The organism is Paraglaciecola hydrolytica (assembly GCF_001565895.1).
GTDB classification, from domain to species: domain Bacteria; phylum Pseudomonadota; class Gammaproteobacteria; order Enterobacterales; family Alteromonadaceae; genus Paraglaciecola; species Paraglaciecola hydrolytica.
Window position 1 is genome coordinate 688008 of the sequence record NZ_LSNE01000005.1, and the last position, 57671, is coordinate 745678.

A 57671-nucleotide genomic window follows, 5' to 3' on the forward strand; every position below is an offset into this window, starting at 1 on the left:
ATTGAGAACGATTAATGAGAACTGACGCCAAGGTATAAGTATTCATCGCTTCGTTGCCAAACTCATCAGACTTAGACTCAAGATCTTCTGCTTGTGAATATTTAATCAAGAAGCTTTTGATATTATCTACTGTTAACGTATCACATTGATCCCCTGAGATAAGTGGTTCATCTGCCCATATGGGGCGAGAAGATTCTTTAGAAGACAGATTACTCATTAAATCTTCTGTTGCGGCACAACCCACTAAGGTCATTAATATACCAATAGCTAACGCGCTCGAATGTATGCTCTTCATCATTATTTTACCTTATTGTTTTTGCACTTAATTTTGCTACTAATGTGTTTGCTACGTCCTCTGCGGCTAATTTCAACGCATTATTGCGTGCCACCATTACCGTTGGCCCCATCCCGAAATACTGTACAGGTCCTACTTTAGCCACCGCAGAACCACGTTTTAACACCGCAAGTACTTGAGCCGTAACCGAAACGGGCACTTTGTAATTACCTGTCACGCTGTCTATCAAGGTTTTATCAATGTCCAAGGTACCAATGGCTAAGTATTCTACTGGGTCTTCTAAGCCCTTAAGCCCCTTCAACGCATCACTTTTTGTGACAGAGGTTAAATCGTCGCCGCGCTCATAATCTTTTATAAAATTTTTCACCTCTAACAAATAACCCGTTTCTTCCTCTAACAAACCCGCGTCTATCACATTAAAATTGGCATTTGTAAATACATCGCCCATGGCAACATCAACTTCGTTAGTGGTGGCGACACGCCAAACCACTTCATCGGCAAATTCTTTGTTGCGGGTATTAGTGGATACTGTTTGGGTTTGGCTTTTACCTATGGCAGATTGATTGTTAGAACTGTTTTGTTCAATATTATTTTTCTGCCCTTTAGTGATACTGCTACTTTGCTCTGAATAGCTTTCACTACCAGCATGTTCACGTGCAACAAAGACAAAGGTAATGTATGCATTTCCACTTTGATCATCAGTAAGGCTGATTAACTTATCTAACATCTTCACTTCATTAATTTTTGCCCGTAAGGTGATACGGACTGTTTTACTCTCTTTATTTTTTTCTGTATCAATGATGTCAAAACCAAGTACATAAGATTTGATATCGCTATCGATCTCGTCTTTCACCTTTTTATAGTTGCTGTAATGGGCTTTGTGTTGCGTAACGACCCACGACTCCACGGCATTTTGCAAGGCTTTACTTTCAGCTTGCCGCGTTTCATCTTTATCAACACTCCAAGAATAAGACACTTCGCCCACACCTACTGCTTCCGCTGTGGATAAAGTTGCATTTGCCTTTGCAACCGACACATCTCCTGCAGCGCTAATGAGTGTTATTGCCGATGCGTTTAACTTACTTGTCACTAAGCATGTGGTAATGCAAAAAGTGTAAATTAAGGTCATTAAAAGCTGATGTTTTTTCACTGTTCAATTCCTTTAGTAGTTGATAGATAGGGTGTTATTTGGCGCTGAACAACTCCTGTTTAACGGTAAATTTTCCATAGGCTTGATTATCTTTCGCATGGGATTTAAACCATTTTTTGTTAGGAGAACCGAGTTGTTCAACGAGCTCATCAATAAGCACTTCGATCACATCATGAAAAGCTGACCAGTCATCGATTTGTGTCATATTTGCGCTAACTAACTTTGGTACCGCATATTGAAATACCTCGTTAATAAAGACTTTGCCCGAGTGTTGTTGTGACATGCTCAAAGCAAGTCGACTGGCATACATCAAGTCGTCTTTGTAAGGCGCTTTTTTCAAATCCAACAGCTCTAGCGAAAATACATAATCTGGTGTTGGTAGATTAAGATTGAATACCGAACCATTAGAAAATCTACCGGCCATTTGATTGCCAATCGCATACCCCTTAGTAAAAGGCAGCACAGAAATATTATATTGATGGGCTAAACGGGCAGAAAAATATTGTCCAATAAACTGGTTAAAACGCACAGCGGTAATATTTTGAGGCATAAATACTTGGACGTTTTCACTGCTACTGACTTGTTCAAGTTGGAACCTAAGAGGTTTACTCAAGTTAATCTTGGCTGAACCAAGCAAATTAAACGCCATCGTTAACAAACTGTCGCCGCCATCAAGCCCTAAATACAATTCAGAAAATAGACGGGGTAACTGCTCCTGATAATTAAGCTCTTTGGCGACGACATGGTTTTTAGCCATGCTCAGTGGAATATTTGCGATCAACGTCATGCTAGCAAAATCAAAAAAGAATAATTGCGCCCCAGCTTCGACTATTATTTTGCGATTATTACCAATCACCTCAGTGCTGACATTTTCACTTTCAAAGGCCAGTGCCATTGCTATGGATTGGCCCTTTTTTAGGTCGGCTAAGCCAAAATGCAGATTAAAATGTTGTGGTGAACTTTGTTGTATAAGTTGATTAAAGCGCTGATCTAATAAACCAACTGCATTAATTGCTTGATTGATGGACAAGGCGTAAGGATAGTTTGTTTTTATTTGGTCAAAATTGCCTAAATAAACAATACCAGAATAGAAAACGTTAGGACGATAAGATGATGCAGAACCTTGAGTAGAGGCATGACTAGCAATACAAATAAAGGCACAGACAACAAAACACACAAGATTAAATAATGTTGTGTTATAAGACTTCCGTATCATTGGGTTCATTAATTACCTAGCATTTAATTATTAACCAACTGGGGTTATATTATGTAAAGTAAAATGAATATACAATCAACAATGCACATAAAAAGCACAGGAAGGAATCAATGCAATCTTCTTTTTTTTACCGCCTTATTTTGTCGATTTTGCTCAGTTCAACGATCCTTTTCACTTTCGTAAGTGCCCAAGAATATCAAGCCTTGCCCCATACCAAACCCCAAAACCAAAGCAAATATACCTTGTTTATCGTGTCAGGATTAATGCAAGAAATGGGCATTGAACTGCCTGCCCCTCCCGAACAAAAACCAAACAATGATGAGCAAAAGGATTTTTTCTCCGATGACTTTTTTGCCGACAATGAGCAAAGTTACGATGAAATTAAACAGTCGATGGAAAACACTTTTGCAGATACGAATAAAAAATGGCATGAAGAATATCAAGAGACAGTGGCACGATGGGAGAAAGCAAGAGCTGATTTTCTAACTAAAGTAGAGCAATATGAAAACGCTACATTCGATTTCGATAATGTAGAAAAAGTAAATGATCCTGAGAGTAGTTCTCCCGCCCAACAAAATTTGAATATAAACACGATGCAAGCAGGTGATTTTTATGTCATTCCAGGTGCATTGGATATTGCTATTAGGAATCAAGCGAGTAGAGGTACTTGTGCTGCGTTTGCTGGTGTAAGAGCGATAGAAGTCGTATTGAACCAGAATGACATACGTAAAGATTACTCAGAACAACATTTTTATTGGATGAGTAAACCTAAGTGTAAAGATCCTGCTTGCGCTGGTACCAAGGAAAACCAAGGATCATCTTTTGTTAACGGTCTTATAGCCTCTAAGATTTATAAAACCGGTTTGTTGCCTGAAGATAAATGCCCTTATGTTGCCTATGGAGATCCCACTAATGAGACTCAAACACCACTTTCTGGCTGCAGAGCAGTGCCCGGTGTAAAAGCTAAAGACTTTGTAGCGGATGTAGCACTTAACCAATTGCTTAATGAAATAAGTGCTAATCGACCTGTGATGAGTGGATTTACTCTGTCTGATAATTTCTCTTTAGGTAAGGGCTTTGTCAGCCTCGCAGATGAAGGAAAATACGATAATAAGCGTAATAGTCACAGCGGAGGCCACGCCATATTACTGGTTGGATTTATTCGATTACCTGAAACCATGGCCAGTGAAGGACGTTTTTGCGCTATCACAGCCAATAGTTGGGGAGATGGTTGGGGCCGCGGAGGATATGGCTGTTTGACCGAAAATTGGATGAAAAAACACAGTCTCGGACATGCTTCTTTGCAGTCTGTTGAGCTTTTAACTGCATTATAAAAAGGAAAAACCGTGAATTTAATCGAACACCCACGTCTATATAGATTGTTAGGTAGTATGGCAGATTTAACTCCCGACCTGTGGCCACAAGTGGAGCAGGATGTTTGGGCGATGTTCGAACAAACTAAAGCTGTGTTGGTAACTGATATGTCTCATTTTTCCAAAGTGACAAAAAAGCATGGCATTATTTATTACCTTGGCATGATCAAACGAATGCAAGATATTATTGCTATGGCGGTCACCAAACATAATGGCACCTTGATCAAGTTTCTTGCTGACAACTCTTTTTCGATTTTTAACACCGTAGATGATGCCTTATATTGCATCATTGAGATCAACAAAAAGATGAAAATTGACAATCTTAAGACACCTGAAATTTGGGATATTGAGCTTTGTACCGGGATCGATTTTGGTAAAATACTGAATATTAATGATCAAGATCTCTTTGGTGATGCCGTAAATCTCGCCAGTAAATTAGGCGAAGATACGGCTGAACCTTGGGATGTATTGCTAACTCAAAGAGCCTTCTCTATGTTATCTCAACATCAATATACTTTTACCCAATTACAGGTCATGCAATCTGATGTATCGATAGACACTTATAAATTGGCGAATGAATAACAACTTAAATTCGTATATTAATCATCAATATCCTGCTGGCCTACCCAGTTGATGAGTTTCTGTAAATCTTGGTTAGCGGCTTCATGTAATTCTTCCACCCAATCATGCACGTTTTGCCACCAAGCGGGATGATCGCCCTGCTGGATCTGATTAGCAATTTTTTGTACCCGTGCCAAACCTACCGAACCTGCAGCGCCTTTGATTTTGTGGGCTTGACCACATACTTCATCCTTTTCGTTAGCACTGAGGCTAAGTTGCAGTATTTCCAGATATTCAGGGATATTTTCTTGGAACACTTTAACACTGGTTCTGACCATCTCATGCCCAATGGTATCCACTAACATTTGCAGTAAATCTAAATCTAGAATGGCATCTAATTTATCGCATTTTGGCTCTTCAACCGGCTGATAAGGCTTGCTGGGTTGCTCAGCAAACAGCGCATTAAACACTTCAATAATACGACTCTTTTTAACAGGTTTGGCAATGACATCATCCATGCCATTATCCAAGTATTCTTGACGGGTTTTTATGACATTAGCCGTCAAGGCCACTATGCTGGTTTGTTCTACTAGACTTTCTTCATGTAAGACGTTGGCAACTTCAAAACCATTCATATCAGGTAATTGAATGTCGAGCAGGATCAAATCATATTGTTTGTTACGTGCCATATTGATCGCTTCAGTACCTGTCATGGCAACATCTACATGCTGTTCCAACTTCTCTAACAGTGCTTTGGCAACCATTACGTTAAGTTCAATATCTTCCACTAACAAAATCTGCAAACCTGTTACTTGTAACTCTTCCACTTGGATGGGGCGTTTGCTGATAGCCAAAGGTAATTTAACCGTAAAACAAGTGCCTTCACCCACAACACTGCTGACTGATATTTCCCCATTCATCAATGACACCATCTGTTGGCAGATAGCCAAACCAATGCCGGTACCTGTGGCACTTTGATGCTCTGGCAAATTAACCTGATAATACATCGCAAATATTTTAGATAGTTCAGCCTGAGGAATACCAACCCCTGTATCACACACTTTAAAGCTCACCATACTGGTATTGCTATCAATCTTCTCGGCTTCAATATGCAATGATACCTTGCCTTTTTGGGTGAATTTGACCGCGTTGAACAACAAATTCCACAATATCTGCCTTAGGCGTGTGCCATCAGCTTCAATCAAAACAGGTAAAGGCTCGCTAAGTACGGCTTCAAACTGTAAACCTTTATCATCGGTCAACAACTCGATAATGCTGCTCAGTTCACTGGTAAAATCTTTCAGTGAAATGGTTTTTAAGGACAACTCTAATTTGTCACGATCAAGCCTATCTAAATCGATAATGTCATTGAAAATATTGCCCAAGGTGATGCCGCTGGCATAGATAGTACTCACCCAGGCAAACTGTTCATTGGTCAATTTAGTGTCACGTAACATGCGACTTAAACCGACGATACCATTTAAAGGAGTGCGCAATTCGTGGCTGATAGTGGCAATAAAAGCGGTTTTATCTTTACTTGCTTTAGCGACGGCATTTTCTGCTTGTTTACGCTCAGTGACATCGCGCCCAAAGGCCAGTAAACCAAGGCGTTTATTGTCAGCACCAAAAAATGGCACCTTACGCATTTCAAAATTACGGCGTTTACCATCAGCAAAACGTAACCATAACTCTTCTGTGGTACTGATGTTTTTTTCCAGTACTTCGTGATCACTGGCCACAACTTGACGCGCCAATTCTTCTTCAAAAACCTGATGAGGGGTTAAACCTATTAATTCTTGTTCAGTTTTACCGGTCATTTGCTCAGCAACTCGGTTGCATCCGGCAAATTGCCCTTCTTCGTTGCGGTAATAAATGAGGTCGGGCGAGGCATCAATGATAGAGCGTAGCAAAGTCGACAAACGCAAAGCTTGCTGCTCTTTTTCAGATTTATCTTTAATCTCACGTTCTAAATCGGTAAAGACACTTTCGCGCTCAAGTTGAGCATTTTTGCGTTGTTCGATTTCGTGATTTAACTGCTTAATATTGTTTTGCAGAGTTTGGTGAAGTAATACATCTTCTGCACGCAAGCGCTCAAGCTGAGCGACCACATCCTTCAAATGCTCTCTTGATTGCTCAAGTTGTTTGACCAACTCACTAAAAAAGAACAATACCCAAGGCGCACTCAACATGGTCAGAAAAATAGCACTAATAAAGTCTTCGATATCCGCTTCATCATTAATCGCAATACGTAATAAATACGAACCCAATAAGGTAAATAACAGGGTAAAAATGACAAACAATATGCTGGCTTTCATCGCGCCAAAACGGTGGATCTTTTGTGCAAGACGGATGGCCCAAGGTTCAGGATTTTGTTTTACAGACATGGACTTATCTCTTTCAGGCAGGGTTTAGTCGATTTATTGCCGAACATGCTAACAAGTTTATAGATAGGGTCAATGATACAATTTGCACAACTTAGCTATTATTTCTCTAACCCATAATAGAATGGTTCAAACCGCCAATAAAAATAATATTTTATGCACTTTTATTGCATTAATATTCTTATTTTAAGAATTATAAATTCATTTAATCAGGTTTTAATTAACGTTTTTTTTACAAATACCAGCGTAAATTTGCTTTTATTTATAGCTTATAACTAAGTCTGCGATAAATTTTATTTATATGATTTTTAAGGTTTTTTTATAAAAACGAAGCTAACTTAGAATAAATTTATGACGAATGACACACTTGGCAATTGATTTATAAAACTATACTCGGTATTTTGTAAGGCCTGCTTAATATAAATATTCGATACTCGACTGGTATCTTCAATAATAATTACGAACGAAAAAGGCATTTGGGTTGGGATAAATAAACCAACTCACGTATCAACGTGCATTAATGCCGCCTTAAGAGCAGTTAAACATAAATAGCACCGACCCAGTCGAAGGTTGAAGGAGTTAAGGTAATGAGTTTATACCATCCCAATGATTCAAAAGATAACTGTGGTTTTGGTTTAATCGCCCACACTACGGGTGAAGCCAGTCACAAAATTGTGAGTACTGCCATTCATGCGCTTGATCGCATGCAACATCGTGGTGGTATTGCCGCAGATGGTAAAACCGGAGACGGTTGCGGTCTGTTGATGCAAAAACCCAATAGCTTTTTTCAGGCCATTGCACTGGAAAACGGCTGGAAACTCAGCAAAAAATACGCTGTGGGCATGATATTTTTATCACAAAATCCAGAGTTAGCTGAAACCGCTCGTAAGGTGATGGTTGAAGAGTTAGAGCGTGAAACTCTAGGTATTGTCGGCTGGCGTGTAGTGCCTACTGATCACTCAGTATTAGGTGATTTGGCCGCTACTGGCGTACCACAAATTGAACAAGTGTTTGTTAATGCTCCTTCTGGCTGGCGTAAACGTGATGTTGAGCGCCGTCTATATATGGCCAGACGTAGAGCAGAAAAACGCCTAGTCAGCGATCCCGATTTTTATGTTGCTTGTTTATCCGGTTTGGTGTCGATTTATAAAGGCTTAGTCATGCCTATCGACCTGCCTAAATTCTATTTGGATTTAGCTGACGAACGTTTGCAGTCGGCTATTTGTGTATTCCACCAACGTTTTTCTACCAATACTTTACCGCGCTGGCCACTAGCCCAGCCGTTTAGATTTTTGGCGCACAATGGTGAAATCAATACTATTCGTGGTAATCGCGATTGGTCGCGTGCACGTTCCAATAAATTTATTACGCCATTATTACCTGATCTGCAAGATGCCGCGCCTTTTGTCAACCTCGAAGGCTCAGATTCATCTTCGTTGGATAACATGCTGGAGCTATTTTTAGCCGGCGGTATGGATATTTTCCGTGCCATGCGTTTGTTAGTGCCACCTGCCTATCAAAATAACAAGACCATGGATGATGATCTTCGTGCATTCTACGAGTTTAACTCCATGCACATGGAGCCTTGGGATGGCCCAGCAGGCATAGTACTGACCAATGGTCGTCACGTAGCTTGTAACCTTGATCGCAATGGTTTGCGTCCTGCTCGTTATGTATTAACCAAAGATGGTTTAATTACCCTTGCCTCAGAAGTGGGCATTTGGGATTACGCGCCAGAAGATGTCATCGAAAAAGGCCGGGTTGGCCCAGGTGAAATGTTAGCGGTTGATACTTACACAGGTAAAATCTGGCGCTCCACTGAAATTGATGACGAGTTAAAAGAACGTCACCCTTATCGTGAGTGGATCAACAAACATATTAAACATTTAGCGCCTATCGAAAAGTGTGACGCCAGTCATATAGGCAAACGTGTATTCAACGACGAGATGATGGCGGTTTACCATAAACTGTTTAATTATTCTTACGAAGAAATGCAGCAAATCATTAAAGTGCTAGCGAAAGATGGTCAAGAAGCCGTTGGCTCAATGGGTGACGATACCCCTATGGCCGTGCTGTCGTCTAAACATCGGGTTATTTACGATTATTTCCGTCAGCAATTTGCTCAGGTAACAAACCCTCCAATTGATTCATTGCGTGAAAATCACGTTATGTCCTTGGCCACTTGTATTGGTCGTGAGCAAAACGTGTTTAGCGAAACCTCAGGTTATGCTCACCGCGTATTGTTTGACTCGCCGATTTTGATGTATACAGACTTAAAACAACTACGTGAGTTTGATGCAGAGCACTATTATTCAGAAAAAGTGGACCTTAACTACTTACCTGAAGAAGGCTTGAAAAAAGCCATCGAACGTATTTGTAATGAAGTGGAATACTTAGTCAAAACTAAAAAAGCGACTTTTGTGATCCTGTCTGATCGTGAAATTAAAGCCAATAAATTGCCTATTCCTATGGCGATGGCAGTTGGTGCCGTACAAAAACGTTTAATTGATAAAGCTTTACGCTGTGATGCCAACATAGTGGTTGAAACCGCTTCTGCCCGCGATCCTCACCACTTTGCCGTGTTGATTGGTTTAGGTGCGACGGCAATCTATCCTTTCTTGGCTTATGAAACTATTGAACAGATGGTTGAAAAAGGCGATATCGAAATTGATGTGATGCAAGCCACCTTAAATTACCGCAAGGGAATTAATAAAGGCTTGTATAAAATCATGTCGAAAATGGGCATCAGTACTGTTGCCAGCTACCGTAGCTCAAAACTATTTGAAGCAGTCGGCATTAATAAAGACGTGGTTAAACTGTGTTTTGAAGGTATCCCAAGTCGCATACAAGGTGCCGGTTTTGACGATTTTGAACAAGATCAAATTAACCTGCAACGTATTGCTTGGTTAAAACGCAAAACCATTTCTCATGGTGGCTTACTGAAATACGTACACGGTGGTGAATATCACGCCTATAACCCAGACGTTGTCACCAGTTTGCAAAAAGCGGTCGTTAGTGGCAACTATGATGATTACAAAGTATTTTCGAGCTTAGTAAATGGTCGTGCGCCTGCTCATTTCCGTGATTTGTTAGGCTTAAATCCTGACAGCTCGCCCATTGATATCAGCGAAGTTGAACCAGCGGAAAATCTGTTCCCACGTTTTGATACCGCTGCCATGTCAATTGGTGCCTTGAGTCCTGAAGCCCATGAAGCCTTGGCTGTCGCCATGAATCGCTTAGGTGGTCGTTCAAACTCAGGTGAAGGTGGTGAAGATCCCAAGCGTTTTAATACCGAGAAAAACTCTAAAATCAAACAAGTGGCTTCCGGTCGTTTTGGAGTAACACCCCATTACTTAGTGAATGCTGAAGTTATTCAGATCAAAGTTGCCCAAGGTGCAAAACCCGGTGAAGGTGGTCAGCTACCCGGAGATAAAGTCACTAACTACATTGCAGAACTGCGTTTCTCAGTGCCAGGTGTGACCTTAATTTCACCACCACCTCACCATGATATTTATTCTATCGAAGATTTGGCTCAGCTGATTTTTGATTTAAAACAGGTCAACCCTAAAGCCTTGATCTCGGTCAAATTAGTATCTGAGCCAGGCGTTGGAACTATTGCCACAGGTGTGGCTAAAGCTTATGCCGACTTGATTACTATTTCTGGTTATGACGGCGGAACTGGCGCAAGCCCATTATCTTCAGTCAAATATGCCGGTAGCCCCTTTGAACTTGGTTTAGCTGAAACTCAGCAAGCCCTGGTTGAAAATGGTTTACGCCATAAAGTTCGGGTACAAACCGACGGTGGATTAAAAACTGGTTTAGATGTGGTTAAAGCGGCGATTTTGGGTGCTGAAAGTTTTGGTTTTGGTACTGGCCCTATGGTTGCTTTAGGTTGTAAATTTTTGCGAATTTGCCACTTAAACAACTGTGCGACAGGCGTGGCGACTCAAGACGAAAAATTACGTGACAATTATTTTATCGGTCTACCTGAAATGGTAATGAATTATTTTAAATTTATTGCTCAGGAAGTTCGAGAAATTATGGCCAGTTTAGGCGTGCAAAAACTCGATGACCTTATCGGGCGTACCGAGTTGTTGAAAGTACTAGACGGAAAAACGGCTAAACAGAATAAATTAGATTTAAGCCCCTTATTAGCTAAATTTAAGGCCGGATCCCATACGAGTTTGTTTTGTTTACAAACAACCAATGCACCTTTGGACAAAGGTGAATTGAACTTACAGATATTCGCCGATGCTAAAACTGCCATAACATCCGGTAAAGGTACTCAGCTGCGTTATACCATTCGCAATACCGATCGCTCGGTGGGTGCATTGTTATCGGGTGAAATCGCCAAAGTGCACGGTAATCATGGTATGCACGATGCCCCAGTCAAAATCCACTTAACGGGTACTGCCGGCCAAAGTTTTGGTGTATGGAATGCCGGCGGCCTCGAAATGCATTTAGTTGGCGATGCCAATGACTACGTAGGTAAAGGTATGACAGGCGGCCAATTGGTTATCCATCCACCGAAAAATATCACCTTTGATCCCCATGTCAGTGCGATTATGGGTAATACCTGTTTATATGGTGCGACAGGCGGTAAATTGTTTGCCTCTGGCCGTGCGGGCGAGCGTTTTGCGGTGCGTAACTCTGGCGCTATCGCCGTAGTTGAAGGCACTGGTGATAATGCCTGCGAATATATGACAGGTGGTATAGTTGCCATACTCGGCTCGACTGGAGTTAACTTTGGTGCCGGTATGACTGGTGGATTTGCTTATATCTTAGATGAGCTCAATGACCTTGATAACCGTGTTAATAAAGAACTCGTTGAGATCCTAGAAATTGGTGACAAAGTCATTTTGTCCGAGCATTTGAGAGGCTTAATTAATCAGCATTACGAATTAACCGGTAGTGAGCATGCGCTGAACCTGTTAACCAATTTTGCTGAGCAGTTACCAAGATTCCGACTCGTTAAACCAAAAACGAGTGATGTTAAAAACTTACTGGGTCACATCAGTCGTTCAACTGCAGAACTGCGTTTGCAGGCTCAATAAGGGTAGGATTAAACACTATGGCTAAAAACGTATATCAATTTGTTGACGTAGAGCGCATCGATCCGCCGAAAAAGCCGATCCTAATGCGTAAAGAAGAGTTTGCTGAAATTTATCAGCCGCTCACCCAAAGTCAAACTGAAGGTCAAGCCGACCGCTGTTTGGATTGTGGTAACCCTTATTGTGAATGGAAATGTCCGGTACATAACTTTATTCCACAATGGTTACAACTTGCCAACGAAGGAAAGATCCTTGAAGCGGCTGAGTTATCCCATAAAACCAACAGCTTACCTGAAGTCTGTGGTCGTGTTTGTCCACAAGACAGATTATGTGAGGGTGCCTGTACTTTAAATGATGATTTTGGTGCCGTAACCATAGGTAGTATCGAAAAATACATTACCGATACCGCTTTTAAAATGGGTTGGCGTCCAGATATGTCTGGCGTGATTAAAACCAACAAAAAAGTGGCCATTGTTGGCGCTGGACCTGCCGGTCTTGCTTGTGCTGATATATTGGTACGTAACGGTGTAAAACCCGTGGTGTATGACAAATATCCCGAAATTGGTGGTTTGTTAACCTTTGGTATTCCCGCTTTTAAGTTAGAAAAAGATGTCATAAAACTGCGTAAACAGATCTTCACTGAGATGGGTGTTGAGTTTGTACTGAATACTGAAATTGGCAAAGACATTCCGTTTCAGCAATTGCTTGATCAATACGATGCAGTATTTTTAGGCATGGGCACTTATAAACCTATGTTAGGTGGATTTGAACATGAAAACGCTCCTGGCGTTTATGAAGCCCTACCCTTTTTAATTGCCAATATTAATCGTCATATGGGTCTGGAAAAAGATCCTGCTGACTTTGTCGATATGCGCGGCAAAAAGGTCGTGGTTCTCGGTGGTGGTGATACCACTATGGATTGCGTCAGAACCTCTATTCGCCAAGGAGCCACTAGTGTCACCTGCGCTTATCGTCGTGATGAAGCAAGTATGCCTGGCTCACGCAAAGAAGTAGTTAACGCCAAAGAAGAAGGTGTGGAGTTTTCCTTTAACCTGCAACCTTTAGATATTGCGGTTGATAAAGACGGTAATGCTATCGGTGTCACCATGGTTAAAACCGAAATGGGTGCACCCGATGCACAAGGTCGCAGAAGCCCGGTTGTCGTTGCTGGTTCTGAACACATCCTCGAAGCCGATGCGGTGATTATCGCCTTTGGTTTCCAACCCAGCCCTGCCGGTTGGTTTGGTGAGTTTGGTATTATGCTGGATGAAAAAGGTCGAGTACGTGCTCCGGCTAAAGGTAAGTTCGCTTTCCAAACATCCAACCCTAAGATCTTCTCAGGCGGTGATATGGTCAGAGGTTCAGACTTGGTGGTAACGGCTATATTTGAAGGTCGAGAAGCCGCAGAAGGCATGCTCGATTATATGGGTGTGTAATCATCATATTTAAAAGTTAAAAATGGGAGCTAATTAGCTCCCTTTTTTATTGCCAATTTGTCTCGCTTATATTTCTTTCGCTATCTGTTTTAACGCCTGTTCAAAAATCGCCACAGGCTGACCACCACTAATTAAATGTTTTTCATTAATAATCACCGCAGGAACGGATTGAATACCACTGTTAGTGTAATGCTGTTGTAGTTGACGCACCTCAGTGGCAAATTTATCTGAGGCCAGTATTTGTGTTGCCTGAGCTTGGTCCAAACCTACATTACCCACAGCTTCGAGTAATTGCTGGTGATCACTAGGATTACCACTTTGTTTAAAATACAAATCAAACAAAGCTAACTTCAGTTCAGTTTGTTTACCCTGCTCTTTTGCCCAATGTAATAAACGATGAGCATCAAAGGTATTGTAAATCCGTCCACCACCACGATTGCCAAACTCGTAACCTACCTCTAGGCCACGTTGTTTAATCATCTCGCGATTATGCGCCGCTTGTTCAGCACTAATGCCATACTTTTGCGTAATATGCTCGGTGATCTCTTGCCCTTCTTGGGGCATGTGCGGATTTAATTCGAAGGGATGCCAGGTGATCTCTGCGTCAATTTCTTCTGTTAAATGTAGAAGTGCTTGATCTAAGGCTTTATAGCCGATAATGCACCATGGACACGAGACATCAGAAACAATGTCAATTTTCATTTTAGTAGGCATAAACATATTCTCTTTGGGTAATTCATTTAATTGTTGCAGTACAACTAAAGCTGCTTAACTGGTTCTTCTGGCTTTGAAAATACATAGACCCAGTAGTTTCATTAAACTTTCGACCAATGAACTTAACAATAAAGCACAAGCAAAACCCCATACAAAAGCCATGGGATCTAAAATAATAATGTAACTATAACTTGCTAATGTCTCTTGCATAATGGCCGAGTCATGCCTGACTAATACGTGAAATGCCTTGACTAAACTGTTGCCTTGCAAAGCAGCAAATTCATCCTTTAAGCGCTTAACTCGTTCAAATATAAACTGAATATTTTGAGCATCTTGCTTAAACACAGCATCATTACTTTGTTTATAGTGTTGAATGAGTTGTTGTATATCACCTTTAAAATAACGCTCAGCTGTGAGTTGAAAACCAGCCAGCAGTTGACTGGATTCCAGTAATTTTGCATCAACTCGCTTGGTGTATTGATCAGTTAGTGCAGGAATTTGAATGCCCAGTAACAGGCCAGCACAAAATAATATCAAACGTACATAGTCGTTTATCATCTTCATTTTTATACCCAAGCCTCTAGGAAAAAAGTCATACCTTAGCGTCGAGCCTAATACCTATAACACCGTTAATTAAGTTGCTGCCAACAACCTGAGCTTCTATAGTAAGGCCATATTACCTGAAGAGTGCGTAGCTGTGTCAATAATCCATACCGCAACACAAACAAACATTGCCTTAGGCATAGTGTTGTCGTTTTTGGCTTTTAGTGCCAAAGCCGATAGCAACACACTCCATTGCCCCACTGAGTTTTATCAACTACCGCTGATTTCCTCGGCCAGTTACTGCCAATCGTTTGCGCAAGAACTCCCTGCCAGCCTGTCTTATTTTACTGCCAGTTCGCAAGATGAAGTAAAAAACTTCTACATCAACGCACTTGGTCAAGCAGAGCAAGAATTTATCGAAAAAGGCCGCTTGGTCATGCTGTATAAACAAGGTATGCAGACCATCATTGTTTCGCCTGACAAACAAGGCAGCCAGATTGATATGCTGGTCAAACAATAAATCCCATCAGACCCCATACACTATGAAATAGCGGTATCACTCTCGGTTATTCTTGGCACTCTCTTTGCAATTTCCTTTTATCGTTCAGATATCTTGTCAATAAATTGGCAAAACAGGAAAATTTATGGAATTAGCAATATTACTGATGGTACTAGTGATCATTGTCGCTGTATGTGTGATGAAACTGAATGAGCCCCAATTAGCCTTTCCTTTTAAGAAAAAAACCAACTTATTTACCCAAGTAGAACGCAACTTTTTAGCCTTAATAGAAGATGCTGTCGGTAAAGACTATCGTATTTTATGCCGGGTGAAGTTAGTTGATATTTTGGCGGTGCGTCAAAGTACTGACAAAAAAACCAGCAAAAATGCGGTCAGTAAAGCAAACTCGCGCTATTTGGATTTTGTACTTTGCTCCAAAACAGATATGACGCCCGTACTAGCCATAGACTTAGTCCATAATAATGGCAAAGATGGCTACAAAACCCAGCGTGACTGGTTTGTTAACGGCTCATTAGACGCCGCCAGCATCCCTCATGTAAGGATAAAAGTTCGCTCAGGCTATAAAACACAAGATATCAAAGACTGTATCGAAGCAAAATTACCCAGCAAGATACCTAAGCAACTCAAAGCTCCGATAATGCAGGGCACCTTAAACTTACCAGAAGAACTGAAACAAAAAGCCAAACCGACTCGTCCAGTTGGGCGTAGTGTTATCGCCGCATAGTTTATTTTTTCAAACAACAAAAACTAAAAAACCAGTCAATTGACTGGTTTTTTATGAGACAAAATAAAAATTATTTGCCGTTTACAAACTCTACACCAAGTTGAATATCAGCACGTAAACCAGCTAACATCGACTCTTTGGCATTTTGTTCAAATTCACTCAATTCGCCGTAAGACAAAATTTCTTCTACACCATTGTTACCTAAGCGCACAGGATGAGAGAAAAACGCTGCATCATCACTACCGTCGGTTTGTACGTAGGTATATTCCACTACGTTGTCGCCACGCATTGCCGCAACTAAAGATAAACAGAAACGTGCTGCTGCTTGACCCATAGATAAGGTTGCAGATCCGCCACCGGCCTTAGCTTCAACAACTTCAGTGCCGGCGTTTTGAATACGTGTGGTTAAACTTGCCACTTCTTCAGCCGTAAACTCAACACCTTCAACCTGAGATAACAAAGGTAAAATAGTTGTTCCTGAGTGGCCACCAATGACTGGCACATGCACGTTAGCAGGATTTAAACCTTTTAAATTACCAACAAAAGTTTCTGCACGGATAACATCAAGAGTCGTTACACCAAACAGTTTGTTTTTGTTGTAAACACCTTTGGCTTTTAATGCTTCAGCAGCAATAGCAACGGTAGTATTAACCGGGTTAGTAATAACGCAGATGCAGGCTTTTGGACAATTATCAGCGATAGCATCAATCAAGTTTCTGACGATGCCAGCATTGATGTTAAACAAATCTGAACGATCCATACCAGGCTTACGTGGTACACCAGCAGGAATTAATACAATATCACTTCCGATCAGAGCATCAGCCAGATTGTCTTTACCAAAGCCGGTAACTTTAACATCTGTAGGAATATGGCTTAAATCAACAGCAACGCCAGGTACTACTGGCGCAACATCGTATAATGACAGTTCAGAACCGGCTGGTAATTGGGTTTTTAACAACAGCGATAAAGCTTGGCCGATACCACCTGCGGCCCCTAGTACAGCTACTTTCATGTTTCTCTCCTGTATAAAACGATTTGCTAAGTAAAATACCCCTAATATAACGTAATTTATAATTGGGGCTTGGAAAAGGCGCCTATCATACTATCTCATCTGTTTTTTGTAACTCGATTAGCTACTGAAAATACAGGCAAATTGCTTAAAGTTAAGCAATGCGGCAAAATACCGAACAAAAATCGAGGATACTATGGCCACTATTAAGCAAGAAGCATTAACAAGAGCATTTAAAGAGATACTTAATACGGAAAATTTTGGCTCTCAAGGCGATATTGTTGACGCACTGAAACAGCAAAAGTTTGACAACATCAGCCAATCCAAAGTATCCAGAATGTTGAGTAAATTTGGCGCCGTCAGAACCCGTAATGCACGTGGTGACATGGTTTATTGTCTACCCCCTGAATTGGGTATGCCAACTGCCAAAAGCCCACTTAAACAGTTAGTACTCGATATAGTACATAACAATGTGATGGTGATCATTCGTACCAGCCCAGGTGCAGCGCAGTTAATTGCTCGTCTGCTTGATTCATTAGGTAAAAAAGACGGCGTACTTGGCACCATCGCTGGCGACGATACTATTTTTATCGCCCCTTCAGATATCACCAAAATTGAAGAAATTCGCGAAAAAGTAGAAGCCTTGTTTGAGAATGTGTAAATGCAGAAACTAGAAACTAGAAACTAGAAACTAGAAAAAAGTGTAATATTACCGTTGCTCGTATCAAGCTATTTTCTATTTTCAAAAACAATATCAAGCCACACCATTCGGTGATCTGACGATGCTATGCGATTTTTAACTAAATAAAACTGCGGATCATTTGAAGTAGGCCAAAACACTCCACCGTTTAAGATCGCTAGATTGCGCGAAGGTAGTACGTAATCTGCGCGCATACGCCATTCTGCAGTATGACTAGCTGCATAAGGATTCTTTGGACTATGTAACCCTGCGCCTTGACTAGTGGGTACATAGTCAGCATTAACGCGTGTATGACTGAGTAAATTTGCAATACCACTTGCGATACCATCCCCTTCAACTGCTGAAGCATTGAGGTCACCCAAGACAACAAAGTGTTTACCAACAAGGCCGCCTTTATAACCCGCATCATCGTAAATGTATTCCGCTTGTTGATCGCCAGAAACATAATCAGTCCAAAAGCGTATTTCATCATGATTACGTTTACCGTTTCTATCTTCAGGGCCGTCAAATACTGGCGGTGTAGGATGACTTGCTAATATATGAATAGTGTTGCCCGCAACGTCGATCGGTACATCCCAGTGAGATTTAGAAGACAGGCGCAATATATTTTGAGCCTCTTCGGAATACCAACTGCGCCCTTGTTGATCTTTGATCCCAAGCATTAAGTTATGTGGCATATTTGCCCACAAAAAATGTTGAAAAGTACGAATTTGTTTTGTCTCAATTGGATAGCGGCTTAATAGCACCATGCCATATTGACCGGGATACAAGCCAAAACCAAAGGCATCGCCACCTTTCCCACTCGCGATCCCATCTTTGTCTAAATCAAGTCCCGAATCCATACCGGTATTAACAGGAGCTGTGTAAAAGTAGGGATAATCAATAACCTTACCGCCCTGTTGTGGCACATTTAGATAATTTTTAATAAAGGCTTTTACGCCTAACTCATCATTTGAGGTGTAATCAAACTCATTGAGTAAAAGGATATCAGGCCGCACTTGTTGAATAATTGCAGCTATATTCATGATTTGCGGGTGACTACCCGAAGCTAAATGAGTAAATAACTCATTTCCTGTAACTTGTTCACCGTTGGCAACATAATTTGTCGCTTCCATACTGACATTAAACGTTGCGACACGCAGGGTTTGGCTTTCAGCACTACTCATAAACATCCCAATCAAAATCACCAGAAGAAATTTCACTTTGAATAATCCCACTTTCAGTAAAAACAAAAAAGCCGATCAAATGATCGGCTTTTAATTATCAAACTAGTTTGAGCTTAGAAACGGTATTTAACACCCATACGTACTTCCCATAAAGAAGCACCACGGTTAATACCTTGTTCAGAAGGAAGGTAGCGATTATATACATATTGGCCTTGATCGTTGATATAGGCAGCAATCACATCGTCACCAACAAAAGAACCTTGACGGAATACACCCCAATCGTCATTTAGCAAGTTACCCAAATTCTCAACTACAAAGAACGCACTAGCTTTATGACCTTCAAAGAAAGCAGGAAGTTCTTGCTCTACTCTTACGTCAAACTTAACCCACCAATCAGCAGAGGAAGAGTTACGACCCATGATAGAACCACGAGTCAGACCTTCATCATCAATTAGCTTATTGAAGCCATCAAGATCAAATGGTGTAACAACCCCAGTATCAGGATCTGTATACGCCTCATAAACCACGTTAGGATCGTTTTCCAATGGCACATAGATCAAACTACGATAGTCATTTGAATCACGGAACATTGCTTCGTTATTGTAGGTATAAGAAATTGGCTTACCTTCGTTGGCCGTACCAAATAAGCTAAACTTGGTGTCATAACCGTCTATGAATTCATGTTTATAACTTAAAGTCATCGTGAAACGGTGACGGGTTTCATAGTCTGAAGTGGCAACACCAGGATTGTTTAGATCAGAAACAGCTACGTTACCAAAGTTTGAACCCGCTGTAGAACTCGTCATCGGGTTTACATCAGTAGAACGAGTAAATGCATAAGCCAAACTAGCGTCTAAACCGAAGTCATAATCTTTGCTTACTGCCAAAGATAAAACTTTAGAATCACCGTCTGAACCTTTTACGTTAGTTAATAACAAGTCACTTCCATCGAAACGACCATTAGAACCATAAATTGGACGACCGTCTGGCGCATCAGCACCTGAGTCAGTTAAGGCAAGGTCAACTAGAATAGGTGAATCTTTTTTCTTGGTGTACATTAAATCTGCAGAGATTAAATAATCATCTTCAGTGATAAAAGTACCGCCAATAGCAAACTTCCACTCATGTGGCATTTTGAAATCAGGATCAGTAGCATTCACTCCACCATCACCAGATGTGATAGAAGTATTTGCAACAACGTCGAACATCGCTTGTGGGATGTCATAAATAGGTCGACCTTGACCGGTCAATGGGATGTTAAATAATGTAGACGCACTAAAGTTTGGAATAGCACCTTGACGCGCTTCAATATTGGTTACACCATCATTAGAATATGCGTTAGAAATCCATACGTTAGGGTTACCACCAGAATAACGGCCTACACCACCACGAACTTCTAAATTATCTTGTACTCGCCAGTTAAATCCAATACGTGGCTGAATCAAATCCATACCATCTACGGTACCAGTATTAGCAAAGCCATAACGGTTCTGGAAATTTTGGTTCAATGTAGGAGTATCATCTGTACTGAATTTGTCATAACGCAAACCAACCATCATTTGAATATCGTCAGTTAAATCAAAGTCATCTTGGACATACAAGGTAGTCGTCGTATTGGCAAATGAAGCACCTGCATCAGCTGGGTTATTAGTTCCGGCTGAGTTGTTATAATAAATAGCGTTAGGTTTACCTGCTTCAAAATCAGCTATGGAGCGGAAACGGTATTCGCCTACAGTGTGTTGCATAAACAAGTTGAATACGTCTAATTTTTCGTACTCGATACCACCAGAGATTTTATGATTATCCATGTAATACGTAGCTGCAAGCTTAAAGGTATCAGTATCGTAATTAAGTTCATTTGATTGACGAGAGTCATCTGGACCAATATAAATTGTGCCAGAAGCAGTGCTTATTTGAGCCTCTGCAAAGCCAGAAGCTGCATCTATTGAGTTCTGACGGTTTTCCAACTTAGAGCTACCAATACGTAACTCAGTACTGAAATCAGCCGTCCAGTCTGAATAAAGTGAGGCTACAACACTTGTTAATTCTGCACCGCGCTCATAGTAGTGATTAGATAAAGGTAAAACACTAGAACCACTGTCTGACTGACTTAAACTGAAGCCATCATTCCAGTTGTAAACTAAAGAAGCACGGTGGTCTTCATTAATGTTCCAATCTAACTTAACTAAGATTTTTTCATCTTCAACTGGCGCGCTGCCAGGCATTCCACCAACATCGTAACCGTAAACACTTTGTGCTATCGAAGTTACTTGATCAACTTCAGCTTGTGTAACACGTGAACCTAACGCGTCATAGCTGAATAATTGAACACCTTCTACCTTCTCATAAGAGAAAAAGCCAAATAAAGTATCAGAAATTAAAGGGAAGCCGACGTTTACACCGTAACGTTTTTCAGTGTAATTACCGTTATCTTGTTTTTCGCCTTCAACTGAATCACCTTTAAATGAGTCACTTGTGTAATCGAAGAACGCACTACCATGAACTTCATTGGTACCTGATTTAGTTACCGCGTTGATGTTACATGCAGTAAAACCGCCGTATTGCACATCAAATGGGGCTAACTCTACCGTTACCTGCTCGATTGCATCAAAAGAAAAAGGCATACGTTCAGTGGGGTAACCGTTGCTGTTCAAACCGAAGTTATCGTTCATGCGCACACCATCAAGCGTTAAGCTATTATAACGAGGACTGGCTCCAGCACATTGCACTGCATCGTTGAAGCTCTCATCGATATAAATACGCGGATCGGCACGAATAACATCATTAATGTCACGATTGATAGAAGGCGCATTTTCCAAATCAGCTAAATTAAAGTTAGCGGCAGGACCTGTATCGCCAAATGCAGAAGAACTCAATGAAGAGCCTGTAACAACAATACTTTCTACTTGTTGATCTGCTTCTAAAGATAAATCAAGACCATATACTTCACCAAGATTTAAATAAACTTCACTAACCGTGGTGTCTTGGTATTGGTTTGAATCAACAGTAACTTTGTACGGGCCGCCAACACGCAAACCTTTCGCAGAAAACTGACCAGCAGCATTAACTGTTGTTGTTTTTACCGTACCTGAAGGTATGTGTGTAATTGTAATTACAGTACCAGCGGCAGGTGTGCCCTGTGGACCTACGATTTTACCACTGATACCTGACGAGGTTTCTTGTGCAAAAGCTGCAGTAGCCATGCCCATGGACATAGCAACAGCAATCGCGATGCGATTGAGTTTTGTGTTTCTTAGCATTGTGTGTTTCCTAAGTGTTGTGGTTATCTTATTAGTTTAAGTACTACGTATTATTGTTTTTTTTTATTGCATTTATATTACTTTGCCGGTTAAGAAACAACCGCTTGATTACAATCAATGCAAAAACAAGTGTTGATTTTTTGTAAAAAACAGACCTAACATTATGATTAATAAGGATTATTAAAGAATAATTAAATTTGGTCTATTTAGTCCAGTTTATTTTCATCGTAACGGCGCAAAAGTGCAATTTGATTTTAAAAAAATGCTGTTTTTAACTGAAAAGATTTCTTTGCACATTGCCTGTTGATTGTAGCAGATACCTCAATTTATTTTGGTAATGCCTTAACGATTAAACACAGATACTTAGTTTGTGATATATGAACAAATTTCTATTCAACTTCATTTGTTGACCAAATGGTCCAATCATCGTAATGTTAGCCATTTAACAATTTCAAAGACAAAGCCTATAACTTGCCAAGTAGAAAATGTGCCAGTAAATTAGGACAATTTTGTCTCTTGCAACTGACTTTATTCTGGTTCACTGGTATCTTTCCTGCAGTGTCTATTTTTTATCTTGGAGCGGTATGTCTACCCCTTTAGTTATTGCGATATCCGGTGCATCCGGTTCAGGAAAATCCCTGTTTACTGAAAACTTATTAAAAGAGTTTTCAGATGAAGGTAAACAAGTACAAATATTGCGGGAAGATCATTATTACCGAGCGCAGGATCACCTGCCAATGGCGGAGCGCGAAAAAAATAATTATGACCATCCTAAAGCCTTTGAACATGAGTTGCTGGTTGAGCACTTAACCGCATTAAAATTGTGGCAATCCATCCAATATCCACACTATTGCTACAAAACCCATACCCGTTTACAACAGACAGAAACTTTAAACTCTGCGCCGGTTATTATTATTGAAGGCATCATGTTGCTTGCTAGCCCGCCATTGTTAAAACTGTTTGATATTAAAATTTTTGTTGATACACCTTTGGACATTTGTTTATTACGCAGAATGAAACGAGATATAGCCGAGCGCGGACGTACACTCGATTCAGTGGCTAAACAATATGAATCAACGGTAAAACCAATGTATCACCAGTTTATTGCACCTAGTCGCTTTACGGCAGATGTAATAGTCACCCAAGGTGGTAAAAATCGGATCGCGCTGGATGTGCTCAAGTCACATATTCAGCAAAGTCTGTTGGCCTAAAAAAGTCGGATAATTAAAATAATAAAAAGGATCCCCTATGATCAGTTTAATCGGTGTTGCATTGCTGCTCGTTATTGCTTTTGCACTATCAGCCCATAGAAAATCAATTAATTGGCGCACAGTGGGTGGTGCATTTGCTATTCAGGCCTGCATTGGTGCCTTTGTATTGTATTTCCCACCGGGAATAAAAATGCTATTAGCCTTAACGGAATACGTTAAAAATATTCTGGCTTACAGTCAGCAAGGCATCGATTTTATATTTGGACCGGTGGGCAACAAGTCATTGGGTTTCATCTTTGCTTTTAACGTGCTGCCTGTGATTGTATTTTTCTCGGCTTTAATCACGGTGTTATACCACTTAGGCATCATGTCTTGGATTATTCGTTTGATTGGTGGTTTTTTGCAGTTGGCCTTAAAAACTAGCAGACCAGAATCTATGTCAGCCGCTGCCAATATTTTTGTTGGTCAAACCGAAGCCCCGCTTGTCGTTAAACCTTTTATCCCTCATATGACCAAGTCAGAATTATTTGCCATTATGGTGGGTGGTTTAGCTTCTATTGCAGGCTCGGTAATGGCCGGTTATGCAGGCATGGGGGTAGAAATTAAATATCTATTGGCGGCGAGTTTTATGGCAGCACCTGGCGGTTTGTTGATGGCTAAAATGCTGTTGCCAGAAACCAACCACTTTAAAAATGAATTAACTGAATTAGAAGGGCAAGAGGAAAAGTACGCCAATATCTTTGATGCCGCGGCCAGTGGTGCTGCTTCTGGTATGCAATTAGCCTTAAATGTGGGCGCTATGTTATTGGCCTTTATTGCCTTAATCGCCCTACTTAATGGCATCATAGGCTGGACAGGTGGGCTGTTTGGGATTGAAAACCTAACTTTTCAAGTAATCCTAGGTTACGTGTTTCAGCCTATCGCATGGGCCTTAGGTGTACCTTGGGAAGAAGCCAATATTGCCGGTAGTTTTATCGGCCAAAAAATGGTGGTTAATGAGTTTGTAGCCTATTTAGACTTCTTAAATCATCAGGCGGATTTATCACCACAAACTCAAGCTATTGTTATCTTTGCCCTGTGTGGTTTTGCTAACTTTTCGTCGATTGCCATCTTAATGGGTGGTATCGGAGCCTTAGCTCCAACTCGTCGGAAAGAGATCGCCCAATTAGGCCTCAAGGCCGTATTAGCCGCCACTTTAGCAAATTTAATGAGCGCGGCCTTAGCCGGATTTTTCCTTAGTTTATAATGTGTATTGACAGCAAATATTAGTAGGTAATAGTTATGTTGGAATTAGTCGCGATAGATTACAAAGCCCCCAATGCAGACAAATTATTTGTCGAGTCTTTGCATAAAACAGGTTTTGGTGTTTTAAAAAACCACCCTATTGAGCAAAATGTTGTACAGGCAATCTATAAAAATTGGCAAAAATTTTTTAACAGCGAAGAAAAAACGCAATTTGCTTATGACAAAGCCACCCACGATGGATTTTTTTCGACTCAGGTTTCAGAAACCGCCAAGGGTAATAAGAAAAAAGACATTAAAGAATATTTTCATTATTACCCCTGGGGACGATGCCCTAGTGAACTTAAACAACAAGCAGTAGATTATTATCAGGCTGCTAACGAACTTGCATCCGAATTACTCAGTTGGGTTGAAAAATACTCACCTCCCGAAGTATCGGCTTTGTATAGCCAGTCACTATCGTCCATGGTGATCAACAGCGAACAGACCTTATTGCGCATTCTGCATTATCCGCCCATCACAGGCTCAGAAGAGCCCGATGCCATACGAGCTGCCGCCCATGAAGACATTAACCTGTTAACCATATTACCGGCCGCCAACGAACCCGGTTTGCAAGTCAAAGGGACTGGCGACGAATGGATAGAAGTACCCTGTGATTTTGGTAATTTGATTGTCAATATTGGTGACATGTTGCAAGAAGCTTCAGGAGGCTATTTTCCGTCTACTACTCACAGGGTAATCAACCCCAAAGGGAGCGATCAAAGTAAACCTCGGATTTCCTTACCACTGTTTTTGCACCCCAATCCACAGGTGGTGTTATCGCCAAGACATACGGCAAAAAGCTACTTACAAGAAAGATTACGCGAGTTGGGTGTTGCTTAATAACATTCATTACTCATGATTAAACTGCTGCAACACTAACCAAGCGGTTTCTGTTGCAGCAGTATAAAAAACACGATCTATCTGTTCTACCCTATCCTCTGGTGTGTGATAACGGACATGGGTATCACCCCCGATAAATAGATAGGGGATCGCCTGTTTAGCAAAGGCAGCATGATCACTAGCTTTGCGCCAGTTTACTTTTTGCAATTCAGAACGACTACCTAAGCTAGAACGGTGCCCTTTCACCAAACAAAGTCCTGCTTTAGCGATGACCTGCTGTATTCCATTATCAAGTTTATCATTTCCTATACTGCTAGTAACATAAAGCCTCATACGCCTACCACCTTCTGCCAACATATCTAAATTGATATTCAGCACAATATTGTTAAGCGCTACGGGTGAGTTACGGACAAAGGCTTTTGCTCCATATAAACCACTTTCTTCGGCATCAGTTGCGACAAAAATAACACTATAAGGACTGGATTGATGGGAGAGTGTCCCCGCCAAAGCCAACAACGCTGCTACGCCAGAGGCATTATCATCCGCACCGTAGAATATTTTCCCACCTTTTTTACCCAGATGATCAAAGTGAGCCGTAATGACAATGTAGTATTCAGGAAACCTAACTCCCTGAAGCCAGCCAATAAGATTAGTGCCTTCGTTAGTGGATGCATCATTAGGGTAATGAAATGGTTGTTGATAAGTAAGATATTGTGGGAAAGTCTCCAAGCCAATCTCATGAAAACGATGTTGAATATATTCTTGCGCTTTTTTTGCGCCTTGCGATCCGGTAAGCCGACCTTCCATACCCTCATCAGCAAGCTTACTGAAATCTTGCCATAACTGCTCGGTGTTGATGCTGTTAAACAAAGAAATATCACGACAATCTTTTGCTTGCAACGGCAGCGCGAGCATCATCAAAACTAGAGGATATTGTCGGTAGCCCATCACAAACTGGTTAGAAAATTCAATTTACTTTGGTAACGTTCTTCATCTCTGCTGTTTTTTGCATAATCTTTAGCGAGTTGCAAATAATGTTCGGTAAGTCTCAATTCGCCTAATTTGTAGTAGGCTCGCGCCAAAGCAAAATATATATCGTGTTTTTTCTTTGCTAAAGATAGGGCTTTTTTAAAATGCTGCAGAGCTAAATCGTAGTGTCCTAACTCAAGCTCTGTATCCCCTAGATTCACAAAATAATAGGGATTATCAACTCTTTTACGTTCAACTTTGCGTAATAAGGTTTCAGCCATCTCCGTTCTGTCAGTGACTGAGTATAGGTAAGCCAGATTCTCCATGGCCGTTAAACTATCTGGCGCTAGTTTTAGTGCATATTCATATGCCAGCTGAGCTTGTGCATAGTAACCATTTAGTCGATATAACAACCCCATGTTTACTAAGCTAGATTCAAAACTCTCGTCAGCTTTAATTGCGTGTCTGAAATGTGCATAAGCGTCTGTATAACGATGTTGAATCAAAGCCTCCGCACCTTTGTTATTGTAATACATCGCCAGTACCGTGTTTTTAGTCACTACCCGTGTTGGAAAATGCTGACGAGAGGTTTGAGGATCAAAATCGACTTGAAAACCCTGCACTTGAAACTGATAAACATGGGGGTCGGCTTTAGGCAACATACGCAAATTAATATGGCCATTGAGTAAACTAAAACCATCGCGTCTAGTCCAGTATTCTGGAATATCAACTTGTTGAAACTTTACGCCAAATCCAGCTTCCTCGGCCATAGCAAAGGTCATGATAGACATTGACAAACAATTTGCCGCACGATTTTTAAAGGTTTCATTGGCGGTAGTATTAGCATTGCCATCATACAATAAATTAAATTTCGAATGGCCAAAGATGGTTTCGACCAAGGCGGTCAATTGTTCAACTGGATCAACTATATTGCCAATGGCATTTTTAACAAATTGTTTGGCATTGGTATCGAGATAAAAAATGTCCTGCTCTTTTTCAAGCTTCACATTTTCGAAGTTGGGAAAACCTTGATCGTATAATACATCTTGGCTGTGGAAATTGACCGTCTGCCCTGATTGGCAAGCGGACAAGCCAGTAAAAATAGTTAAAATAAATAGCACAAAATAAAAACATCTAACTGAAAACATAGTGTTTACTCCCACTTTGTTACTAGAGCGTATTTATCTATGCGGAGCATTTTTCAGCACATATCAATACGCTTTCTAACGTTAGCTCCTCTATGTTTATTTAACCACGTTACTTAGCCCAAAAAATAGCAAAACTAACTTGTTGTTAACAAATGATGTTTACGTAAAAACTCAATTTTTCCTGCATAGATTTGTTGTTCTTGTTTACTACGGGCTTTCTTTTTGGCCAATTTCAAAAAATGCGCGCTACGTGTCATCTCTCCAAGTTCATAATAGGTTTTACCTAAACCAAAAAATACTTCATGTAAGTTTTTGTCCAAACTTAACGCGCGACGATAATAAGACAATGCTTGCTGCCAGTCATCCCGCTCAAATGCCGCATCACCTAGACTTAAATGATAAAACGGATTACTGGCACGTTTATGCTCTAAACGCACAAGGATCTGTGCAGCTTTATCCGGCTGATCGGTATATTTATATAAATAGGCCAAATTCTGCCAAGCGGTTAAATTGTCTTTGTCTATTTTGAGCGCTTGCAGATAGGCATATTCCGCATAGGTGTAGTGTTCGTTCAAACGGTATAAATAACCAAGATTCGCTGATATATGAGCTTGTTTTGGATCTTCCAGATAAGCTGCTCGATAATAGGCATAGGCTAATAGATAATTTTTGTTTAATAGGGCATCGCTCCCTTTATTGTTATAAAAAAAACTCTTAACCTGAGCAATGGTCAACAAGGATTTTTTGTCGTGTTTTTTCGTCATTTGCACATCAAAATCAACTTCATAGCCTTTACGTTTGACCTCAATAATGTCTCTGTCAGCTTTAGGTAAAATTTGCAGATTGATGTGTGAATTCAAAAAACTCTGACCCTCACGCCGGGTCCAGTATTCAGGAATTTCGATATGTTGAAAACGCACAGCAAAATCCAGTTCAGTGGCCAGCGCATAAGTCATGATAGACAAGGACAAACAATTGGCCGCTCGATTAGCAAACGTTTCTTGCGCTCCAGTATTGGCATCCGCGCGATAAAGCAAATTAAAATCTGAGCGAACAAATATGGCTTTAACTAAGGCTTCGATTTGCTCATTGGGTCTACGAACACCTTTAATAGCCTCTCTGGCAAATTGTTTTGCGTCATCTGCTAGAGCAAAAATTTCCTCTGTAGATTCTATAGGATACTGCTCAAATCCTGGAAACGCGGCGTCTTGTAAAATGTCTTTATTATAAGTTGAATATAACGAACTGCTTTGACAGGCCATTAAAAACGTAACTAACAATGGTATCAAGTACTTATACATAGTTTACTCCAACAATATTTAACTGCTTGCTTACCCTACTATGTAAGCTTGAGTTAGCCATCGACATTAGGTTTATAAAAACACTGAACCATAATAGACTTGCAACACTTTTAATTGAATATATGAAATTGTAGATGAAAATTGCCATTTTAGGTGCGATGGATGAAGAAATCAGTTTACTTCGCTCATCACTTACCCATGTTGTAGAAACACAAATCGGGCATTTAACGGTTTATCTTGGCCGTTTAGAGACGGTAGACATCGTTTTAGTTAAATGCGGAATTGGCAAGGTTGCTGCTGCGGTATCCACCACATTGCTGATCAATGAGTTTGCACCAGATTTTGTCATCAATACCGGTTCGGCCGGTGGGTTTTCAAAAGATCGTATTATCGGTGATATCGTGATCGCCACCGAACTACGTCATCATGATGCAGATTTAACCTTTTTTGGTTATGAAATAGGTCAATGTGCAGGCATGCCAGCTCAGTATAATTGTGATCCCAGACTGATAGCTTGTGCAGTTAAAGCAATGGAAAAACTTAATAACCTTGGTTTTGAGAAAGGCCTAATATGCACTGGCGATTCTTTTGTTGGCAGTGACGAAGGTGCCGCACAGATCCGGCAAAATTTCCCTTCGATTAGCGCAGTTGAAATGGAAGGCGTAGCCATTGCACAGAGTTGCTTTTTATTAAAAACTCCCTTCTTGGTCATCCGCTCTTTATCCGATATCGCAGGTAAAACCTCTACTGTGTCGTTTCAAACTTACCTAGAAACTGCCGCAAAACACTCTGCGCAATTGGTTATGCAAACCATTGCCATCCTGAACAACGATAACCAGACCGAATAACACTGAGTGAATGACTTAATCAGCGAACTCAGTAAGCCTCAGCTATTTGCCATTTATTCGGTGATTATTGTGGTTTGTGTGGAAAAATGGCTGGTTCTGCCTGAAAAAATGCATCCTCTCACTTTTGCACGATTAATCGCTCAGGGCATGGCCTACAAAGTCAGTTCGCGTCAATCTGGCAATGCTTTGCAACAAAGCATTGCTGGCACCCTAGCCCCTTTGGTATTGCTCAACCCTTTTATTGTGGTGTTGGCCTTACTGATGTATCTAGCTGAATATCCGATTTTTTTTGAGAGTTTATTATTGTTTGTTGCCTTGCGTTTTAAACCGATTATTAGCCTCTGCCAAAAAATTCACAAAGCCTTATCCGCAGAAAAAAAAGCACTGGCGCGGCAACAGTTACAAAACATGGTTTTACGTCAAACCGCCAGTTTGTCTGCACTGGGAATGACTAAAGCTTGCATAGAAAGCCTGTTGTTACGTTTTAGTCATCAATATTGTACCGTTATCATTGTGTACTTAGTGGGTGGAGGGATTGCAGCCCTGACTTATCGCCTGTTATTTGAGTTTTCCCACAGCTGGCATTGCCGCCTGCCTCGTTTTGAATATTTTGGCAAACCAGTGCGACGGCTAATGGGTTGCATACAATATTTACCCGCCCGATTCGCCAGTCTTAGTTTTATGTTAGTGCAAAGTACTGGCGCGGCATGGCGTGTTTTTGTACAAAAATCAGTACTTAAACAAACACGTTTTTTTATCCTGAATGGTCAAGGTGCAGCACTTGGTGTGCAATTAGGTGGACCAGTATACTATGCCCAAGACAAACTCCGACTCGCTAAATGTGGCGGCTCACGCTTGGTTAGAACAGACGATATCAGTCGCACAGTATTAGTCATTCAGCGCGCGCAATGGGTATTTTTAATGGTGTGTATCATCGTTAGTTTACTTCTCAATATAGGAAGCTGAGTAATGGCACACCGTTTATCGTTTAATATTAAGTTATTACTGGTGGGCATGGTCATCTGTAACATACCGCCTACTTTTGCGGTGGAACGTATTGTCAGCCTCGCTCCCCATACTACCGAATTAATTTATGCCTTAGGGGCTGATGATAAGTTGCTAGCGGTCAGCGATTACAGTAATTACCCTGCGCAGGCCAAACAGTTACCTTCGGTGGCTAATCACAATGGTGTGGATTTTGAAGCCATCATAAGGCTACAACCAGATTTAATTATTGCTTGGCAAGGTGGTAATAAACCTCAGGATCTCGCACGTTTAAGCTCGTTAGGTTTCACTGTATATCATTCAGCCCCTCAATCTCCTCAAGATATTAGTCAGGATATAAGGCAACTTGGCAAGTTACTTGGGCGTGAACAACAGGCTAGCAACTTGGCAGATGATTTTGATCAATCTCTGACTCAAATCACCCAGCGTTATAAACTAGTTAGTAGGCAAAAAGTCTTTTATTACATGTGGACTGCGCCACTCATGAGTATTGGCCAGCAAGCGTGGGCGAATAAACTGTTGGATATTTGTGGGGTTAATAATATATTTGCTGACTCTCCTATCCCTTATCCTGAAGTTAATAAAGAACAAGTGATCAGCCTGCAACCCTCGCTATTGATTGCCGCGATGAAAACCTCACAGCAAGATGCCACTCAATATTGGCAGGCTATGCAAGGTTTACTGGATGCCAGAGTGATAGTCGCCGATCCCGATGAACTCCATCGATTTACCCCTAGGTTAATTGATGGCCTAAGCAACCTATGTAAAAAAATTAATGGTTTTTAAAACACACTATGGATATTACTCTGACGACACCCGCGATGCTATTTCCAGCCATATCATTATTATTGCTGGCCTACACTAATCGCTTTTTAACCTTAGCCTCGGTGATCCGAAACTTTGATCTCTCTGCTGATAATAATATCGACAATGCCCAAGCACAGATCACCAATTTACGTGCCCGTATTTTATTGATTAAACGCATGCAAGAAGCGGGTGCGGGTAGTTTCTTTTTGTGTGTATTGTCGATGCTGGCGATATACATTAACTACCTAACCGTTGGCAGCTCAATTTTTGCCATCAGTTTAGTATTATTGTTGTATTCGTTATGGTTATCGGTACGGGAAATCAGAATATCGGTAGAGGCCTTAGATATGCACTTAAGTCACCTAAATATCCCTTTAGGCAAAAAACGCAAATAGATGTTTTCATTAATACAGGTTTTGAGCACATTAGCTTTGCTCAAAACCTGCTTATTTTGTCTTAATTTTTACTCAGAGCGACACGAGCAAACTTGCGCTTTCCAACTTGAAAAACATATTCGGCAGCTTCGTTAAATACCAGCTTCGTATCTTCTACTTTTTCACCATCTTGTTTTACAGCGCCTTGTTTGATCATACGCATGGCTTCAGAAGTTGAGGCAACCAATTCAGCGTCTTTGAGCAAATTAGCTACAGCTAAACCTTCATCACCTAAAACAAAGTTAAACTCAGGCATTTCATCTGGAATGGCGTTTTTCTGAAAACGATTAATAAACTCTTGATGCGCGGCTTCGGCATCTGCTGCACTATGAAAACGCTCAATTAGTTCTTTAGCCAGCGCAATTTTGAAATCACGAGGATTAGCACCCGCTGCAACCTGTTGTTTAAATTCGTTAATGCTAGTTTTGGGCAAGAAACTCAACAGCTCGTAATAACGCCACATGAGCACATCAGAGATAGACATTATCTTGCCAAACATATCCTCAGGTTTATCGGTGATACCTATATAATTTCCTAAGGATTTAGACATCTTTTGTACACCGTCTAAACCTTCTAACAAGGGCATCATCAGTACCGTCTGAGGGCGCTGACCTTCCGACTTTTGTAATTCGCGGCCCATTAATAAGTTAAAACGTTGGTCCGTTCCGCCAAGTTCAACATCCGCCTGCAGTGCAACCGAATCCCAGCCTTGTACTAAGGGATACAAAAACTCATGGATTGCAATAGGTTGACCATTAGCATAACGCTTTTTAAAGTCATCACGCTCAAGCATGCGAGCCACAGTTTGATTCGCGGCTAATTTAATCATGCCCGCAGCGCCAAGCTGCTCCATCCATTCAGAGTTGAATCTAACGGTGGTTTTAGCTGGATCTAAAATTTTAAATACTTGGGTTTTATAAGTTTCGGCGTTGGCCAGCACTTCAGCCTTAGTGAGAGGTTTACGTGTGACATTTTTGCCAGTGGGATCACCAATCATTCCAGTAAAGTCACCGATTAAGAAAATAACTTCATGACCCAAGAGCTGAAAGGTACGCAGTTTGTTGATAAGCACAGTATGCCCTAAATGCAGATCGGGCGCGGTAGGATCAAAACCAGCTTTGATTTTTAAGGGTTTACCTTCTTTAAGCTTAGCAAGTAAGTCATCTTGCAACAGAATTTCATCTGCACCCCGTTGAATTTCCGCCAACGCATTTTGCCAATCAACCATTATTAAACCTTGCTCAATTTTGTTACATATCCAAATTAGCCGCGCATTTTACGTCGCAAGTCTCGCTATTGAAAGGCTTAGGGTATTTTTTCTCATTAGTGATTGCCAAATAACATCACAGCCAAACTGGTCAAAAAACCAGCGCCAGCTAGAAAATCAATTCAAATCAGTATATTCTGGCGCTATCCAGTTTATTTGAGTAGTTTGTCTTCGTGGTAAAATTTTCCTTAAAGAACCTGCCAAAGCCCCATAAGTGGACTATTTCAGTCCTGACTAGTGCTTTGTTGGTGCTTATTCTCATACCCTCTGAGCCTGTTAGTGCTTACAAAAATACCGCTGTATCAGCACTTGAAATTGGCAAACGTTACGATTTAGAAGTCGATTTTGATAATTTACCTGTTGCTGAAATTAGTGCCTTTGATAACACGGTAGAGCGCCAGGTTTATAAAGTTAAAAAAGGTGACAACCTCGCCAAAATATTCGCCCGGGCAGGTTTGAGTCCCCAAGAAACCTATCGTGTTTCCAAAGTAAATAATTATGCTAAACAACTACTTAACCTGCTGCCAGGAGAATCACTGGGGCTGGAAATTGATAAAGACGCGCAGTTGCAATCTTTAAGTTATGTGTATTCTCCTATCGAAACCTTGATTTTAAAAAGAAATGTCGACAATAGCTTTTCGGGTCATGTTGAGTCTAAACAAGTTGATACCCGTGTTAATTATACTCAGGGCGAAATTCAAAGTAGTTTTTGGAATGCCGGTATCAAAGCCAATTTATCGGAAAGCCAGATCATGGGTTTAGCCGACATTTTTGGTTGGGATATCGACTTTGCGCTTGAACTTAGAGCCGGCGATAGTTTTCATGTGATGTTTGAAGAACGTTATATCGATGGCGAGTTTATTGAAAATGGCGCGATAGTCGCCGCCCAGTTTGTTAATCAAGGCGAAGTTTATACTGCCGTTCGCCACTCTGATGGTAATTTTTACACACCAGAAGGGCGTAGTCTGCGTAAAAGTTTTTTACGGGCACCCGTAAACTTTAAATATATTAGCTCTAATTTTAATCCGAACCGTTTTCATCCAATTCAAAAACGTTATAAACCCCATAATGGGATTGATTACAGAGCGGCAAACGGCACTCCAGTAGTAGCGGCCGGTGATGGTAAAGTGATTCAGGCCGGATACAACCGTTTCAATGGTAACTATGTGTTTATTCAACATGGTGATAGATACGTCACTAAGTACCTGCATTTTTCTAAAAGTGCGGTTAAAAATGGGGCCAAAGTAAGACAAGGTCAAGTCATTGGCTATGTTGGCGCAACCGGCATGGCAGAAGCGCCTCACTTACATTACGAATTTTTAGTGGATGGTGTACATCGTAATCCACGTACCGTGACCTTACCCAAAGCTGAACCTATCGAAAAATCTCAGGCAGCATCTTTTGCCCGTATTGCGGATCAAGTATTGCAACAACTCAATAATAGCAAACGTATTATGCTGGCGATGAATTAGCAGGAGAGTAACTGTGTCGCAGTTATATCTGGGCTTGATGTCCGGAACAAGCATGGATGGTGTAGATGTTGCGCTGGTCGATTTTAGCACTCCCCATCCTCACTTATTGGATTGCCAGACTTTTCCCTATCCTGCCGTCTTACTTGAAGAATTGCATCAGTTGTGCACACCAGGCAGCAATGAAATCGTGCGCATGGGTCATGCAGATCGGGCGGTAGCGCAACTGTTTGCAGATGCGGCTTTAACCGTCTTAAAAGATAATTATATTCGGGCAGATCAGGTAATAGCGATGGGCTCTCATGGCCAAACTATCCGCCACCTTCCCGAAGGGCCACATGGTTTTAGTTTGCAAATAGGTGATCCTAATACCTTAGCTGCATTAACAGAAATTGATGTAGTCGCTGACTTTCGACGTAAGGATATTGCGTTAGGAGGCCAAGGCGCACCTTTGGTACCGGCTTTTCATCATTCGGTTTTTAGTAATAAGCAATCTCGAGTTGTAGTCAATATAGGTGGTATTTCCAATATTACTTATCTGCCGCAAAAAGACTCAACTGAAGTTATTGGTTATGATACTGGCCCGGGTAATACCTTAATGGATCTATGGTGTAAAAAGCATACCGGCAAACATTATGACGCTAAGGGAGCATGGGCCGCTCAACGTTCTTTTTCACCTACCTTATTAAACACCTTGTGTTTGCATCCCTATTTTTCCTTACCCGCCCCTAAAAGCACTGGGCGCGAACTCTTTAATATGTCGTGGTTGCAGCAACAGCTATTACAACATCCTGAAATCAATGACCCTCAAGTGATCCAGGCTACCTTAGCCATGTTTACCAGCCGTACTATCGCTAATGAAATTTGTAAATTTCCTGATGTCGAACAAGTTTATGTTTGTGGTGGTGGCGCTAAAAATGAATTTTTGATGGAATGTTTGGAGTCTCACCTACATGAGTGTGAGGTATTTACCACTGACGAACTCGGGGTTGACCCAGATGCCGTCGAAGCGATGGCTTTTGCTTGGTTAGCTTATGCTCATGTTAATCGCATAGAGGGTAGCTTAGCCAGTGTCACTGGTGCTAAATGTAATGCCATTTTAGGCAGCTTTTGCCCAGGGAAACGATGAATATTATGTCAAGAAGAAGCTTAGATAACACAGATTTGGCCATACTGGCATTGTTGTATCAAGATGCTCGACTGAATAACAAAGATATCGCCGAACAAGTTAGCCTGGCGCCGTCATCATGCTTAGAGCGAATAAAAAAGTTACAGGCTGATAATATTATTCTGGGTTCTCAGTTACGAGTCGATTTACAAGCACTCGGTGGTAACATCCAAGCCATGATTTCCGTGCGTTTATCGGACCATAATCGTGAAACCGTGGACGGTTTACAGCAAAAATGGAATGCACTACCCGAGGTCTTAAGTCTTTATCATATGGGCGGTAATCTTGATTTTCTGGTACACGTCAGTGTCAGCGACACAGCGCATTTACGTGACTTTGTATTTAATCAAATTACAGCGATTAACGAAGTAAACCACGTCGAAACTGCACTGGTATACGAACACCTAATCAGCACCACTTTACCTAGCGTTTAATTCAAACTCTGTTGTTGCAAAGCGCTTACTCATACTAGTGTTTTAGGTTTTGCTTTCCGGAAAATGGGGGGATATGGATTTACGTACGCCGTTACCCCAAATAATGGCTTCGTTAAACAAACTATGCAGGCGTTTTTGATCGATTTCTAAAATTTTGGCTAAACGGATCACTTTCAGCCAGTTACCACTTTCAAAAGCTTTGACCAAAAGCAAATACATCGACAAATCGTTTTGCCCACCACATAAAGCGATTTTGACCTCATCCACGAGAGGCAGTTTATCAATTAGTGAGCGCATATCTTGATCAAGTAAGGCATCAAGCAATGAAAACAAACCCACTAAAAATCCTAAAGGAGGATTGGAGCCCAGATTTTTTTCAATTCCAACCAAATCACAAAATTTAGCCCTTACCAATGACAAATGGATCAATTCACTGGGTTTATCATCACTTAAGTTAGCTAAAGCCAGCAGGGCAATGAATTTTTTAATCTCAACCTCACCCATGTAATTTAATGCATGGCGCAAAGAAGTAATTTTATAACGTTTGTTGATCATAGGGTTGTTGATAAAGCGCAACAACATATAGGACAAACCTACATCATGCTCAATCACACCATTAATACTGTCAATATCAAAGGAAGCGCTGGAACTCGCGCCCATTAATTCAACTAAGGTCAATTTAGACGTTGGCAGGTTTTTTTGACTTACCGCTTCAGGTCTAGCAAAAAAATATCCTTGGAAATAATCAAACCCCATATCCTTATAGATCGCAAAATCTTGCTGGGTTTCTATCTTTTCGGCAATTAATTGAACATTAGTATCTTTATAGCGATGTACATTTTTTGCGACGGTTTCGTAATCACTTTGCGTGGTATTAACCTTAATCATATCGATATAAGGCAGAAAATCATTCCATTTTGGATCAAGCCGATGATCTTCGATCGCCAGTTTAAAACCCATTTTGTTAACGTGTTTGCATATGCTCAGTAAACTATCGTGATTAAATACGCCATCATAAAGTTCAACAATGACATTTTCAGGATCTAAGGAAGGAGGAAAACCTTGTAAAACACGCTCTGGCTGGAAATTAATAAATGATTTTTTGTTACAGGAAATGTCATCTAAACCTAAATGTAAGTAATTTTTTGCGATTAATTTAGCAGTAGTAGCATCTCGCTCATCATCAGGATAACAATTATTTTTTCCATCGCGAAAAATCAGTTCATAAGCAAATACTTCTTTTTCTCTGTCTAAAACAGGTTGTCGAGCGATAAACGCGAACATTGTCATCCTATAAACTCTTTATTACTTCATTGTAGATATCGATTGAGCTGTACTGCATGCTACCATTGGTTTATCGAGATCCCTATACTTAAAAACAGTATCTTAAATGCTCAGTCCAAATTTACAAACTGTTTAATTAATATACGTGGAAAACTCACAAAAAAATGCGCATTCACCTGTATTTATGTTAATTTCAGACTTGGCCATTTTTGACCGCACAGAACTACGTCGATCCCCATAAAACTAAATTTTGATCCCACCATTGAATTTTATTTTTTTGATGCCATAAACTTGGGCATGCAATTTTTTTCGAAAGTGATGGTCTATTGCATAGTTTTAATAATTCATTTTAGGTCGCACAATTAGCCATATTTTGATACGCTAAGGGCCACTGTGTAATACGAGGTAACTATGAGTACAGATTTACGCACATTGACATTGACTGTCCCTCAAACAGGCAGCATCGAAACTTACATTCAAGCTGTAAGTAGCATTAGTATGCTCACCGCTGACGAAGAGCGTAGCCTTGCTGAAAAATTACAACAAGATGATGACTTACAAGCCGCACGTAAGCTGATTATGTCGCATCTGCGCTTTGTGGTGCATATCGCCAAATCCTATTCGGGTTACGGTTTACCTCAGGCAGATCTTATCCAAGAAGGTAATATCGGTCTGATGAAAGCGGTAAAACGTTTTGATCCTACTATGGGTGTTAGGTTGGTATCTTTTGCAGTGCACTGGATAAAAGCCGAAATTCATGAATTTGTTTTACGTAACTGGCGCATCGTCAAAGTAGCGACCACTAAGGCTCAACGTAAATTGTTTTTCAATCTACGCAAAAATAAAAAACGCCTTGGCTGGTTTACTCATGCAGAAGTACAGAAGGTTGCTGAAGAGCTAGGCGTAAGTACTAAAGAAGTCTTACAAATGGAAGCTCGTATGAGCAGCCAAGATCAAGCGTTTGATTTAACTAACGATGACGATGAAAGCGCTAGCTTTGCTCCTGTTCAATACTTGGAAGATAAAAGCGCCGATGTCGAAACAGATGTGGTTAACGCAAATTGGGATTCCAATGCCTCAGATAAACTTTATTCTGCGCTCAAAACATTAGATGATCGTAGTCAGTTTATTATCCAGACACGCTGGCTTTCAGATGACAAAATCACCTTGCAAGATTTAGCTGATAAATATCAGGTATCTGCTGAGCGAGTTCGTCAAATAGAAAAAAATGCGATGAAAAAACTGCAAAGCGCCATGATGGCCTAAATCAGTAAAAAGATATCATTAAAAAAGCGCGTTATACGCGCTTTTTTATTGTCAAAAATTTAACTTAGTTACTTCGTTTTAGCGACTTACGCCTTGGCTTTAAGGGGTAAGATACCAAACATCCCTGAGAATTCCGCTACCGCGGTATCGCCATCTAAAATCGCCACCTGTAATTTGATAAAACACTTTTTATTTTTCAGCAAAGGATCAAACTTACCGTTCAGTGATTCAATATTACACAAGGCCCTAGGCTGCATAGTTATAGGTTTATGGTAATGAATATTGCCATCACCCAACACGATGTCACCTTCTAAGCCCTTTTCTTTGAGCTGCAAATATATCATGCCCCAGCCAGTCAATGTAGCGAGCGAGAAAATACTGCCCGCAAACATGGTGCCATGCAGATTAATATTTTTATTTAATGATGCTCTGGTTTCAAAGGTTTTACCTGAATACTGATGGATTTTAATGCCCATTTGCTCACTGATAGGAATGGTTTCATACCAAGTATCCTGCAACTGCCGACACCATTTAGGATGCAATAATATAGTGTTAGTACTCGTTAACCTTTTTACCATCTGCTGACGTTTTAGTTTACCCAATTCATTAGAGACTTCTTTTTCTATTTCGAAACCTGAACTTGCAAAAAATGGAATGGAAATTTGACGGCTATTGGTCACTATCCTAACCGCGCCTTCCTCTCGGGCAAACGCTTCAAGTGAGGCTAAGATTAACTTGGCTAAGCCCTTGCCCTGATATTCTTTATCCACTGCGATGTGCCGAACTTGCGCCTCATCGGAAGAATTCATATGCACACGTCCTACAGCCACTACTTCGCCTTGTCTATTACGGATCATGCGATGTTGGCTGACAAGTTCATACTCGTCTTTTTCTGAGCCCAAGGGATAATTCCAAGGTTTGCGCAGCATTTTCCAGCGTAGCTCAAAATACTGATTAAAATCTTGCTCACTAACAGGCGTGTCAATTTTATACATAGATCCAACACTCTCTTATTCTTACCAAAGCCCTTTCCGCAGAAAGCAGCGAGCCGACTATTAAAGCCTATTACCGCGTCAGCGGCAAATCATACTTGTAGCATGAAAGTAACCGGACCGTCATTTTGCAAAGTAACCTGCATATCAGCCGCATAGACACCGGTTTGACAAGGTGTTAATGAATTTCCAACTAAGTCCACAAAATAATCATACAGCTCCTTGCCCACAGCAGCTGGTGCTGCACTGGAAAAGCTCGGTCGGTTACCACTTTGCGTATCTGCCACTAACGTAAACTGCGATACCACCAGCAACGAGCCACCGACTTGTTGAATATTCAAATTCATCTTATCTGCTTCGTCCGCAAACACCCGATAATTGAGGATCTTTTTACACAATTTTTCAGCGCTTTGTTTAGTGTCGCTCTGTTCAACGCCCAGTAATACCAACAAACCATGTTGTATCTCACCGACTATCTCACCCGATACTTCCACTTTGGCGTATTTAACCCGTTGAATTAAGCCCTTCATTTATCCTCTCTTAAAAACGACGCCATGGCCTTAGTTGCCATACATAATGCGGCCGATGTTTTTGTTTCAAAAGCACTGTGCCCCGCTTCTGGCACTATGGTTAGTTGGCTATTGTTTAAACCCTGATGCAAGCTATAAGCCGCCTCTAGCTTACATACACTATCATAACGTCCATGAATTATATTGGTCGGTATATGACTGATTTTATCGAGTTGTTTAAGAATATAGTTTTCGTCGATAAAACACTGATATTTAATATAATGACATTCTAAAATAGCTAGACTGATGGCGTGGTGCACATCTGGTACTAAGTTTTCTTCATCGACTTGTACATGTAGTCTGCTGATGCGGGTTTCCCACAAATACCAGGCTTTAATCGCGGCCATCTTACTGACATCGTCTCCGCTGGTGAAGATATGATAATAAGCATCCACAATATTTTGGCTTGTTAACGACTCTTTTATAGGCTGGAGAAAATCTTGGTAGTAGTCCGGAAAAAGCTGAGCAGCTCCACCATCGGGATCTAGAAACCAAGCATAATCTTGTTGGCGCGCCAAAAAAATCCCGCGTAAGATCAAACCAGATACAGCTTCTGGCTGAGAAATCGCCACTAACAAAGCTAGGGTCGAGCCCCATGAACCACCAAACAATAACCAGGTATCTATCTGCAGGTGTTGTTTGATCGCCAAGACATCTTCAATCAGGCGTTGACTGGTATTTTCCTGTAATTGACCAAAAGGCATAGAACGGCCACAACCACGCTGGTCAAATCCAATAATACGGTACAATTGTGGATCAAAAAAACGTCGATACTCTTCGCCTATACCGGCTCCAGGTCCTCCATGCAAAAACAGTACTGGCAAACCTTTTGGATTACCTGTTTGCTCAAGATATAAAGTATGACCTTGACCTACTGCTAACATCTGGCTATCAAAAGGTTTGATCGCAGGATAAAGCTCGCTCATCAGAAGTTACTCTTCTTATTTGTTTAGTGACTGTGAATCGATTAGATTAACAAAATAATTAGGTGCAAAGTACCGACTTAATGTCGCTCATTTTTATCCTGAGTAACCACTCATGCAAAGGAACAAAATTTATGTCGTTTATATTAAATATTATTTGGTGGATTTTTGGCGGTATTTTTATGGGTTTAGCTTATATGTTGTGGGGCATTCTCATGTTTATTACCATCATAGGCATTCCTTGGGGACGCGCTGCGTTCAATTTTGGTTTATTGATGTTTTGGCCTTTTGGCCGTGTAGCAGTAAGTCGCGCAGCTTACAACGGGCGTGATGACATTGGTACCGGTAGTTTAGGTTTTTTAGGTAATATTATTTGGTTTGTTGTTGCTGGAATTTGGCTGGCTATAGGCCATTTAATCTCAGCCTTTTTATGTGCAATTACTATCATAGGTATTCCTTTTGCCATTCAACACATTAAATTTGCACTGATGGCGCCCATGCCCATTGGTAAAATTATCGTGACTAAAGAAGAAGCACGGGCACGCGGTCTATATTAAGGCCCTTTTATCTTAAGCTGCGGTGATGATTCTCGCGAATCATCATCAGCTTCATCAAGGTATAGATTTTCTGGTTCTTCATGTAAAAAAATCTCTAATACGTGGGTAAATTCTGCGCCCACCAATACCACTATCCACGATAAATAAACCCATACAAACAAAATGGGAATAACCGCCAAGGCCCCGTAAATTAACTGATACGATGGAAAACTAGTGATATAAATCGCAAAGGCTTTTTTAGATAATTCGAATAAAATGGCGGCAACAAATGCCCCAGACACTGCATGCACAGGTTTGATTCTTTTATTCGGCACCAACATATACAGCAGAAAAAACGCGCTTATAGAGGCCAAGATTGGTACAGACTTGAGTAATAAGGTTGCTAAACCAGGAGTATACTCGTTGGCGTAGTTTGCTAAACCAATAATGTAGGAGCTCACCAATACACTTGAACCAATCAACAAGGGGCCCAGAGTCAGTACCATCCAATAAATGGCAAAGGTAAAGATGATTGGTCTTTCGCTTTTGGCCTGCCAAATGCGATTTAAGGTTTTATCAATATTAGAGATTAGCAACAAAGCTACCACCACCAGTGACGCAATGCCCACAGCGCCCATCCCTGATGCATTACCTACAAACTTTGTCATGTATTTCTGTAATGAGTCACTCGCCTGCGGTAACAAATTACCAAATATCAAGGCCTCTAAGTCGCCCCGAACCTCAGAAAAAGCCGGAAAAGCCGAGAGTATGGTGAAAAATACCATGATAAAAGGTACAAGAGACAATAACGATACATAGGCTAAGTGCCCTGCCGATACGGTAATATTGTCTTGCCGACAATGTTGGCCAAATAAACGCAAAAACGCCCAGGCTGTGGCGCTTTTATGTTTTAACTCATTTTGCCAATCATCTAACTGTTGCATAACACACTAACACCAAATCTAATAACGACAGAGCACACAGCTTAACCAATAGTCTGTAATTTTAATAGTTTGATATGAGTGCCATTGCCCAGTACAAACAAATATTATTTGTCAGCTCTGACACCTAACATATGACAGATGGCATAACTTAATTCACTGCGATTTAAGGTATAAAAATGGAAATTGCGAATACCTTCTTTAGCTAATACTTTAACCATGTCCATCGCAATGCTAGCGCCCATCAAATTACGCGTGGTCTGGTCGTCCTGCTCTAAGCCGTCATACATTTTGTGTAACCACTGAGGCACATGCACGTTAGTAAAACCGGCAAAACGTTGTAGCGTCTGATAATTCGTCACAGGCAAGATACCCGGAATGATATCCAGATCGATACCCGCAGCGGCAGCTCGGTCTCTAAAACGTAAAAACACTTCGGCATCAAAGAAAAACTGACTGATGGCTTCGGTCGCCCCTGCATCTGCTTTACGTTTTAGATTTAATAAATCAAATTGACTGTTAGGCGCTTCAGGATGTTTTTCTGGATAGGCCGCAACGGCAATATCAAAATCCGCTACACTTTTTAGCAGGGCGACAAGATCAGAGGCATAAGATTGAGGTTTTTCGATACCGGGAGGTAAATCACCACGTAAGGCTACAATTTTGCGAATGCCACTTGCCCAATAATCTTTGGCTATCTGAATTAACTCTTCTTTCGTAGCATCAACGCAAGTCAAATGCGGTACAGCAGCAATGCCTGTTTCTGCTTGAATACGTTTAACGACATCGTGAGTACGATCACGCTCACCACTATTGGCACCATAAGTTACCGACATATATGCCGGTTTTAAAGGAGCCAAGCGTTCAACTGATTTCCATAATGTTTGTTCCATGGCATCTGTTTTAGGCGGAAAAAATTCAAACGAGACATTAATTCCCTTCACTTCTGATAAGGACTGATTTAATGCATCTATGCCTTGTGCATATGACACCATGTTAACTCCAATTTAATATTTAGCCGTTTAGACGTCTAAACTAAACTTTACACGTAAAGACGTCAAGATGTTTAGCAGTCTATCGTTGACCTTTTGCCGGTTTTCGTTAGAATTTCCCTGTATAAGAAAGATAAAAGTGAGTACCTATGGCAAATACAACAAAATGGAACGGCGAATATATTCACCCTTATGCTGATCACGGTAAGAAGAGTGAATTAGTAAAAAAGGTGACGGTGTCGATTCCCCTCAAAGTACTCAAGGTACTAACCGATGAACGCACCCGTCGTCAGGTTAATAATTTGCGTCACGCCACTAATTCAGAGTTGTTATGTGAGGCATTTCTGCATGCTTTCACTGGTCAACCCTTACCCAATGACGAAGACTTAGATAAAGATAATGAGCAACACATTCCGCAAGAAGCCCAGCGGCAGATGCGCGAAATGGGTATTGAAATTGAAGATGAGGCTGAATAACTAAATACCAATATTTTCTGCCATCTTCTTAGTTACTTTTCTACGTTGCGCTCAGCTTTATACTGGGCGCATTCAAAGCTAATCACAAAACATACAGCATACAAACCTTAAGCATAGGCGTATTCGCCACCTCTGACTAAAGCAGCTTGATAAGCAGGGCGAGCATGAATGCGCTTTACATAAGAGAGCACATGGGGGCATTGCATGGCTGCGCCACGGGCAATTGACGCTTCCAAGGGAAAACTCATTTGGAAATCCGCACCCGACAAACTGTCTCCCGCAAACCACTCATTATCAGTAAGATGCTGCTCGATAAACTGTAAATTAGCTTTTATGTTTGGACCAAAATACGCGCCCATCACTTTGTCAGCAATTTTGTTGGCAACCATTTTAACAAAAAAGGGTTTGGCATTTGCCCGTACTTTATCAAACACTAATTTGGCGACCAAAGGTGGCATTAATGAGCCTTCAGCAAAATGCAGCCAAAAACGATATTGTCGGCCCGCTTCGCTATCCTGAGCAGGAAGCAAGCTTTGCCCATAGTGTTGTGCAAGATATTCAATAATTGCCCCTGATTCAGCCAGTGTAATGACTCCGTCAGTTAACACTGGCGACTTACCTAAAGGATGAATTTGTTTTAAGGCTGGCGGTGCTAGATTGCTTATTGCGTCTCTTTCATACTTTATTATTTCGTATTGCAAACCGAGTTCTTCAAGCATCCACAAAATACGTTGTGAGCGGGAATTGTTTAAGTGATGCAGGGTTAACATGGCTGTTTCCTTAATTGAGAGAGGGTTTTACTTTGCAACTAGCCACTACGAATTAACCTCTTTTTCAGATCATATTTCGCTAGGTTTTTATTCGAGTTTTAAACCAACTGCGGCGCCTTGACTGATAACTTGCTGTTTAATCCACTGCCACAACTGAGGATTGGCTTTTTCAATGGCTGCGTTTTTTGTCAGTATCTGTTTAACGCTAATACCGTGCTCTAGCCAGCTTTGGCAGCCATTGTGCAAGTTTTGTAACACAGGCATTAACCTATCAATAGCTTTAGCAAATTGAGCTTCAGGACTTTGTGCTTGTTCAAATTCTTCCCACAGTTGCAAAAATTTATGGCCCAGTGATTCAGGCAGCAAGTTAAACAAACGAATTGCTGCCTGATGTTCATTGGCAAAATCATCATGATTAGCGTCATACGCAAATTTGTCACCCGTATCAATTTCAACAATATCATGGAGTAACAACATAGTGACTATTTTGAGTTCATCCACAGCTTGTGCAGAAAAACGTGTCAGTGTGAGTGCCAACAAGGCGATATGCCAGCTGTGCTCCGCACTGTTCTCGTAACGGCTTAAACCAACCGGTTTAATTCGTCGTTCAACGTTTTTGAGCTTTTCCAGTTCAATAATAAACTGCGTAATCGCACTGAACTCATCTATTGATGTCATGTTTTGCCTTATTAATACGTGCAGTAATAACTATTACTTACCCGCTGGGTCGAGGCTGGCGTAATAAGCCGACAAGTTAGCAATATCAGTATCGCTTAAACCTGTTGACATAGGAGACATCAGCATATTTTTACGCTCGCCGTCTCTAAAAGCTTTTAACTGTAAAATCAAATACTGCTCTTTTTGCCCTGCTAAGTTAGGATACATGGGGAGCATCGAGATACCGTTGTTACCATGACAAGCATTACAGGTCACCGCTTTGCTTTTACCAGCCTGAATATCGGCAGCTGATGCTGAGAAGGTGCACAAACCACTAACAATAACACCGATTGATAAAACTAATTTTTTACTGAATTGCATATTGATCCTTATTTTAAGCCTTTGATTTACACTAACTAACCTAATTGGAACACCTATTAGCATGATTTTACAACATTCTTATGCCACTGACCTAAGTGAACTTGTCACTCGGGTAAAGCCCCAAGCTCTAAAGAATGCTCGTGTTGTTAGCATAAATCAATCTTTGCTGACTCAGTTGGGTTTACCAACACAGTGGCAGGATAAGCAGCTTATGTTAGAACAGCTATTGGCTGTCGATAGCCCTTTAACTCAATATGCTGTGGCACAAAAATATGGCGGGCATCAGTTTGGCCATTGGAACCCCGATTTGGGTGATGGCCGGGGATTACTGTTAACTGAAGTCGTCAGCCCAGACGGTAAACGCTGGGATTTACATCTTAAGGGGGCGGGACAAACACCTTATTCACGTTTTGCCGATGGTCGTGCGGTACTACGCTCCAGCATACGTGAATATCTAGCCAGTGAAGCCTTGTTTCATTTAGGCATACCCAGCTCTAGGGCCTTATGTTTAATCGCCAGCGACGAGCTGGTTTACCGCGAAAAATCCGAAATGGGCGCGATGTTACTACGAATATGTCAAAGCCATCTGCGTTTTGGCCATTTTGAATATTTTTATCACAGTGGCCAAAGCGATAAATTACAGCGTTTATTTGACTACAGTTTTCAATACCATTTTCAAGAGTGCGCTACTGCGGCTAACCCTTATGCAGCCATGCTGACTAAAATTGTCAAAGATACGGCGGTGATGATCGCCAAATGGCAGGCCTATGGTTTTAATCACGGGGTGATGAATACCGATAACATGTCGATTCACGGTATTACCTTTGATTTTGGTCCCTATGCTTTTTTAGACGATTTTAAACCTGATTTTATTTGTAACCATTCCGATCCTCAGGGACGTTATTCTTTTGATAGTCAGCCGGGTATTGGTTTGTGGAACCTCAATGCCTTAGCGCAAGCCTTTACTCCTCATCTTAGTAGAGGAGAAATTACTCGCATTTTGCAAGAATACGAACCCTCTTTGTTAGATGAATATGGCCGAGTCATGCGTGCCAAATGTGGTTTGCAGCCCAATCACGCCAATAATTCAGGGCTTATTAACGAGTGGCTGGATATGTTAGTTACCGAGCATAAGGATTACACTGTGATGTTCAGACTATTGTCTAAGTTTGATCCTGCGCTAAACGACCCCACGCTAAGAGATCAATTTATTGATCGCCCGCGTTTTGACAAATGGGCAACGATGCTCGAACAAACTTTAGCAGAACAGCAATGGAGTACAACTGAGCGCAGGCTCAGCATGCTGGCGCACAATCCTAAAGTGATCTTACGCAACTATCTGGCGCAACAAGTGATAGATAAAGCCGAGCAAGGGGATTTTACTTTATTCGAACAATTTCTTGCGGCACTATCACAACCCTTTGATGAAAATCCGGAACATGATAGATTCGCGGCTCAACCACCAGATTGGGGTAAAGAACTTGAGATATCTTGTAGTAGCTAAGGGCTTATTCACCTCCCCTAAACTCTGGAGCCAACCCGCGCCAGTCAAACGTATTCATCGAAATATAATGTTTTAATATGCAGTGGTAATGATGAGTAGATGGAAAACACCATGACAATGAGCACAATGCTAAAGCCGTTTTTAGTGTTTCTGCTGCTATTGGCATGGCCGCGAATTGCGGATGCTCAAGAGCCCTCAACCGTACTGCAAATAGCCGATGGTGAACGCAGCATTGATGTAACCAGCCATACCACTTGGCGCGTAGCCCAAAGTAATAGCCAATTATCTGATATTCAATCCCTTGATAGTTGGCAAGATACATACGACGCAAAACCCTTAAGCGCCAATAAAAGTTTGTGGGGGAAATTGCAATTAGCTTTTAATACCAACAGCAATCAACATTATTTTCTGAGTATTGGTAATCCCCAACTGAATTACGTTGATGTTTATATACTTGATGATAAAAACCGCATTCTAAGTTCTTATCTGATGGGCGCTAATCGCGACATCAATAAACGTCCCATCAATCACCGATTTTTTGTAGTGCCGCTCAGCCCTGCTCCACGTAGCCATATCAATGTATATTTTAAGATCGCCGACGACGGCCCTTTAGTATTTCCGATTGAGTTAGCAACCCAATCAACCTTGTTAGCTGATGAACAATTTAATTTGGTTTTGATTGGTTATTTGTGTGGCGGCTTAAGTTTGTTAGCCAGCTATTTTTTAATTACTTATGTGTTTTTACGCAGCCCAGTACGCTTTTGGTTTTCAGTATCTTGTGGTTTGTATTTACTGCTGTTTTTAAATGTTATTGGGGTGATAAGTCAGCTCAGCGGCATTAGCGCTTATATTGCCAATGTTAATAATCTATTGTTTGGCATGTTACTGATCTCCACAGCCAAAGTGGCTTTTGCCATTCTCGAAAGGGTGCCGACCTTATGGCGTTATTGCGCCTATTTGTTGGGTTTTTTCACCATTGCCAGTGGTTTAATGCAAAATAGTTTTAAACAATTGTCAGTAGCCATTGTGCTGGCGATGTTAGCCGCATTACTGCTCGCTTGTTTAGCCGTGTTCTACCATAAAAAAGACAAAGTTATGCCTAACTGGCTAGGCACTTTTGCCCTATTTAGTGCAACCTTCATCAATTTTATCCAAGTTAGTTTTTATGTCAGCGGTACCTTAATAAACGCCTCACTCAGTTGGTTTTTTAGCCTAGCATCCATTGGTTCTATTTTACTGATTGCCTTAGCCATTGAAGCCCATGAGCGAGTATTAACTCAGCGCCAACAACTTAAACAACAAAGTACCATTAGCGATTTACAGCATTTTTATGAGCTATTTCGTAACTCCGCGGAAGGGCTTTATACCTCAACCTTAGAAGGCAAGTTAATTACCGTTAATCCCGCCATGTGTAGCTTGTTTGGCTATGAAAATGAGATACAAATGTTGCAACAGGTCAGCAACGCCAGTGAATTTTATGCCGATCCCTTAGATCGTGAATTGTTATTAGGTGAGATCCACCAAAACGGCAAAGTCATAGGCAAAGAGTTACGCGGAGTACGTAATGATGGCAGCGAATTTTGGTTTTCCATTTCAGGGCAAATTAAACAGGAAAATAACCAAAAATATCTATTTGGTTCGATTTTTGATGTTACCGAACGCAAACAATCAGATATCAGCCTAGAATTTCTTGCCACTCATGATTCACTAACCGGAGTATTTAATCGACGCGAGTTTGAACGACGTTTAAAAAATGGTTTGAAACAAGCTCAAGCGAATAACAGTGAAATCACCTTGTTATACATGGATTTAGATCAGTTTAAGGTGGTTAACGATACCTGTGGTCACAAAGCCGGTGATTTGTTGATCAAACAATTGGCGCAGAAGCTTAACGATGTCGTCCATGACAAAGGCATATTGGCCCGTTTAGGCGGCGATGAATTTGGTGTATTACTCGAAGATGATAATGCACAAATGGCCTACCTGGTAGCTAACAAATTACTGAATGCGGTCAAAGAGTTTCGCTTTATCTGGGACAACCGCATATTCACCTTAGGTGTGAGCATTGGGCAAGTTCCTTGGCATCAAGATATTAAATCACCCGAACAACTACTTAGTATGGCTGACTCAGCCTGTTATATCGCCAAAGAACGTGGCCGAAACCAAATTCATACTTATTCATTTAATGACGAGCACATGCAACGTTATGAGTCAGAAATAAGTTGGGTTACAAATATCAATCATGCTCTGCAAAACAACAGTTTTGAGCTTTATTATCAGCACTATCAATCTCTCAAAAAGAATACCAGTGGGCATCACTATGAGATATTACTCAGAATGCGTGACAAGGATGGCCAAATTATTACGCCCAATACCTTTTTGCCTGCTGCCGAACGTTACAATCTTACCTCACAAATAGATCGTTGGGTTATTCAGCATTATTTTCAGTGGTTAGCTGCCAACCCCAGTCATAAAGAGCAACTTACTCGTTGTAATATCAATTTAAGTGGCCACTCCTTGGCTGACAAAGATTTGAAATTATTTATCTTAAATGCCTTCGAAAAGTACTCGATCCCTTATCAAAAAATATGTTTTGAAATTACTGAGAGCATGGCCATTATTAAGATGGATGAAACCTTAGAGTTCATTAATACTTTCCATCGTTTAGGCTGCTTTTTTGCACTGGATGATTTTGGCAGCGGTTTCTCGTCTTATGCCTATTTAAAGACTCTACCCGTTGATCAACTAAAAATTGATGGCAGTTTTGTGAAAGATATTTTGCTAGATCCCATCGACATGGCCATGGTGAACTCAATCAACGATGTCGCCAAAGCCATGGGTATGGAAACCGTGGCTGAATTTGTTGAGTCACCGGAAATATTGGTTGAGCTTGGCAAAATGGGCATTGATTACGCACAGGGTTACGGGATCAGCAAACCAAGTGCATTGACAGAATTTCAAAGCTTAGGCTAACTCAAGTCAGGAATTAACTTGTAAAACAGCAAAACATGCCCATATTGAGAACAGCAAAGTAGTAGTGTTTTTACTTAAGAGTCTATTTTTTGAACGCAACAGCATCTTTACCTTTATACGAATACGTCAGCTCGGCCAAATTGCCCACACGCTGGGGGCTTTTTTACATTCATGGTTTTGTTGAAACAGCCACTCAACAAGAACACGTCGCCTTATCTTTTGGCCAGTGGCAAGCCGATGACATTGTGCCGATCCGTATTCATTCGGAATGTCTGACCGGCGATGCTTTATTTAGTACCCGCTGCGACTGTGGCGCCCAACTTGAAAAAGCCTTACAAAATATCGTCGCCCATGGCAAAGGCGTATTACTGTATTTACGCCAAGAAGGTCGTGGCATAGGTTTGTTAAACAAAATCCGTGCATATAAATTACAAGACAGTGGCATGGACACAGTAGAAGCTAACGAACATCTTGGTTTTGACGCCGATATGCGTGACTACGGCATTTGCAAACTAATGCTCGATAAACTAGTGGTAAGCAAAGTTAATTTGATGACCAATAACCCTAAAAAACGTGCAGCTCTGGAAGCCTTAGGTATAGAAGTGGCCGAAAGAACGCCGATTGATCATGGCATCACCGATGATAATCGTGGTTACATCCGTACCAAAACTGAAAAGCTCGGCCACGAGTTTGATCCACATTTGCTAAAATAATTTTAAATCCTAAAAAGTATACTAGCTTAATGTTGCATTCAGTTTTGGTTAAGCACCTTAGGCTTATAACTAAGCCTAAGTTAGCCAAGTAACTTATTACTTGGCCATTTAAGTAGGATACGAATATGTCGAAGCCCACAGTCAATTTCAAACGAGCTATGTCCTTAGTGACCCTGTTCGCGGCGTTGAGTTTTGTGCCTATTAGCCTTCAGGCGCAAGAAACAATTGTAGCCAGTGAAGACTCCTTACTCACCAGCGAACAGCAAAATGTTGAGCTAAATCAAGCTGAACTCGATCAAATGCTGGCGCCTATTGCTCTTTATCCCGATACCTTGTTATCCCACATACTTGTTGCTGCAACCTATCCGCTGGAAATTATCCAAGCAGCTCGCTGGCGTGAAGCAAACAAAGACCTAGATGAAGATCAAGCCTTAAATGCGGTTGAGGATAAAGACTGGGATCCCAGTGTAAAAGCCTTGGTGCCTTTTAATGACTTGTTGCAAAAATTCAGTGAGGACTTGGATTGGTTACAGGGTTTAGGTGATGCCTTTTTAAGTAACGAAGCACAAGTACTTGCCACTGTGCAAAACCTTCGTCAAAAAGCTTATGCCCAAGGTAATTTGCAAAATAATGAATATGTCGAGGTGGCACAAGATAACAACGAAATCACTATCCAAACTGTGCAAAAAGAAGTGATTTATGTGCCATATTATGACACCCGCGTGGTTTATGGAAACTGGTGGTGGGAGGCTTATCCTCCTTATTATTGGCACTCGCCCAGTCACTATGCTTGGCACAATGGCGTCTATTGGAGCCCACGTTATTACATCAGACCAGCATTTTATTATGGTGGTTTTAGATGGCACGACCGTTATGTTTATGTAGATTATGACTATCGTTCACGTGCCCAGCGCAATTGGTCACATGATACTTATCGTCAAGTGGTGCGTAACCGAGAGTATTCTCGATGGCAACACAATGAAGTCCATAGGAGAGGTGTGCATTACACGACGAACGGTAGAGTGGTAAGTCGAGATTATTCTCGGATACAAACTAATCCTAATCGTTTTGTGACCAACTCTAGTGAAACATCTACTAAAAAGCGTCAGCAGATCGATAAACAACGGGTACTGGATATTAATCGTTATCCTGCAGAAAAAGGCCAAGTTAAGCGTAACCAGTTGCACAATGAACAACGTTCTACTCAGGTGCAAGAGCAACTCAAAGCAACTAAAGTGCATAACGATAAACAACGTTTAGTCGATCAAAGCACCAATCAACAACGAACTAGAGTTGTGGATAATCGTCAGCGTGATCAGCACAGGAATAATCAGGTTTCAGCAGAGCGCCAGCGTATTGTTAAATCAGAACAGCACGTTGAATCGACTAAACAACAGCGCACTGAACAAAAGTCTGAACAAAATAATCAAAGGCAGTATCAAAGTAACCGTGAGACATCGTCTGACAACAATCGTCAACGTAGCTCCTCACGGCAAAACAATGATGCAAGTCGTAACAAAAGCACACAGTCCAATAAAACTGAGCGCAGGGTAAAAGACTAAGCTTTTCTTCACATGTGGCTCATATTAAGATCCATTAAAACCGATATGAGCAAACATTGTGATAATAGCCTTGGACGACCTAAGCAGCCCTGCCGTGGCTGCTTTATTACAACAACACTTAGATGATATGTATCGCACCTCACCGCCTGAAAGTGTGCACGCCTTAGATCTGAGTAAACTCAAAGCACCAGACATTAAGTTCTGGTGTGCTTGGCAAGATAATGACCTTCTCGGATGTGGCGCGCTAAAAATCCACAATCCCGAACAAGCAGAAATTAAATCGATGCGTACAGCGACACAACATTTGCGCAAAGGTGTAGCAGCTAGTTTGCTCACACATATTATTAATGAAGCCAAACTACTTGGCCTTACACAGCTTTATCTCGAAACCGGTTCACAAGCGTTTTTCAATCCCGCAATCCAACTGTACCAAGGTCATGGTTTTGATTTTTGTGGCCCTTTTGCCTCTTACACTAAGGATCCAAATAGTAAATTTATGACACTCAAGCTCAATGATATAGTTACAGCCATATAAATAACTTTTAAAAAGTCTATTTTTTCAAGCCACTAGCCACTGAACTTTGCTAAAATGCCTAACACTTTCCACTCGCGCAGCATGCTATTTTATGAAGTTTGAAGGCAGTCATATCCTTTCCGTTAGTCAGTTTGATCGTGAAGCCATTGAAAAGGTCTTTACCATTGCCAATCAGATGTTGCCCTATGCCAAAAGACAAAAACGTACCACGGTATTAGACGGTGCTATTTTGGGTAATTTGTTTTTTGAACCCAGTACTCGAACACGAGTCAGTTTTGGCTCTGCCTTTAACCTCTTAGGCGGCGATGTGCGCGAAACCACTGGCATGAGTAACTCAGCATTGGCTAAAGGTGAGTCGTTATATGATACCGCACGGGTACTCAGTGGTTATTCAGACATTATCGCCATGCGCCATCCGGTTTCTGGCTCAGTAGCCGAATTTGCCGAAGGTAGCCGAGTGCCAGTACTTAATGGTGGTGATGGAGCTAATGAACATCCCACCCAAGCCTTGTTAGACTTGTATACCATACAAAAAGAACTGACCTACCATGGTGGCAATATAGATGGCATGCATATCGCGATGATAGGCGACTTAAAATATGGCCGCACAGTTCACTCTTTGTCTAAGTTATTGTGTTTATTCAAAAATATACGTTTTACCCTGATATCCCCTAAAGAGCTGGCAATGCCCACGGCGATAATCGCTGCCATTGAAAATGCCGGCCATCGATATACCATTACCGAGCAACTCGAAGGTTATTTAGATGCGGATATTTGTTATCAAACTCGTATTCAGGAAGAGCGTTTTCCATCACAAGAAGAAGCTAACCAATACCGTGGTAAATTTCGTTTAAATCAGTCTATTTACACTAAACACTTTCAGTCTAAAACCGTCATCATGCACCCCCTGCCTCGTGATTCACGAGCTGAAGCTAATGAGCTAGACAACGACTTAAACCTTAATCCAAATTTGGCTATTTTCAGACAAACAGATAATGGTGTTTTAGTCCGTATGGCACTTTTTGCCTTGACCTTAGGGGTTGAGGGTATAGTGCATAAATTTGATCGCGATGTGCATTGGCACGTAAAAAACTAGGCACAAAGCCCTCAATAAGAAGAAATTAAAATGCAAAAATCTATCGAATTATTTAATCGCGCCCAACAGCATATCCCCGGTGGAGTTAACTCTCCGGTCAGAGCTTTCAAAGCTGTCGGTGGCACACCTCCGTTTATTAGCAAAGCCGACGGTGCTTATATAGTTGATGCCGATGGCAAACAATATATCGATTACGTGCAGTCTTGGGGGCCGATGGTGCTCGGGCATAATCATCCTGCTATACGACAAGCGGTAATTGATGCAGCCCAGCATGGTTTGAGTTTTGGCGCGCCGACCGAAGCTGAAGTGGTTATGGCCGAAACCGTGAATAAATTAGTGCCTTCTATGCAAATGCTGCGTATGGTCAATTCTGGAACCGAAGCCACCATGAGTGCGATACGTTTAGCCCGTGGTTACACCAATCGCAATAAAATTCTTAAATTTGAAGGCTGTTATCATGGCCATGCGGACTCGCTACTGGTTAAAGCAGGTTCAGGGGCTCTTACTTTTGGTGTACCCAGTTCTCCTGGTGTGCCCGCTGACTTTGCCCAACATACCCTTACCGTAGAATTTAATAATCTCGACTCGGTTGCCCAAGCGTTTGCCCAGCATCCTGACGATATTGCCTGCATTATCGTTGAGCCTGTGGCCGGTAACATGAACTGTATTCCGCCCGTTGCAGGATTTTTGCAAGGCCTACGGGATATATGTGACCAATACGGTGCATTGTTAATTTTTGATGAAGTCATGACAGGTTTTAGGGTGGCCTTAGGTGGCGCCCAACAAAAATATGCTATCACTCCTGACCTAACATGTTTAGGCAAGGTCATTGGTGGTGGTATGCCCGTTGGTGCTTTTGGTGGCCGCCGCGATATTATGGAATGTCTAGCGCCCTTAGGTCCCGTGTATCAAGCCGGAACACTATCAGGCAACCCAGTGGCGATGGCTGCCGGCTTAGCAGCTTTGCAAGCGATTCAGCAACCAGGTTTGTACGAAAGCTTAACTGAGCGCACACAGACTCTCGCTGAAGGTTTTAAAGCGCTGGCGATAAAACACAAGATCCCCATGACGGTTAACTATGCAGGCAGTATGTTTGGTTTATTTTTTACCGATGTTAAAAAAGTGACCAACTATCAACAGGCAATTAATTGTAATAACACCCAATTTAATCTGTTTTATCATGGCATGTTGGAGCACGGAGTTTATCTGGCACCAGCCTCTTATGAAGCGGGTTTTGTGTCAGCCGCCCATGACACGCAGATCATAGAGCAAACTTTAGCCATAGCTGATAAAGTACTTGCTAGTGTCGCAGCACAAACCCTGTAGTACCGAGCTTGAAACGACAATGCCACTTAATACTGACAGATGAAAATAGCGATCGACGAGCAAAAATGATGAAATGGAAAAGATGTTAGAACAAGTATTACAACCTTTTACTTTGTTTTTGCTCGCTGTGCTGGCAGTTTACACTGTTCTGTTGATTATTTTATTGCGTCGACTTTCACCCGCTGAAAAAGTGGCTAAGCCCTTCATTATTCCACCACCACGGAGCCTTGAAGACGAGCAAACCGAGCAAACCATTCAACGTTTTAAAGATAAAGCCGATGAGGCCATGCGTCTTAATCAAACCTTTCGTAAATTTGTGCCCAAACAGTTTGTTGATCATTTTGCCAAACATGGCTCCTCATCGTTAGAGTTAGGCCGCGCGGATGAAGACGAATTAGCGATCTTGTTTTGCGATATTCGTGGTTTTACTGGTTTATCCGAACTTATGTCACCGCAAGAATTGATGAATTTTTTGAATTCCTATTTTTTGCGTATGAACGATCCCATTCATCAAAATGGCGGCTTTATTGATAAGTTTATCGGTGATGCCATCATGGCCTTGTTTGACCGCCCTAATGGTGAAAACCGTGATAAAGCACAAGACGCCATCAGAGCGGCCTTAGATTTACGTTATGCCATTAGCATTTACAACCAGCATCGCAGTAATTCTAAATATCCCCCCATTAACATTGGCATAGGTATACATTTTGGCCCAGTTATAATTGGTACTGTGGGCTCGGATGACAGAATGGATACCACGGTTATTGGCGACAGTGTCAATATTGCCTATCGTCTTGAAGCCCTAGCGCCCTTTTACCAGAGCGATATAGTGGTGAGCGCTAAAGCGCTAGAAGTAGCCGAGGCAGAGCAACACTTTAACTACCGTATATTGGATTGGGTGAGAGTCAAAGGGCGTAAGTCGCCTATTGAGATCTATGAAATAATCGACCACATGCCCACCAGTGTTCAACGTCAAAAATTGGCCAATGCTGATCTCATTGCTAAAGGCATTACCTCTCGTACTCTGCAACAATGGCCACAGGCCCTAGATTATTTTCATCAGGCGCTGGTGATTAATCCAGATGACAACTTAGTTGTTCACCATATTAAACAATGTGAACTCCTCCAAAAAAGCGTCTTACCACCAAACTGGGATGGCGCCCTGATACTTTAAAGGTAGTTTTTAGGATTTGGCTTGTTGTTTAATAAAATTAACTGAAGGCGCAAAAAATGCGCCGCCAGATTCTGCGCTCATATAATCTAACAACCTGTCATACATGCCCTGCTCAGTACCAAAAATCATACTTCTGAGCATTTTTTTGAAGGGCTGTGGACTGCTTGCACAACTGACAAACATAGTACCTTGTACTGTCATATCACCAAAAGGCATACCCTGTCGCAACAAGGTAATTTTTTCTTGGTTATCAGCACTAAAATTACTACGTTTAGCGTGAGCATAATCCGCCAACTGAGAAGGCTCAAAAGGAGTATTACTGTTTTTGGCACAGCCCATCACATCCTCTTGGCTAGACTCATGTAACATCTGCCATTTAGGCATATTAAATTGATACTTTTGCACATGCAGATAACTGCCTCCAGCAAAGTCAGGATCGTCATCACCGACCACCGCCACCGCAAATTTATGCATGCCTTTGGGATTATGGGTAGCTTGGATAAATCCGGTTAAATCACGTCCATCCAGATAACGAAACCCCCTCACTTCTTCCAGCAGATCGACATGAGGCTGCAATATCTGGCAAATCTCAATACCAATAGCATGACAAATATCCATTCTGTCGGCACGAATTTGGATAAACAAATCACCGGGTGAAACAGGCGCATTACGATCTTCACAATGCATATCAGGAAAGGGGGCTAACTCAAGGGGGAT

General features: G+C 41.3%; 51 protein-coding genes (2 of these 51 cut by a window edge). 28 read left to right on the plus strand and 23 right to left on the minus strand.

Going from position 1 to position 57671, the window contains the following annotated elements:
• The 3 genes in view from AX660_RS11025 to AX660_RS11035 are tightly spaced (at most 34 nt apart) and all read right to left on the minus strand, a layout consistent with a single transcriptional unit that may run on beyond the window.
• Positions 1 to 298: the 5' end (the start) of a hypothetical protein gene (locus tag AX660_RS11025; protein ID WP_131811787.1), read on the minus strand. It extends 533 nt beyond the left edge of the window; 298 of the gene's 831 nt are visible here — the first part of the coding sequence; its start codon is at positions 296 to 298; the stop codon falls past the left edge of the window.
• Positions 299 to 302: 4 nt separating this feature from the next.
• Positions 303 to 1445, minus strand: a complete 1143-nt coding sequence (locus AX660_RS11030; RefSeq protein ID WP_068376424.1) for a hypothetical protein — start codon at positions 1443 to 1445, stop codon at positions 303 to 305.
• A 34-nt stretch (positions 1446 to 1479) separates the two neighbouring features.
• Entirely contained in the window at positions 1480 to 2670 is a 1191-nt protein-coding gene (locus AX660_RS11035; RefSeq protein WP_068376426.1) for a hypothetical protein, read from the minus strand.
• 101 nt (positions 2671 to 2771) lie between these two features.
• Between AX660_RS11035 and AX660_RS11040 the strand changes: the two genes are divergently transcribed.
• Positions 2772 to 3995: a C1 family peptidase gene (locus tag AX660_RS11040; protein ID WP_068376428.1), complete on the plus strand. Its 1224-nt coding sequence runs from the start codon at positions 2772 to 2774 to the stop codon at positions 3993 to 3995.
• Between the two features lie 12 nt (positions 3996 to 4007).
• A complete protein-coding gene (locus AX660_RS11045) occupies positions 4008 to 4616 on the plus strand; it encodes an adenylate/guanylate cyclase domain-containing protein (RefSeq protein WP_068376430.1) in 609 nt (202 codons plus the stop codon).
• A 17-nt stretch (positions 4617 to 4633) separates the two neighbouring features.
• Here AX660_RS11045 and arcB read toward each other — a convergent pair whose 3' ends face one another.
• Positions 4634 to 6979 carry an aerobic respiration two-component sensor histidine kinase ArcB gene (gene arcB, locus AX660_RS11050; protein ID WP_068376432.1) on the minus strand — a complete coding sequence of 782 codons (2346 nt, stop codon included), beginning with the start codon at positions 6977 to 6979 and terminating at the stop codon, positions 4634 to 4636.
• A 584-nt stretch (positions 6980 to 7563) separates the two neighbouring features.
• On the opposite strand from arcB, the gene gltB reads away from it, so the two are divergent.
• Together gltB and AX660_RS11060 are read left to right on the plus strand one after the other, a co-directional pair.
• Positions 7564 to 12030, plus strand: coding sequence for a glutamate synthase large subunit (gene gltB / locus AX660_RS11055; RefSeq protein WP_068376434.1), 4467 nt, complete (start codon positions 7564 to 7566; stop codon positions 12028 to 12030).
• 17 nt (positions 12031 to 12047) lie between these two features.
• Positions 12048 to 13463 (plus strand): FAD-dependent oxidoreductase, encoded by a 1416-nt coding sequence (locus AX660_RS11060; protein ID WP_068376436.1) that lies wholly within the window; start codon positions 12048 to 12050, stop codon positions 13461 to 13463.
• 66 nt (positions 13464 to 13529) lie between these two features.
• Here AX660_RS11060 and AX660_RS11065 read toward each other — a convergent pair whose 3' ends face one another.
• On the minus strand, positions 13530 to 14177 hold the full coding sequence (locus AX660_RS11065; RefSeq protein ID WP_068377114.1) for a DsbA family oxidoreductase: 648 nt from the start codon (positions 14175 to 14177) through the stop codon (positions 13530 to 13532).
• Positions 14178 to 14231: 54 nt separating this feature from the next.
• Complete coding sequence (locus AX660_RS11070; RefSeq protein ID WP_068376438.1) at positions 14232 to 14741, minus strand: DUF2937 family protein; 510 nt, start codon at positions 14739 to 14741, stop codon at positions 14232 to 14234.
• Positions 14742 to 14874: 133 nt separating this feature from the next.
• Here AX660_RS11070 and AX660_RS11075 point away from each other — a divergent pair, with 133 nt between their 5' ends.
• Together AX660_RS11075 and AX660_RS11080 are read left to right on the plus strand one after the other, a co-directional pair.
• Positions 14875 to 15240 carry a hypothetical protein gene (locus tag AX660_RS11075; RefSeq protein ID WP_082768850.1) on the plus strand — a complete coding sequence of 122 codons (366 nt, stop codon included), beginning with the start codon at positions 14875 to 14877 and terminating at the stop codon, positions 15238 to 15240.
• Between the two features lie 124 nt (positions 15241 to 15364).
• The gene (locus AX660_RS11080) at positions 15365 to 15964 is read left to right on the plus strand and encodes a DUF2726 domain-containing protein (protein ID WP_068376440.1); all 600 of its coding nucleotides are present in this window, start codon (positions 15365 to 15367) and stop codon (positions 15962 to 15964) included.
• A gap of 70 nt (positions 15965 to 16034) precedes the next feature.
• Here the strand turns inward: AX660_RS11080 and mdh are convergent, their stop codons facing one another.
• A complete protein-coding gene (gene mdh / locus AX660_RS11085; protein WP_068376442.1) occupies positions 16035 to 16976 on the minus strand; it encodes a malate dehydrogenase in 942 nt (313 codons plus the stop codon).
• 193 nt (positions 16977 to 17169) lie between these two features.
• Between mdh and argR the strand changes: the two genes are divergently transcribed.
• The gene (gene argR, locus AX660_RS11090; RefSeq protein ID WP_068376443.1) at positions 17170 to 17634 is read left to right on the plus strand and encodes a transcriptional regulator ArgR; all 465 of its coding nucleotides are present in this window, start codon (positions 17170 to 17172) and stop codon (positions 17632 to 17634) included.
• A gap of 68 nt (positions 17635 to 17702) precedes the next feature.
• On the opposite strand, the gene AX660_RS11095 is transcribed toward argR, so the two are convergent.
• On the minus strand, positions 17703 to 18839 hold the full coding sequence (locus tag AX660_RS11095) for an endonuclease/exonuclease/phosphatase family protein (protein WP_235594720.1): 1137 nt from the start codon (positions 18837 to 18839) through the stop codon (positions 17703 to 17705).
• Between the two features lie 113 nt (positions 18840 to 18952).
• The gene (locus AX660_RS11100; protein ID WP_068376448.1) at positions 18953 to 22099 is read right to left on the minus strand and encodes a TonB-dependent receptor; all 3147 of its coding nucleotides are present in this window, start codon (positions 22097 to 22099) and stop codon (positions 18953 to 18955) included.
• A gap of 584 nt (positions 22100 to 22683) precedes the next feature.
• Between AX660_RS11100 and udk the strand changes: the two genes are divergently transcribed.
• Genes udk through AX660_RS11115 form a run of 3 tightly spaced genes read left to right on the plus strand, consistent with a single transcriptional unit; the run spans position 22684 to position 25434 of the window.
• Positions 22684 to 23310 carry a uridine kinase gene (udk, locus tag AX660_RS11105; protein ID WP_068376450.1) on the plus strand — a complete coding sequence of 209 codons (627 nt, stop codon included), beginning with the start codon at positions 22684 to 22686 and terminating at the stop codon, positions 23308 to 23310.
• A 37-nt stretch (positions 23311 to 23347) separates the two neighbouring features.
• Complete coding sequence (locus tag AX660_RS11110; protein ID WP_068376452.1) at positions 23348 to 24556, plus strand: NupC/NupG family nucleoside CNT transporter; 1209 nt, start codon at positions 23348 to 23350, stop codon at positions 24554 to 24556.
• Between the two features lie 38 nt (positions 24557 to 24594).
• Positions 24595 to 25434, plus strand: coding sequence for a 2OG-Fe(II) oxygenase family protein (locus tag AX660_RS11115; protein WP_068377121.1), 840 nt, complete (start codon positions 24595 to 24597; stop codon positions 25432 to 25434).
• A gap of 9 nt (positions 25435 to 25443) precedes the next feature.
• Here AX660_RS11115 and AX660_RS11120 read toward each other — a convergent pair whose 3' ends face one another.
• From AX660_RS11120 to AX660_RS11130, 3 genes are all read right to left on the minus strand, one after another.
• Positions 25444 to 26382 carry a M28 family peptidase gene (locus tag AX660_RS11120; RefSeq protein WP_068376454.1) on the minus strand — a complete coding sequence of 313 codons (939 nt, stop codon included), beginning with the start codon at positions 26380 to 26382 and terminating at the stop codon, positions 25444 to 25446.
• A complete protein-coding gene (locus AX660_RS11125; protein ID WP_068376456.1) occupies positions 26382 to 27551 on the minus strand; it encodes a tetratricopeptide repeat protein in 1170 nt (389 codons plus the stop codon). Before AX660_RS11125 ends, AX660_RS11120 begins: the two co-directional genes overlap by 1 nt.
• Before the next feature lie 134 nt (positions 27552 to 27685).
• Positions 27686 to 28852: a tetratricopeptide repeat protein gene (locus AX660_RS11130; protein WP_068376458.1), complete on the minus strand. Its 1167-nt coding sequence runs from the start codon at positions 28850 to 28852 to the stop codon at positions 27686 to 27688.
• Positions 28853 to 28986: 134 nt separating this feature from the next.
• Between AX660_RS11130 and mtnN the strand changes: the two genes are divergently transcribed.
• The 4 genes from mtnN to AX660_RS11150 are packed head-to-tail and all read left to right on the plus strand — an operon-like array spanning position 28987 to position 31907.
• Positions 28987 to 29700, plus strand: coding sequence for a 5'-methylthioadenosine/S-adenosylhomocysteine nucleosidase (gene mtnN / locus AX660_RS11135; protein ID WP_068376460.1), 714 nt, complete (start codon positions 28987 to 28989; stop codon positions 29698 to 29700).
• Between the two features lie 6 nt (positions 29701 to 29706).
• Positions 29707 to 30666, plus strand: coding sequence for a cobalamin biosynthesis protein CobD/CbiB (locus AX660_RS11140; protein WP_068376462.1), 960 nt, complete (start codon positions 29707 to 29709; stop codon positions 30664 to 30666).
• A gap of 3 nt (positions 30667 to 30669) precedes the next feature.
• Entirely contained in the window at positions 30670 to 31491 is an 822-nt protein-coding gene (locus AX660_RS11145; RefSeq protein WP_082768851.1) for a cobalamin-binding protein, read from the plus strand.
• An 8-nt stretch (positions 31492 to 31499) separates the two neighbouring features.
• Complete coding sequence (locus AX660_RS11150; protein ID WP_068376463.1) at positions 31500 to 31907, plus strand: DUF2721 domain-containing protein; 408 nt, start codon at positions 31500 to 31502, stop codon at positions 31905 to 31907.
• Between the two features lie 61 nt (positions 31908 to 31968).
• Here the strand turns inward: AX660_RS11150 and tyrS are convergent, their stop codons facing one another.
• Positions 31969 to 33174, minus strand: a complete 1206-nt coding sequence (tyrS, locus tag AX660_RS11155) for a tyrosine--tRNA ligase (RefSeq protein WP_068376464.1) — start codon at positions 33172 to 33174, stop codon at positions 31969 to 31971.
• 212 nt (positions 33175 to 33386) lie between these two features.
• Here tyrS and AX660_RS11160 point away from each other — a divergent pair, with 212 nt between their 5' ends.
• The 3 genes from AX660_RS11160 to AX660_RS11170 are packed head-to-tail and all read left to right on the plus strand — an operon-like array spanning position 33387 to position 36284.
• Positions 33387 to 34685: a peptidoglycan DD-metalloendopeptidase family protein gene (locus AX660_RS11160; RefSeq protein ID WP_068376465.1), complete on the plus strand. Its 1299-nt coding sequence runs from the start codon at positions 33387 to 33389 to the stop codon at positions 34683 to 34685.
• A gap of 13 nt (positions 34686 to 34698) precedes the next feature.
• Positions 34699 to 35811 (plus strand): anhydro-N-acetylmuramic acid kinase, encoded by a 1113-nt coding sequence (locus tag AX660_RS11165; RefSeq protein WP_068376466.1) that lies wholly within the window; start codon positions 34699 to 34701, stop codon positions 35809 to 35811.
• A 5-nt stretch (positions 35812 to 35816) separates the two neighbouring features.
• Positions 35817 to 36284: an Lrp/AsnC family transcriptional regulator gene (locus tag AX660_RS11170; RefSeq protein WP_068377130.1), complete on the plus strand. Its 468-nt coding sequence runs from the start codon at positions 35817 to 35819 to the stop codon at positions 36282 to 36284.
• Positions 36285 to 36326: 42 nt separating this feature from the next.
• Here the strand turns inward: AX660_RS11170 and AX660_RS11175 are convergent, their stop codons facing one another.
• Positions 36327 to 37568 carry an EAL and HDOD domain-containing protein gene (locus AX660_RS11175; RefSeq protein ID WP_068376468.1) on the minus strand — a complete coding sequence of 414 codons (1242 nt, stop codon included), beginning with the start codon at positions 37566 to 37568 and terminating at the stop codon, positions 36327 to 36329.
• A gap of 411 nt (positions 37569 to 37979) precedes the next feature.
• On the opposite strand from AX660_RS11175, the gene rpoH reads away from it, so the two are divergent.
• Positions 37980 to 38834, plus strand: a complete 855-nt coding sequence (gene rpoH / locus AX660_RS11180; protein ID WP_068376470.1) for an RNA polymerase sigma factor RpoH — start codon at positions 37980 to 37982, stop codon at positions 38832 to 38834.
• Positions 38835 to 38920: 86 nt separating this feature from the next.
• On the opposite strand, the gene AX660_RS11185 is transcribed toward rpoH, so the two are convergent.
• From AX660_RS11185 to pip, 3 genes are all read right to left on the minus strand, one after another.
• Entirely contained in the window at positions 38921 to 39829 is a 909-nt protein-coding gene (locus AX660_RS11185) for a bifunctional GNAT family N-acetyltransferase/hotdog fold thioesterase (RefSeq protein WP_068376472.1), read from the minus strand.
• Positions 39830 to 39918: 89 nt separating this feature from the next.
• Positions 39919 to 40356 (minus strand): D-aminoacyl-tRNA deacylase, encoded by a 438-nt coding sequence (dtd, locus tag AX660_RS11190; protein WP_068376474.1) that lies wholly within the window; start codon positions 40354 to 40356, stop codon positions 39919 to 39921.
• A complete protein-coding gene (pip, locus tag AX660_RS11195; RefSeq protein ID WP_068376476.1) occupies positions 40353 to 41321 on the minus strand; it encodes a prolyl aminopeptidase in 969 nt (322 codons plus the stop codon). The genes dtd and pip overlap by 4 nt, the downstream gene beginning before the upstream one ends.
• A gap of 131 nt (positions 41322 to 41452) precedes the next feature.
• Between pip and AX660_RS11200 the strand changes: the two genes are divergently transcribed.
• Positions 41453 to 41875, plus strand: coding sequence for a YccF domain-containing protein (locus AX660_RS11200; RefSeq protein WP_068376478.1), 423 nt, complete (start codon positions 41453 to 41455; stop codon positions 41873 to 41875).
• Here AX660_RS11200 and AX660_RS11205 read toward each other — a convergent pair.
• Positions 41872 to 42798, minus strand: a complete 927-nt coding sequence (locus AX660_RS11205) for a virulence factor BrkB family protein (protein WP_068376479.1) — start codon at positions 42796 to 42798, stop codon at positions 41872 to 41874. The genes AX660_RS11200 and AX660_RS11205 overlap by 4 nt on opposite strands.
• 104 nt (positions 42799 to 42902) lie before the next feature.
• A complete protein-coding gene (metF, locus tag AX660_RS11210; RefSeq protein ID WP_068376481.1) occupies positions 42903 to 43790 on the minus strand; it encodes a methylenetetrahydrofolate reductase in 888 nt (295 codons plus the stop codon).
• Positions 43791 to 43936: 146 nt separating this feature from the next.
• Here metF and metJ point away from each other — a divergent pair, with 146 nt between their 5' ends.
• Complete coding sequence (metJ, locus tag AX660_RS11215; protein WP_068376483.1) at positions 43937 to 44263, plus strand: met regulon transcriptional regulator MetJ; 327 nt, start codon at positions 43937 to 43939, stop codon at positions 44261 to 44263.
• Between the two features lie 107 nt (positions 44264 to 44370).
• On the opposite strand, the gene AX660_RS11220 is transcribed toward metJ, so the two are convergent.
• From AX660_RS11220 to AX660_RS11230, 3 genes are all read right to left on the minus strand, one after another.
• A complete protein-coding gene (locus AX660_RS11220; RefSeq protein ID WP_068376485.1) occupies positions 44371 to 45033 on the minus strand; it encodes a glutathione S-transferase in 663 nt (220 codons plus the stop codon).
• An 87-nt stretch (positions 45034 to 45120) separates the two neighbouring features.
• Entirely contained in the window at positions 45121 to 45711 is a 591-nt protein-coding gene (locus AX660_RS11225; protein WP_068376487.1) for an HD domain-containing protein, read from the minus strand.
• 33 nt (positions 45712 to 45744) lie between these two features.
• Positions 45745 to 46071: a c-type cytochrome gene (locus tag AX660_RS11230; protein WP_068376488.1), complete on the minus strand. Its 327-nt coding sequence runs from the start codon at positions 46069 to 46071 to the stop codon at positions 45745 to 45747.
• 61 nt (positions 46072 to 46132) lie between these two features.
• Here AX660_RS11230 and AX660_RS11235 point away from each other — a divergent pair, with 61 nt between their 5' ends.
• The 8 genes from AX660_RS11235 (at position 46133) to AX660_RS11270 (ending at position 56954) form a co-directional block, all read left to right on the plus strand.
• On the plus strand, positions 46133 to 47575 hold the full coding sequence (locus AX660_RS11235; protein ID WP_068376491.1) for a protein adenylyltransferase SelO: 1443 nt from the start codon (positions 46133 to 46135) through the stop codon (positions 47573 to 47575).
• A 111-nt stretch (positions 47576 to 47686) separates the two neighbouring features.
• Positions 47687 to 50548 (plus strand): EAL domain-containing protein, encoded by a 2862-nt coding sequence (locus AX660_RS11240; RefSeq protein ID WP_235594721.1) that lies wholly within the window; start codon positions 47687 to 47689, stop codon positions 50546 to 50548.
• 89 nt (positions 50549 to 50637) lie between these two features.
• Complete coding sequence (gene ribA, locus AX660_RS11245) at positions 50638 to 51261, plus strand: GTP cyclohydrolase II (RefSeq protein ID WP_068376493.1); 624 nt, start codon at positions 50638 to 50640, stop codon at positions 51259 to 51261.
• Positions 51262 to 51386: 125 nt separating this feature from the next.
• Positions 51387 to 52823, plus strand: coding sequence for a DUF3300 domain-containing protein (locus AX660_RS11250; RefSeq protein ID WP_068376495.1), 1437 nt, complete (start codon positions 51387 to 51389; stop codon positions 52821 to 52823).
• 58 nt (positions 52824 to 52881) lie between these two features.
• Complete coding sequence (locus AX660_RS11255; RefSeq protein ID WP_068376496.1) at positions 52882 to 53358, plus strand: GNAT family N-acetyltransferase; 477 nt, start codon at positions 52882 to 52884, stop codon at positions 53356 to 53358.
• Positions 53359 to 53449: 91 nt separating this feature from the next.
• The gene (locus AX660_RS11260) at positions 53450 to 54454 is read left to right on the plus strand and encodes an aspartate carbamoyltransferase (protein ID WP_068376498.1); all 1005 of its coding nucleotides are present in this window, start codon (positions 53450 to 53452) and stop codon (positions 54452 to 54454) included.
• A 30-nt stretch (positions 54455 to 54484) separates the two neighbouring features.
• Entirely contained in the window at positions 54485 to 55780 is a 1296-nt protein-coding gene (hemL, locus tag AX660_RS11265) for a glutamate-1-semialdehyde 2,1-aminomutase (RefSeq protein ID WP_068376500.1), read from the plus strand.
• Positions 55781 to 55862: 82 nt separating this feature from the next.
• Positions 55863 to 56954 (plus strand): adenylate/guanylate cyclase domain-containing protein, encoded by a 1092-nt coding sequence (locus AX660_RS11270; RefSeq protein WP_068377135.1) that lies wholly within the window; start codon positions 55863 to 55865, stop codon positions 56952 to 56954.
• Between the two features lie 9 nt (positions 56955 to 56963).
• On the opposite strand, the gene AX660_RS11275 is transcribed toward AX660_RS11270, so the two are convergent.
• Positions 56964 to 57671 carry the 3' portion of a Dyp-type peroxidase gene (locus AX660_RS11275; protein ID WP_068376502.1) on the minus strand. 216 nt of this gene lie beyond the right edge of the window, so 708 of the gene's 924 nt are visible here — the last part of the coding sequence; its start codon lies off the right edge, out of view — the gene reads right to left on this strand; the stop codon is at positions 56964 to 56966.

Coding starts and splice junctions, on each gene's coding strand:
- AX660_RS11035 (WP_068376426.1), bottom strand. CDS start 2,670: ATGAACCCAATGATACGGAAGTCTTATAACACAACATTATTTAATCTT.
- AX660_RS11040 (WP_068376428.1), top strand. CDS start 2,772: ATGCAATCTTCTTTTTTTTACCGCCTTATTTTGTCGATTTTGCTCAGT.
- arcB (WP_068376432.1), bottom strand. CDS start 6,979: ATGTCTGTAAAACAAAATCCTGAACCTTGGGCCATCCGTCTTGCACAA.
- gltB (WP_068376434.1), top strand. CDS start 7,564: ATGAGTTTATACCATCCCAATGATTCAAAAGATAACTGTGGTTTTGGT.
- AX660_RS11060 (WP_068376436.1), top strand. CDS start 12,048: ATGGCTAAAAACGTATATCAATTTGTTGACGTAGAGCGCATCGATCCG.
- AX660_RS11065 (WP_068377114.1), bottom strand. CDS start 14,177: ATGCCTACTAAAATGAAAATTGACATTGTTTCTGATGTCTCGTGTCCA.
- AX660_RS11070 (WP_068376438.1), bottom strand. CDS start 14,741: ATGAAGATGATAAACGACTATGTACGTTTGATATTATTTTGTGCTGGC.
- AX660_RS11080 (WP_068376440.1), top strand. CDS start 15,365: ATGGAATTAGCAATATTACTGATGGTACTAGTGATCATTGTCGCTGTA.
- mdh (WP_068376442.1), bottom strand. CDS start 16,976: ATGAAAGTAGCTGTACTAGGGGCCGCAGGTGGTATCGGCCAAGCTTTA.
- argR (WP_068376443.1), top strand. CDS start 17,170: ATGGCCACTATTAAGCAAGAAGCATTAACAAGAGCATTTAAAGAGATA.
- AX660_RS11095 (WP_235594720.1), bottom strand. CDS start 18,839: ATGAGTAGTGCTGAAAGCCAAACCCTGCGTGTCGCAACGTTTAATGTC.
- AX660_RS11100 (WP_068376448.1), bottom strand. CDS start 22,099: ATGCTAAGAAACACAAAACTCAATCGCATCGCGATTGCTGTTGCTATG.
- udk (WP_068376450.1), top strand. CDS start 22,684: ATGTCTACCCCTTTAGTTATTGCGATATCCGGTGCATCCGGTTCAGGA.
- AX660_RS11110 (WP_068376452.1), top strand. CDS start 23,348: ATGATCAGTTTAATCGGTGTTGCATTGCTGCTCGTTATTGCTTTTGCA.
- AX660_RS11120 (WP_068376454.1), bottom strand. CDS start 26,382: ATGGGCTACCGACAATATCCTCTAGTTTTGATGATGCTCGCGCTGCCG.
- AX660_RS11125 (WP_068376456.1), bottom strand. CDS start 27,551: ATGTTTTCAGTTAGATGTTTTTATTTTGTGCTATTTATTTTAACTATT.
- AX660_RS11130 (WP_068376458.1), bottom strand. CDS start 28,852: ATGTATAAGTACTTGATACCATTGTTAGTTACGTTTTTAATGGCCTGT.
- mtnN (WP_068376460.1), top strand. CDS start 28,987: ATGAAAATTGCCATTTTAGGTGCGATGGATGAAGAAATCAGTTTACTT.
- AX660_RS11145 (WP_082768851.1), top strand. CDS start 30,670: ATGGCACACCGTTTATCGTTTAATATTAAGTTATTACTGGTGGGCATG.
- AX660_RS11150 (WP_068376463.1), top strand. CDS start 31,500: ATGGATATTACTCTGACGACACCCGCGATGCTATTTCCAGCCATATCA.
- tyrS (WP_068376464.1), bottom strand. CDS start 33,174: ATGGTTGATTGGCAAAATGCGTTGGCGGAAATTCAACGGGGTGCAGAT.
- AX660_RS11170 (WP_068377130.1), top strand. CDS start 35,817: ATGTCAAGAAGAAGCTTAGATAACACAGATTTGGCCATACTGGCATTG.
- AX660_RS11175 (WP_068376468.1), bottom strand. CDS start 37,568: ATGTTCGCGTTTATCGCTCGACAACCTGTTTTAGACAGAGAAAAAGAA.
- rpoH (WP_068376470.1), top strand. CDS start 37,980: ATGAGTACAGATTTACGCACATTGACATTGACTGTCCCTCAAACAGGC.
- AX660_RS11185 (WP_068376472.1), bottom strand. CDS start 39,829: ATGTATAAAATTGACACGCCTGTTAGTGAGCAAGATTTTAATCAGTAT.
- dtd (WP_068376474.1), bottom strand. CDS start 40,356: ATGAAGGGCTTAATTCAACGGGTTAAATACGCCAAAGTGGAAGTATCG.
- pip (WP_068376476.1), bottom strand. CDS start 41,321: ATGAGCGAGCTTTATCCTGCGATCAAACCTTTTGATAGCCAGATGTTA.
- AX660_RS11200 (WP_068376478.1), top strand. CDS start 41,453: ATGTCGTTTATATTAAATATTATTTGGTGGATTTTTGGCGGTATTTTT.
- AX660_RS11205 (WP_068376479.1), bottom strand. CDS start 42,798: ATGCAACAGTTAGATGATTGGCAAAATGAGTTAAAACATAAAAGCGCC.
- metF (WP_068376481.1), bottom strand. CDS start 43,790: ATGGTGTCATATGCACAAGGCATAGATGCATTAAATCAGTCCTTATCA.
- metJ (WP_068376483.1), top strand. CDS start 43,937: ATGGCAAATACAACAAAATGGAACGGCGAATATATTCACCCTTATGCT.
- AX660_RS11220 (WP_068376485.1), bottom strand. CDS start 45,033: ATGTTAACCCTGCATCACTTAAACAATTCCCGCTCACAACGTATTTTG.
- AX660_RS11225 (WP_068376487.1), bottom strand. CDS start 45,711: ATGACATCAATAGATGAGTTCAGTGCGATTACGCAGTTTATTATTGAA.
- AX660_RS11230 (WP_068376488.1), bottom strand. CDS start 46,071: ATGCAATTCAGTAAAAAATTAGTTTTATCAATCGGTGTTATTGTTAGT.
- AX660_RS11235 (WP_068376491.1), top strand. CDS start 46,133: ATGATTTTACAACATTCTTATGCCACTGACCTAAGTGAACTTGTCACT.
- AX660_RS11240 (WP_235594721.1), top strand. CDS start 47,687: ATGACAATGAGCACAATGCTAAAGCCGTTTTTAGTGTTTCTGCTGCTA.
- AX660_RS11250 (WP_068376495.1), top strand. CDS start 51,387: ATGTCGAAGCCCACAGTCAATTTCAAACGAGCTATGTCCTTAGTGACC.
- AX660_RS11260 (WP_068376498.1), top strand. CDS start 53,450: ATGAAGTTTGAAGGCAGTCATATCCTTTCCGTTAGTCAGTTTGATCGT.
- hemL (WP_068376500.1), top strand. CDS start 54,485: ATGCAAAAATCTATCGAATTATTTAATCGCGCCCAACAGCATATCCCC.
- AX660_RS11270 (WP_068377135.1), top strand. CDS start 55,863: ATGTTAGAACAAGTATTACAACCTTTTACTTTGTTTTTGCTCGCTGTG.